Genomic DNA, 47,167 nt, shown 5'->3' on the forward strand with positions numbered 1-47,167 from the left:
ACAAGCCTTCCGGCATCTACACATTATCCATCCCCACTGGAGGCGGAAAAACGCTGGCCAGCCTAAGATATGCCCTCAAACACGCGGCTATTCATGGAAAAAAGCACGTCATTTATATACTTCCCTATACTACGATCATTGAACAAAATGCAGCCGAGGTACGCCGAATTTTGCAGGATGATATCCGTATACTTGAACACCATTCCAATGTAGTAGATGACACGGATAGAGACGACGAATTAGAGGACGGGGTTGTGAATATAAGCCAAAAACTGAAGCTGGCCAAAGATAATTGGGATTCTCCAGTGATTTTCACCACTATGGTACAATTTTTGAATGTGTTTTATGCCAGGGGAAGTAGAAACGTTCGGAGACTGCATAATCTGAGCGAGGCTGTGATTGTTTTTGATGAAGTGCAGAAGGTTCCTGCATCTTGCATATCTCTATTTAATGAGGCACTGAATTTTTTGAAAGATTATGGCCGTTCCTCCATGGTGTTGTGCACAGCGACTCAGCCTGCTTTGGATTTTGTGGAGCACGAGCTTCATATTAATCCGGACGCGGAGATGATTCAGGATCTGGATCGGGTGATAGCATCTTTTAAGCGTGTAGAGATCCAGGATGAAACTGCAGGCGCAATGTATACGAATGAAAAACTCGCAGAGTTTATACAGGATAAGCTGGAAGAGAAACGCAACATACTAGTCATCTTGAACACCAAATCGGTGGTAAAGGACCTGTATCAGAAACTGCTTGCCGAACTGCCGGATACGCCTATTTATCATCTGAGTACATCCATGTGCGCGGCGCATAGAAAGTATATTTTAAGTAAAATCCGAGTCCACCTGAAAAATAAAGAAAAGATCGTTTGCATCAGCACACCGTTGATCGAGGCAGGGGTTGATGTCAGCTTTGAATGCGTCATTCGCTCTCTGGCTGGGCTGGATTCCGTTGCTCAGGCTGCTGGAAGGTGTAACCGACACGGTGAAGACGCCTTACAGCAGGTTTATGTGATTGACCATGCTGAGGAAAATTTACAGCATCTGCACGAGATCAGGAAGGGCAAAGACATCACCAAGCAAATGCTCGTTGATATGCAGCGTGAAGCTGCAAGCCATGGGGGCCATCTTTTGTCGGTTGAGGCGATGACGTTCTATTTTCAGCGCTTCTATTCGGATGTTAAAACGTCGTTGGATTTTCCTGTTGCCAAGCTGAGAATGACGATGACGGAATTGCTTTTCGCCGGCCCTCGTGAGAATAAGTATTTTCAGGATTATTGCACCAACTATCAGCAAAGGCTTCCCTTATTTCTGTTGAACAGCTACCGCACGGCGGCTGAGCATTTTCACGTTATCGAAAATTTGACCACTTCGGTTATCGTTCCCTATGAAGAAGGCGAGAAGATTATTGCTGAACTGAATGGGGCGGAGCGTATCGAGGACTTCGGCAGGATAATGCGGAAGGCACAACAGTATACGGTCAATCTTTATCCGCATGAACTGCATGAATTAGATCGTAAGGGCGGACTGGAAAGATGCCTTGACGGGCAGATTCTGGTACTGAAAGACGGTGCGTACAGCGAAGAATATGGTCTGGATCTCAAGAATGAGAGTTGGGCAGGAAGTTATTACTTTGGCTGATGTTTGAGTAATGGCAAAAAACCTATCTGCATAATCAGATAGGTTTTTTCACCATACAGTATATTTTTCAATCCGCGCCCGGTTTAGTGAGCGACAAAATCCACGTTATTATATCACAAGGAAGATTGTTTATAATAAATTCATATAATGTATAGTGAACATATATTTACATTACCTGGATTTTGGATTAAGATAAGTGTATAAAAATTCCAAACGAAAGGAGGTGAAGTAAATGATTCGAAACTCAGTAGAATTCTCCGTATACGGGAATTACGCCTTATTTACCGATCCTTTAACCAAACTTGGCGGCGAGAAGCTGAGCTATCAAGTCCCCACCTACCAAGCGATCAAAGGTATTGTAGAAAGCATCTACTGGAAACCAACTATCTTGTTCGTTGTGGACGAAGTACGGGTCATGAAGGCGATCCGGATGGAGTCTAAAGGGGTTCGTCCCATCGACTACAGTGGCGGGAATACACTTGCCAACTACACCTACCTGAAAGACGTGCATTATCAGGTCAAATGTCATTTCGAGTTCAATATGAACCGACCGGACATGGCTTTCGATCGCAACGAGAACAAGCACCATAATATTTTGAAGCGCAGCGTCCAAGCCGGTGGGCGCAGAGATATTTTTCTCGGGACGCGGGAGTGCCAGGGATACGTAGAGCCTTGCATATTCGCAGAAGGGGAGAGTTTCTACGATAACTACGGCGAAATTCACCTGGGCACGATGGTGCATGGCATCAACTACCCGGATGAAACGGGCAGGGATCAAATGGAGGTTCGGCTGTGGCAGCCGGTGATGAAAGACGGTGTCATTTCATTTCCAAGGCCAGAGGAATGCACGCAGGTTCGCATCATTTCCGAGATGAAATCTAAGCATTTTGATGCGATGAACGTAGAATCCGCAGATCAACTGTTGGCCAGTTGGGGAGAGGAGAGAAGTCAATGAGTTGGCTGCTTAGCCTGTATGAAACCTATGAGTCCAATCTGGATTTGGTGGGCAAAGTGGCGCTGCGGAACGACCGGGAATACACACTTCTTCCTGTCTCGCACACAACGCAGAATGCCCATATCGAAGTGTTGGTCACAGAGGCTGGGGAATTTCATTCCGCCAAAGTAATCGATAAAAGCGATTCAAGCACGTTGATCCCTTGCACAGAGAAATCGGCCAGCCGGGCGGGGGCTGTCATTTCTCCTTATCCGCTGCATGACAAATTAAGCTATGTAGCGGGAGATTTTGTGGCTTACGGCGGACAGCTCAAAGGGGAGGAGCCTTTTGCCACTTACATACAAGAACTGCAAAATTGGGCGGAATCCCCGTATGCGCACCCTAAAGTCGTTGCCATTTACCGTTATCTCAGCAAAAGAACACTGATCCGGGATCTCGTCAGTCCGAATCCTGTCCTGGCGGTGGATGCGGATAACCATTTGATTGAGAAGTGGGACAAGAAATACGACTCTCTATATCCTGAGAAGCCGGCTATTTTTGGAGTTATTGCAGGCGACCAGACCAGCGCTTTTGTACGGTTCAATGTGTATTCGCCAGACTGCCATTTAACCGATGTTTGGAAGGACAAGGAAGTGTATGATTCATTCATTGCCTATTATGAAGGCCGGCTAGGGGATGAGGACCTTTGTTATGTGTCTGGAAAAAGGCTCCCCAGTACGGAGCGGCATGCGAATAAAATTCGAAATGCGGCAGATAAGGCCAAACTGATATCAGCGAACGACACAATCGGCTTTACGTTTCGTGGACGATTTCAGCAAAGCAGGGATGCCGCGAGCATTAGCTATGAAGTATCGCAGAAAGCGCACAACGCGCTAAAGTGGCTTATTAACCGTCAGGGTAAAACGATTGATGACCGGGTTTTTCTGGTGTGGGGCAATGATTCGCTTTATATTCCCGATCCGGCAGAGGATACCTTCGCACTGGATCCGGTAGCTATGCCGGAGGTGGCCCGTGTGTCCAATACGAATGAAGCGCTGGCCCGTGAAGTTGCGAAGGCTCTGGACGGATATAAAAATAAACTGGGCGATAAAGGAACCGGCCGCTTCCAATCGGATGTCAATATTTTGGTGCTGGATTCGGCCACTACAGGCCGTATGGCTGTGCTATATTTTCGGAACATGAACAAAGAGTTTTATTTGGACAAGCTCGCCGAGTGGCATACCACCTGTGCTTGGCTGCATCGCTACCGAAAAAATGCAGAAGGAGAGTTCGTAGCTTTCTACGGGGCACCGGCGACCCGTGATATTGCGTTTGCCGCTTATGGACCCAGAGCAGGCGATAAAGTGGTCAAAGGCCTGATGGAGCGTATGCTTCCTTGTATCGTGGACGGCACGAGAGTTCCGGCGGACATCGTTTCCAGTGCCATTAACCGGGCCTCCAATCCGGTGGCGTTGGAGCATTGGGAATGGGAGAAGACGCTAAGCATTGCTTGCGCTTTGATCAACAAAGATTTGACGAATAAAAAGGAGGGGATTGGTTTGGCACTTGATGAACAGAATGACGACCGAAGTTACCTGTTTGGACGTATGCTGGCTGTGGCGGATGTGCTTGAAAGACGGGCGCTGGGAGATGAGAAAAGAGCGACTAACGCTATACGGTATATGAATGCTTTTTCCAAGCACCCGGAACGCACTTGGCGGGTCATTCAGGATGGCCTGCAGCCCTATCAGGCTCGGCTCGGCAGAGACGCTACCTATTGGACGAAGATTATCGACGAAATCGGTTTTAAGTTTAATCCGGAGGATTTCAACAATAGACCATTAACCGGCAAATATTTACTGGGCTTTTACAGTCAAAGGCATGCACTTTATCATCCAGGCAAGAACGTGGAAGCGGAAACCACCCATAATGAGGAGTGATTGGAATGAGCAGTTTGGATCATAAAATCGATTTTGCCGTCGTCCTGTCAGTGACCAGCGCTAACCCTAATGGCGATCCACTGAATGGTAATCGTCCAAGACAAAATTATGATGGCTATGGAGAAATCTCGGATGTAGCGATTAAACGGAAGATTCGGAATCGGCTGCAGGATATGGGAGAGGCTATTTTTGTACAATCGAATGATCGCAAAACGGATGAGTACGGCAGTTTGAGAGAACGCGCCGCTGGCAATGTGAAGCTTAACGAAATTTTGAAAGCCAAAACAGGCTCCGGAGATGAATTCGCCAAGGTTGCCTGCGAGGAATGGATGGATGTGCGTGGCTTTGGGCAAGTATTTGCTTTCAAAGGTACGGGCAGTGGGAGCGGTGTTTCGGTTGGCGTAAGAGGCCCTGTGTCAATTCATACAGCTCGTAGCGTGCATCCCATTGATATTACGAGTATGCAAATAACGAAAAGTGTTAATTCGGAGCCGGGCGCAGAACGTGGTTCGGATACAATGGGGATGAAGCATCGCGTTGATTATGGAGTATATGTTTTTTATGGGAGTATTAATACGCAGTTAGCGGAGAAAACGGGTTTCACGAATGAAGATGCGGAAAAGATCAAACAGGCGCTTCTTAGCTTGTTCGAGAACGATTTGTCATCCGCCAGACCGGAAGGCAGCATGGAGATACATAAAGTTTATTGGTGGGAGCATGACTCGAAACTCGGGCAATATTCTTCCGCCAAGGTGCACCGTTCGCTGCAGGTCAAATCCAAGACAGACGAACCAAGATCTTTTGAGGATTACGCGATTGAATTATACGAGCTCGATGGCTTGAAGGTTGAAGTTTTGAATGGACGCTAATCAGGACGACGATTATCTAATGCTTTCCGGCATCCAACACTTTCAATTCTGTAAAAGGCAGTGGGCGCTGATTCATATTGAGCAGCAGTGGGAAGAGAATGTTGGCACTATTGAAGGTCAGCATCTTCATCACAAAGCAGACCAACCTTTTATAAGGGAGAAGCGCGGCGATAAACTGATTGTACGAGCGTTGCCCATCAAATCCGAGGAACTAAAAATCACGGGCATTTGCGATGTGGTGGAGTTCATCCGGGATGAAGACGGGGTTGAAATTCGAGGTGCCGAAGGGAAATATAAGGCTTGTCCCGTTGAATATAAGCGGGGCAAGCCTAAAAAAGGATGACTCGGATATTTTACAGCTTGCCGCACAGGCGATTTGCCTTGAAGAAATGCTGCTTTGTTCCATTCCGGTAGGCTATATGTTTTACAATGAAATCAAACATCGCGTTGAGGTGCCGTTGACTGTAGAGCTAAAGGAACACGTGAGAAGCATCTTGGTGGAAATGCGCAGTTATTATGAAAGAAGACATACGCCCAAGGTGAAAACGGGATCTTTTTGCAACAGCTGCTCGTTGCAGTCGGTGTGCCTGCCTGAGGTTCTGAATAAACGTTCGGTAAAAAGCTATATCGAAGGGAAAATCAAAGAATGAAGAAGCTGCTTAACACTTTGTTCATTAATCAGCCGGACGTCTATTTATCGCTGGATGGCGACAATATCGTGATTTTGAAAGAGCAAGAGCAGCTTGGGCGTGTGCCGCTGCACAATCTTGAAGCGGTTATCTCCTTTGGTTACACGGGGGCAAGCCCGGCTCTCATGGGCTATTGCGCGGAGCGAAATATCTCCATTGTTTTTATGACGATGAACGGGAGATTTTTGGCCAGAGTGATTGGGGCGAGCCGGGGGAATGTGGTGCTTCGCAAGAAACAGTATGCGATATCGGAGGACGAAACTTTGTCTGCCAGAGTAGCACGCAATTTTATTTTGGGTAAGGTGTACAATCACAAATGGATGCTTGAACGCATGACCCGCGATTACCCTCTGCGCATAGATGTGGCTCAGTTTAAGGAGGCTTCACTTCACTTGTCGGAGTTGATGCTGGACATTCGCGAGTGTGGAGATCTAGACCGACTGAGAGGGCTGGAGGGTCAAGCGGCGGTCAGTTATAATAAATTGCTGGATTCAATGATATTGCAGCAAAAAGAAGACTTCTTCTTTCACACGCGTTCCCGCAGGCCTCCGCTGGATAACGTCAACGCCATGCTATCATTGGCATATACCTTACTGGCGAATGATACGGCCTCTGCTTTGGAAGGGGTTGGCCTGGATGCTTATGTGGGCTTTTTGCACCGTGACCGGCCGGGACGGGTCTCTTTGGCGTTGGATGTGATGGAAGAGCTGCGCGGTATCTATGCCGATCGTTTTGTCCTGTCTTTGATTAATAAAAAGGCAGTGAACGCCGAGGACTTTGTACGTAAAGAGAACGGAGCAGTGCTGCTGACGGAGGAGGGGCGTAAGAAGTTTCTGACCGCCTGGCAAAGCCGAAAGCAGGAGAAGATCACTCATCCTTACTTAGGGGAGAGCATCTCCTGGGGCCTGGTTCCGCATGTTCAGGCTTTGTTGCTGGCACGTTATTTACGTGGCGATTTGGATGAATATCCTCCATTTTTATGGAAGTAGGTGCGCATAACGATGATGGTACTGATTACATATGACGTGAGCACGATTGATGCTTCAGGACAGAGAAGGCTGCGTCAGGTGTCCAAAGTGTGCCAGAATTATGGTCAGCGTGTGCAGAACTCTGTGTTTGAGTGTATTGTAGACGCTGCGGAATGGGCTGCGCTTAAAATAAAGTTAGTTGAATTGATCGATCCCAAGCAGGACAGTCTGCGATTCTATCAGTTAGGCAACCAATATAAAAATAAAGTGGAGCATGTAGGAACCAAGGTCTCGCTTGACTTAGAAGGGCCACTAATCTTGTAGTGCGAATGTTAAGTGAACATGATTTTCCTAGGGGATTCGCACCACGGAAATTTCATTATATTTTTATTTTATGAAATTATATCCAATTGCCTACTGAGAAAAGACTGTTTTTATCTGCATTTTAGAGTCAGATTCACGACTTTTGCCTATAATTTGTTAAAAATCGCTGTCGCACCCACGCGGGTGCGTGGATTGAAAGGATTGCTGGTAAAAGCATAGCCAGAGCGAACCTGGTCGCACCCACGCGGGTGCGTGGATTGAAAGCTTGCCATACCGCTTTACCTCCGAATTTTTTATGTCGCACCCACGCGGGTGCGTGGATTGAAAGGAAGCCGGAGTGTCTGGCGCTTTTGTTCTTTCATGTCGCACCCACGCGGGTGCGTGGATTGAAAGGGCAGAACTGCGGAAGAACTTGCGTGATAACTTGTCGCACCCACGCGGGTGCGTGGATTGAAAGGTATCGCTTCGATCTCGGCTTTCACGGCCGGAGCCGTCGCACCCACGCGGGTGCGTGGATTGAAAGCACGAACGATGTATGTGGACGGTAAAGCCTACGAGTCGCACCCACGCGGGTGCGTGGATTGAAAGTTTCTGACTCCGTGCGAAGTCCTAAATGACATGCAGTCGCACCCACGCGGGTGCGTGGATTGAAAGGCTTTGTTGACCAGTTCCGGATCGATCGTGGCGGAAAGTCGCACCCACGCGGGTGCGTGGATTGAAAGATCAGACAAGATAAATGCCGCAGCCTATAACCCGTCGCACCCACGCGGGTGCGTGGATTGAAAGGCCAGACCGTGCCGATGCTGTTGTCTTGTCATTTGTCGCACCCACGCGGGTGCGTGGATTGAAAGGGCGAGGATGAAGAAGCTATGTATCGTAATTTCGTCGCACCCACGCGGGTGCGTGGATTGAAAGTAGTGGGGAAACGCAAGTCCGTAAGTGGAAGTCACAGTCGCACCCACGCGGGTGCGTGGATTGAAAGATATGCAAGTGCTTTTTTGAGTGTGGAAGTTGAGTCGCACCCACGCGGGTGCGTGGATTGAAAGATATGCAAGTGCTTTTTTGAGTGTGGAAGTTGAGTCGCACCCACGCGGGTGCGTGGATTGAAAGATATGCAAATGCTTTTTTGAGTGTGGAAGTTGAGTCGCACCCACGCGGGTGCGTGGATTGAAAGTCCAAAGCTTCAGAGAGCCGAGAATACATTATCCAGTCGCACCCACGCGGGTGCGTGGATTGAAAGATTAAGAAGTCTTTTGTTTTCAAGTGATAGAGAGGGTCGCACCCACGCGGGTGCGTGGATTGAAAGATCGGCATGCTGTCAACCGCCAATACCGTGCCGCGTCGCACCCACGCGGGTGCGTGGATTGAAAGAAATCAAAAAAGTCTCCCTCGTACAGATCGGAGGTCGCACCCACGCGGGTGCGTGGATTGAAAGTTTAGTCCGAGACCAATCAGCGCAAAGGAAACTCCGGTCGCACCCACGCGGGTGCGTGGATTGAAAGGCTGCTTGCGGGCGGCGAGATACCCGGGCAGGAGGTCGCACCCACGCGGGTGCGTGGATTGAAAGGAGTTGACGGATATCATGAAGCAAAACATCCTGGCGTCGCACCCACGCGGGTGCGTGGATTGAAAGACGTACCTCCGTTTCCGTGGTATATTGAGGTTGGAGTCGCACCCACGCGGGTGCGTGGATTGAAAGGAGTTGACGGATATCATGAAGCAAAACATCCTGGCGTCGCACCCACGCGGGTGCGTGGATTGAAAGACGTACCTCCGTTTCCGTGGTATATTGAGGTTGGAGTCGCACCCACGCGGGTGCGTGGATTGAAAGCATTCACCCTCCGTGGCCCATACCGGGATTCGATAGTCGCACCCACGCGGGTGCGTGGATTGAAAGCACTTCGGCCAGGTGCGCGATCTCTTGCAGATACGGTCGCACCCACGCGGGTGCGTGGATTGAAAGGGGAAATCCGGTTGGTGAATTGATTTTCGGCATTGTCGCACCCACGCGGGTGCGTGGATTGAAAGGCGAATCAACTGCCGCAAAATAGTATAAGTGCGAGTCGCACCCACGCGGGTGCGTGGATTGAAAGTATTTAACCTTGAGGGGAGAAAAAACAATGTTGAAAGTCGCACCCACGCGGGTGCGTGGATTGAAAGTTTTCGCGTGCTGAATGTACGAAAGCGCGATTTGAGTGTCGCACCCACGCGGGTGCGTGGATTGAAAGGGGTGGAGCTCGTATATCTAAATTTGGGTATGCGGGTCGCACCCACGCGGGTGCGTGGATTGAAAGCAATCTGAATAGTACCAACGATCGTCATACCAGTGTCGCACCCCACGCGGGTGCGTGGATTGAAAGTTGGTTTGGATGCGCCGCCAGGCACGATCGACACTCGTCGCACCCCACGCGGGTGCGTGGATTGAAAGCTCTATGATCTCTTCGCGCCCGCTCACCGTATACAGTCGCACCCCACGCGGGTGCGTGAATTGAAAGCCTGAACGATCATATACACTGTAATTGTAAATTGTCGCACCCCACGCGGGTGCGTGGATTGAAAGGACGAAAGTCCGTTACGACAATACCGGTATTGCAGTCGCACCCCACGCGGGTGCGTGGATTGAAAGCAATATATCACAGTTCAGTCTTTTGTACTACCATGTCGCACCCCACGCGGGTGCGTGGATTGAAAGCTCTATGATCTCTTCGCGCCCGCTCACCGTATACAGTCGCACCCCACGCGGGTGCGTGAATTGAAAGCCTGAACGATCATATACACTGTAATTGTAAGTTGTCGCACCCCACGCGGGTGCGTGGATTGAAAGGCCCAAGGGAGAGTGGAGAACTGCATGTCTATTGTCGCACCCTACGCGGGTGCGTGGAATTGAAGGGGGAAAACAAATTGCCCTTCCATAACTGTTATCAATAGATTAAGTGAATGAAAAGCAAGTCAGTAAATAATCTCTATTATTACTTTTAAAAAAACATTACGTCTTTACGTACCACATTTGCACTCCAATTATGCTACTTTATAAGTAAAAATGGAGGCCCCTCCCATGCCAACCCTTCTCGAATCCCTATACTACGGCCATCTAACCCCTGAAGAGCAAATGATCCCCAAAGATCCGCAATATCGCCTACTAAGCAGGGAAATGTCCGATAAGTTAAAAGCTTGGAAAGAGAAGCTGCCAAGCGAGGAGTTTACAGACTTGGAGGCACTCATGGATTTGCAGCAGCGAATCCAGGGGATGGAGCTGGCGGCAACATTCACCTATGGGTTCAAACTCGGAGTGCTTTTGATGATGGAGGTCTACACTGGGAGCGAGGTAGAAGCACCCGCCCAATCGACGACCGAGTAGATTTACAACATGGTAAAAGGAAGAGAACGCCGACTGATCGCATATATAGTATTAACTTAATCCTTTCAGGAGGCTAAGAAGATGGCGGAAACTCGAAGTATTTTGGAATGGACCTTGGTGTCGGAGTGTCCTATTCCTTCAGATGTCAATGGGTTGCTGGTGAATGGTGAAATAGCGGTTGCGGCTTATAAGACTTTCCGGGATAGCGCCATTTTTACGAATAAAAGATTGATCGTGAGAGATGCGCAAGGCCTTACGGGTAAAAAGGTGGAAATTTACTCCTTGCCTTATTCGTCGATTAACATGTGGTCTACAGAGAATGCCGGGAAGTTTCTCGACTTTAATGCGGAGGTTGAGTTGTGGACACGCGCCGGTCATATTAAAGTGAAATTGCAAAAAGAGGTGGATATCCGCAAGTTCGACAAGCTCATTGCTAATGCGCTTTTGCAGGACTGAACTAAATATGACAGTAAGCATTTTGAAAAAAGAGCTGTTGTAAGGCAGCGTGCGATTTACATATGGAGGAGCCATTAGGCTTCGTAACTTGCGAAACCAGGAACAAGTTTTAACTAGGTACCATAGTATCCCCTTCAAGCAATCATTCGGCGGAACCTTATGTTATTCATGAGGCCGAGTGAGGTTGGAGGGGATATTTTTGTTGGCTGAAAAAGGAGATAGATTAAATTCGAGTTACTGTATCATCTGTACCCTATAATTTTTATTTTATTGAATTATATTGAAAAAATGGTCTAAATAAACTAAGATGTCAGTGGATAAATGATATGAAAGCGCTTATCTGTATCATTTCGGGTAATACAGAAGCTTGATGGCTCTGTCCACGGTTGTAACCGCCGTCCCCATACCAGGATGGCGCTGCAATAATCCGGACTAGGAGGTGAATTGATAAATCGACGAATGGTTTCGGCGGACGGCCGATCAATCGGTCGAATGCCTTTTTTCCCCGACACACGGTAATCCATGTACAGTTCAGCAACTCTAAAAGGCTTTATTTTACCAATAAGGAGTGAACTTATGACAAGGAAAAGATCCGGTACCCACTCAAGAAGAAGGCTCGGAATCGTTGCATTAGTCGGTGTACTGTTAGCCGGAATGGTTGGTGAATTTTCGATAGGGGCCAACAAGGCCTATGCGGACAGTATTACTTCGGATCACAGCAAAAGGATTGTGGCGCCCTATAAAGGGGTTTACACGACTCCGCCGACCAACAGCGATTATGGGAATACGCCGGACGCGCCGCTGCTGGGCAACGGGGATGTGGGTGTGGCGATGGTGGGCAATATTAATGCCATGGTGATGGTTTTGGGCAAAAATGAGTTTTGGTCGCAGGGGGAGCGGCAGGTCAAGTCGATGGCCCGGCTGAATATTTCGGTTCCTTCCATGGCCGGGGCTTCCTACCTTGCGGAGGAAAAGCTGGCGAATGCCGTCGTTGACGGCACGTTTGGGCTTGCGGGGAATACGATTAAAACCACGAGCTGGATGCAGGCGACGGACACGTCGACCAATCTGCTGATGACCAAGTTTACGTATACCGGAAGTGGAAACAAGCAGATGTCCGTCTCCCAAACGAAAGGGAATCTGAATAATTTTCCCAGCGCCACAGGCGCTTCCGGTGATGTCCTTTATCTGGACGTGCGGGCCGACAACGCGGATACGATTAGCGGCTACGCGACGGTTCGGGCAAGAATCGCCACGCGCGTTATCGGTACGACCGGCACCGTAAGCGGCGGTACGCTGAACTTTACGCTGACGCCCGGGGGGACGTATACGCTGGTCACGAGCATCGTCAGCAACTATGACAATGCCAATTACCAGTCCGCCGCGATCGCCAATGTCGCCGGGAAGACCCAGGCCGATATCGATACGCTTAAAGCGGCTCATCAAAGCTGGTGGGACGCGTATTACGGCAAATCCTTCGTCGAAATTCCCAACAAGACGATTGAGAAATCGTTCTACGCTTCGCTCTACTTAATGGGAAGCGCTTCCAGAGCGGGCGAACTGGCGCCGGGACTATGGGGGAACTGGCTGGCCCGAGACGGTGACTGGAGAGGGGACTATCATCTCAATTACAACTATGAGGTTCCTTTCTACTTCACGCTGCTTACCAATCATCTTGAATTGTCCGAGAACTATGACAAACCCGTGCTGGATTGGATTCCTAAAGGCCAGGCTTTAGCGGCCGTGGGCGGGCACAGCGGTGTCTATTACGCGGTGGGACTTGGTCCGCTGCCCAACGGGTCCGGCGACGAAAGCTTCCACAACCAGAAGACGAATGCCGCTTTTGCCGCCACCAATATGATTATGCGGTTCAACTATACCGCGGATAACGCTTATGCCAGTCAAGTGTACAATTACTTGAAGCAGGTCGCTTTATTTTGGCAAAACGACTTGGTCTGGGACGGAACCCGCTACGATATTGTCGACGACGCCCAGCATGAAGGGGACCAGTTCCCTCAGACCAACGGGGTCATGTCTTTGGGGCTGGTTCGTTTTCTCCTCCAGGGCTGCATCGACATGAGCGTGGCCTTAAATCAGGACACCTCCCTGCGGGCTACCTGGCAAAATATCCTGAATAACCTCAGTCCTTTCCCGACCTTTACCCGGAACGGCCAGACCGTGTTCCGTTATACGGAGGTCGGACGCGATTGGAATGGGGACAACTCCATCGGCATTCAGCATATTTATCCGGGCGGGCAGGTTGGTCTGTCCAGCGATCCCGGACTGCTGCAGACGGCTCGCAACATGATCGGTCAAATGGCCCGCTGGGACGATGGGAACGGATCGAACACCTTTTATCCGGCTGCCGCGAGAGTCGGCTATAATCCGACGACCATTTTGAACCAGCTTGCGTCCCATATTTCCAAAAGAAGCTACAATAACCTTCATATGAGGCTCTCCGGAGGCGGCATCGAGACCTTCAACACGGTTCCGGCGACCTTGGCGGAAATGTTCCTGCAGTCGTTCCAGAACAAGCTGCGGATTTTCCCGGACTGGCCGGCCAACACGGATGCCAAATACGGGGACTTCATGGCTTACGGTGCGTTTTTGGTATCCAGTGAGATGAGGAATAATCAGGTCGGTTATGTGCGGTTGATCAGCCAAAAAGGGAAAGCGGCCACCGTGGTCAATCCTTGGCCCGGGCAAACCGTACGCGTGTACCGGAACGGCACGGACGCGGGAACGGTGTCCGGCGCGGAGTTCAACCTGCCTACCGCCGTGAACGAAACCATCCTTCTCGCCCCTGACGGCACCTCCTATCAAACCGTGATCGACCGAATGAACCAGCAGCTTGATACGGATACGACATCGCCCACGGGAAATATGGCGCAAAATAAAGTGGTGACCGCCAGCGATCAGATCGATTCCACGGAATCCGCTAATCAAGCGGTTGACGGTCTTCTCACAACCAAATGGACCTCCCAGCCGCTCAGCTCGGTGCCGGGAGACAAATGGCTTGCGGTTGATTTGGGGGGAACCTACGATTTGACACGTTGGGTCGTGAAGCATGCGGGCTCAAACGGAGAATCGGCGGCCTACAATACGAAAAACTTCAAGCTGCAAATCAGCAGCGACGGGAATTCGTGGACCGATGCCGATACGGTAGAGAACAACACGGCCAATATTACGGACCGGACGATTTCTTCCGGCCCTGCCCAATTTGCAAGGTTGTACATCCAAACGCCGGTTCAGGATAACGCGGGGTATTATCAAGTGCCCGGCGATCGCAGCAATGCCAGAATACCGGAGTTAGAGCTGTACGGAACCCCTAATGAGGAACCCGCCTCGGTGGCTCCGATCAACTCGGTGATTACCTTGAAACCGATCGTTAACAATAAATACGTGACCGCCGAAAATGCCGGCACCGAACCGCTGATCGCCAACCGCGACGCGGCGGGTCCATGGGAGCGGTTCCTGGTCGTGGACGCGGGAGACGGATTGGTCGCGCTGCAGGCACTGGCCAACAATCTGTATGTATCCACGGACAGCCAAGGCGCGAACAGCCTGATCGCCGGCTCGGATTCCATCGGACCAACGGAGAAATTCAAGTGGATCGACAACGGGGACAATACGTTCTCCCTTCAGGCCTCCGTAAATAATCGGTACGTTTGTGCGGAGAATGCCGGGACCGAACCTTTGATCGCCAACCGGGAAACGATTGGACTTTGGGAGAAGTTTCTGCTGGAGGTATTTTGAATTTCGAGCGGTAGGCAGCGGGAACAGATAGCAAGAAGCGCGAGGTGATCCTTAAGGCCGCACCCCAAGTCCCGACGCAGTTGCACCATTCCTCAGCATGCCGCACCCCAAGCGGTTGCATAAATCAAAAGGTCGATTATGGTTCTATACCGCCATGATTGACCTGTTTTTTTATCTTCACTTCTTGTCACTCATGTTAATGAAAGTGTTCATATCGTTTTCTTCTGCAGGAGGATAATTACATATTGTAAATCTTTTTCCTTAACTAGGAGCCTAGCCTATACGACGGAAAGGTTTGATACATATGCTCTATATAGCTGAACCGATAAGAGAAGAGGATGTCAATGACTATAGGGAAAATGAGAAAGCATAAGGAGATGTTGCGGAACCCTGCCCTGCGCGGATATTTGCCCGAAACCCACTGGATGACGAAGGCACGGCTCTTGCGAATGGTGAGGGCCTATTCATGCGTCTTCATTAAACCCGACCACGGGAGCGGGGGCAGCGGAATCATCCGTGTCAAGAAGTTGAACGGGGGATATGAGGTGCGCTGCGGTCCGCATCGGAAGAAGGTCAAGGCCGAATCCGTCTTGAAAGCGATTCATTTATATCGGAAATCCAAGCACCGGTATTTGGTGCAAAAGGGGCTGCGGTTAGCGAAGTATCGCGGGGTGATCTTTGATATTCGCATATACCTGCAGAAGCCTGGGCATGATTGGATGATTTCGGGTATGGTCGCCCGTGTCGCCGCACCCGAGAAATTTGTGACGAATTATCAAAAAGGCGGGCATGCGGAACCTTTGAAAAAGGTTCTTTTAAGCCTTTTTCATAAAAATCAAACTCAAGTGAACGCCTGTTATCGAAAAATAGAACAACTATCCGTTACTATCGCAAAAACGGTTAATAAATGGCATCCGATTCATGAATTGGGGGTTGATCTTGCCGTCGACGAGAAGGGACGCATCTGGATCCTCGAAGCCAATTCTCATCCGGGCCACGCCTTGTTCACCCAACTCTCCGATCACTCCATGATCAGAAGCATTATCGCAAATAAACGAATCATGAAGAGAAAACTCCATGATTGAATATTTTTTAGGGGAAGGAGAAGGCTTCAATGAAGAAAACACAGCAGCTTAAACGCTTGATCCATTCAGACAGCTTGGAGTTTATCATGGAGGCGCATCATGGACTGTCCGGCAAAATCGTCGAGGAGACGGGGTTTAAAGGAATATGGGCCAGCGGCTTGTCGATCTCCGCGGCATTGGGGGTCAGGGACAATAATGAAGCCTCGTGGACCCAGGTGATGGATGTCCTGGAATTTATGAGCGACGCGACGTCCATTCCGATTCTGCTGGATGGGGATACGGGGTACGGCAATTTCAACAATGCGAGACGCTTGGTCAGGAAGCTGGAACAGCGAGATGTTGCCGGGGTTTGTATTGAAGATAAGAAATTCCCCAAAATGAACTCGTTTCTAAGCGGCGAAATGCAGCCGATGGCCGATATCGAGGAATTTACCGGCAAGATCAAAGCGATGAAGGATACTCAAACCGACGATGATTTTGTGGTGGTTGCCCGAGTGGAAGCTTTTATTACGGGGCGAGGGCTTGGCGAGGCGCTGCGGCGGGCGGAGGCTTATCGGAATGCGGGCGCCGACGCGGTGCTCATTCACAGCAAACGACCGGATGCCGCGGAGATTGAAGCGTTTATGAAGGAATGGGGGCGGAGACTACCTGTCGTCATCGTACCTACGAAGTATTATTTAACGCCGACGGCCAAATTTGATGAACTGGGAGTTAGCCTTGTCATTTGGGCCAACCACAACCTGCGCTCCTCCATTGAAGCCATGAAACGAGTCTCCCGCAGAATTTATCAGGATAAGAGCCTTGTTCAGGTCGAAAAGAAGGTCGCGACACTGGAGGAAGTTTTCAGGCTCCAAGGAGCTGAAGAACTGAAAGCGGCGGAACGGCAATATCTTCCGGCGTCAAAGCCCGAATCGAACGAGGTGAGCTAAGTGGACACGAAGAGGTTTGGAGAAGAGCTCACGAAATTAGGGTTCACTTTTTTCAGCGGGGTACCGTGCTCCTATTTGAAAAACTTAATCAATTACGCCATTAACGAATACGACTATGTGGCCGCGGCCAATGAAGGGGATGCGGTTGCCGCCGCGTCCGCCGCTTATATCGGAGGGAAGAAATCCGTTGTGCTTATGCAGAATTCGGGGTTGACCAACGCGGTTTCCCCGTTAACTTCCCTGATCTATCCCTTTCGTATTCCACTTCTCGGATTTGTCAGCCTTCGCGGAGAACCGGGCGTCCCCGACGAGCCTCAGCATGAGCTTATGGGTAGGATTACGACGCAGCTGCTGGAGTTGATGAACGTGGAGTGGCAGTATCTTTCCGCGGATTTGGAGGAGGCCGTAAAACAGTTGATTCAGGCTGACGAGCATATCGCCCGGAACCGGACATTCTTCTTTGTCGTCAGGAAAGGGACCTTCGATACGGTGCCTTTGCAAAAGCGGCAAAACGCCGTTCATTTCAACCGGATCATCCGGCATGCTCATCAAGGCAATCAGATTCCCTCACGGTATGAGGCGTTAGCGGCAATCCACTCGCTGAAAGACAAGGATACGGTACTGCTTGCGACCACAGGCAAAACAGGACGGGAATTGTACGAAATTGAAGATGCAAGCAACCATTTGTACATGGTGGGCTCGATGGGGTGCATTGGTTCTTTTGGGCTTGGCCTGGCCCTGAGTCAACCCGCGAAGAACATTGTCGTGATTGACGGAGACGGATCTCTGTTGATGCGCATGGGCAGCCTGGCGACAAACGGATATTACAACCCCGGCAATATGCTTCATATTCTTCTCGATAATCATGCCCATGAATCGACGGGTGGGCAGAGTACGGTATCCCACAATGTGGATTTCGTTGGCGTTGCCGCTTCCTGCGGCTATGCGAGTTCGATCCATATCCACAACCTCGAAGAACTGAAAGCTTCTATACAAGCGTGGAAAGAGACGAGGGAGCTTACCTTCCTGCATATGAAAATATCCAAGCAGTCCAAAGAGCAGCTTGCCCGCCCAAGCATCAAGCCGCATGAAGTCAAGGAACGATTGCAACGATTTATCCGGGAGGATTCCATCAAGCTCAAGGAAGTGGACGGCCCATGAGTTCCGCCATAAGGAGAAACATTTTGCTGACTCCGGGTCCGACAACGACGACAGACGAGGTGAAAATGGCCCAGGTCGTTCCGGATATTTGCCCTCGCGAAGCCGAATTCGGCGCGATCATGAAGGAGATTTCCACGGAGCTTACCCGTTTGGTCGCGGATCCGGACCACTATCGGACCATCTTGTTTGGCGGTTCGGGCACGGCGGCCGTTGAATCCATGATCAGCTCCGTCCCGGGCGGCGAAGCCATCGTCATCATTAACAATGGCGCATATGGAAAACGGATGTGCGAAATCGCTGAGGTTTATGGAATCGACTATTTGGAATTTAAAAGTCCTTTTGACGACGCGATCGACATGGCAGAATTGGAGAGGTACATCCAGTCTGCAGACCAGGCAATCTCTCATCTTGCCGTAGTGCATCATGAGACAACGACCGGGCTCCTGAACAATGTGAAGCAGATCGGCGAATTATGCGGAAGGTATCATATCGACATGATGGTGGATGCGATGAGTTCATTTGCCGCCGTACCGATCGAGATGAAGCCGATGAACATTTCCTTTCTGGCATCCAGTTCCAACAAAAACCTGCAGGGAATGCCCGGGGTTTCATTCGTCATCGCCGAGAACGGCAAATTGGAGAGTTTGAAGGATAAGAAGCCAAGGAGCTATTATTTGAATTTGTACGCGCAGTATCGATATTTTGAGGAACATGCGCAAATGCGCTTTACCCCGCCGGTGCAGACTTTGTACGCGCTGAGGCAAGCCATCCTGGAACTCAAGCGGGAAGGGGCAGCCAAACGTTACGAGCGATACACGGCATCCTGGAAAACTTTAATCGGCGGTCTGAAAAGGCTGGGCCTAACCTATATCGTCCCCGAAGAGCATCATTCCAAGATCATTACTTCCATTCAAGAGCCTTATGAGGGGTTTGATTTCCAATCCATGCATGATTTTTTCTACAGCAAAGGCATCATGATTTATCCCGGCAAGCTGGAGAATAGGAAGACGTTCCGGATCGCCAATATCGGGGACATCACGACAAAGGATATCGAGGTTTTTCTGGAAGGGCTTGAAGAATTTCTGGGCAGGAATCGAGGGGCATTAAGAAAGGTGGAGTCTCATGAGAACGAGAACCAAAAATAAATGGTTAAAATACGTGTTTATGAAAAGGAGCGCCTCCTTGGCGCCCTACCTTCCGGAGACACGGATCATGAGCCGGCAATCCTTCAAGAGCCTTCTGCAAAGATATCGGCATGTCATGATTAAACCGGTTTGGGGAAGCCGCGGGCGGGGAGTCATTCAAGTCTCGGATCTGGGGAATGACAGGTACGCCATACATTACGAGAAGAGGAGGACGGTGAAACGCGGGAAAAAGGATACCTACCGTTACATGGAAAGAATCATGGGGTCCGCCGATTATATGGTTCAACGGAGAATTACTCGCCCAACCATCAATAAACGCCCCTTTGATATGAGGGTCATCGTCCAACGGAAAAAGAATTCATCCCGGTGGGTAGTCACGGCCAAGGTCGTCAAGGTGGCAGGCAAAGGGTACATTGTTTCCAACAACACGAGAAGCAACGGGAAGCTGCTCGGGTTTAGGCCGGGGATCCGGCGTTCGTCGATTAGCCATCTGCCTATGGCCGCACTGGAATCGCGAATCAATAAAGTTTCGCTTCTGTCCGCGAGAAGATTAAGAGCCATGTTCCCCGAGCACCGCATATACGGCCTGGATGTGGCAACCAATCGGCAGGGGCGCGTTTCCATTATTGAAGCCAATCTGTATCCGGCCATGTCCCATTTTCATAAGCTGAAGGATCGAAAGTTGTATCAACGGATCGTTTCATATAAAAGAGGATGATCTAAAACATCAACCGGCGGAGCATCCGGGACTAACCAAAGTCTTGGGCGGCCGCCGGTCTTACGAATGCTCTGAGCAGAAAAACATATACTACACAATGTACATTCTGTACATAATGAGATAACATGGGGGTGAGGAGGGATGAACATGCAAACACTTTTAAACGCCACGGATGTACGAGCCAATTTTGGCGGATTTATTGATACTATAGTCAGGGAGAAGCCGCAAGCGATTAAACGCAACAGAGATGTCATCATGGCTTTTTCCAAGCAGCAGACAAAGGAACTGTTGTCGATTTATGAGCTGACCTTCGAATATGAGCAAGATGAAGACGGCAGATATGCGGGGTCTATCGAGCAAATGGAGGATCTTGTCGCGGACGGCGAGACTCTTGATGAGCTCAGATTGGAGTTGGCTCGTCAATTAATCGAATACGCGATCGATTACGAAAACAACTATTCCCGCTATTACAACACGCCTAACCGCCATAAACATGCGCCATATGTCTTGCGTGTTCTTTTGGAAGACGATCTCGAATCGGTTGCAGGATTGCTTCATGCCTAGTTGGAGCGATCTGGAGAATTTGGATCCTGAAGCAGCAGTTGCGCGTTGACAAAGAGTACTTTAATTTGAAGAAATAGATTAAACATAACCTAAGGAGCTCACGTCACTTTTTAGTTGGCGGCGGGCTCCTCCTTTTGTGTACTTCGTATATAAATCTATTATTTTGGTGAAAATAGTAACCATAATAATAGATTTGGAGGTAATGAAAGTGACATTAATCGAAACACCTGAAAAACTTAATGTTTTAGATTACAAGGCTCTAGCTGAGAAACTTATTAAAAAAGGGGACTTGTTTTTTTTGTTCAAATTTCAGACTAAAGCCATTCGAGCAATAACGTCAGACCGAGATCCCAACTATACTCAAGAGAGAATAGTGCATTATCTCAAACTCTTAAAAGAAGTGGCGGATGCTAGTTTGACTTGTGCTAAGTGTAATCATCCGTACAAGTTTAGAATTTGTACAGGGCTAAGTGACGAGAAAGAGAACGCTCTTGAGTTAACTTGTGATGATTGTGGAGACTGTTTTACCTATTCCGAAGCCAGAGATCGAGTCACTTATTTCAACTTTACGGCATGGAAGGAAGTGGACGAACTTAGAAAACGATCCAGAGGTTTTAGCATAAGCTATGTACTTATTAATTCGAATCCTAAAAAGGCGCTGCTGTATATTTATAATGACAAAGATAAGCGGCCTGAGTTGTTGATCAATGGCCATCAAACCTTTAAACCGGAGGAAGTAAGATGTTTTTGGGAATACTCGAAAATTCATATAAAGCAGTGGAAAAGGAATGAGGAAATAAAGGCTTCCTTTATTGAAACCGATCAAGCGAAGGTATATACATTGGAAGAGGCATTGTTGCCTGCCGGCATTTGAAATTGCCATTCCAGGGCGTCTTGCGTCCCTTACCCCATCATCATCCCCACCCACAACCCCACCAAAGTCACGAACAAAAATCGGAATCGTCAACACGATGCCCACTTTAAAACGTCCCCCAGGAGATGCGTACGACTTTTTTGGCGAGGACGTGGAGCCAGACAAGAGTGGCGAGGGAGCCGATGGAGGTGATCTTGGGGCCGAGGTCGGTGCCGATGACGTTGGCGTAGATGAGGGAGACGCGGACCACGCCGGTGGTGCCGGATTGGGCGATGCCATCCATTGTCTCACTTTTTTCGCAGTTATGGCAGACGATTCGAAAATTTCGTCATAAAAATTTAAATATTTCTTTACAGGAATATTCCTTATAGTGTATATTTAATTCAATAACAAACGATCTCTTGCATTAAAAGCAAGTTCGATCCACAGTATAAGCACCTGCGGGAGCTGCAAACGATGAATACTCGCCAAAATGCGTTCAAGCCGATGAGGAGGATGTAACAATGACAAAGCAAGCCATGGTTTCCAGAGTAGAAAATGAGCGCGTGCTGGTGCTCGAGCGCGAATTCGACGCGCCGCAGGAGCTGGTATTCTCCATGTTCAAAGAGCCGGAGCATCTGAAACATTGGTGGGGCCCGAGAGGTTGGGAACTGACGGTATGCCATGTCGATTTCCGGCCGGGCGGCGTTTGGCATTACTGTATGAAGTGCCTCGATCAGAATCAGGGCGATTTTTACGGGATGGAATCCTGGGGCAAAGCCGTGTATAAAGATATCGCCGAACCTACGGCGTTCAGCTACACGGATTACTTCTCGGATGCCGAGGCCAACGTGAACGAGGAGATGCCGGCGACCGAGATCGAGATGGAATTCGTGGATCTTGGCGGTAAGACGAAGCTGGTTAGCCGGAGCTTGTTCGTATCGCCCGAGGATCTCAAAACCGTGTTGGACATGGGCATGCTGCAGGGCATCACGGAAACCTGGGATCGTTTGGAAGAGCGCTTGAACGAAGTCAAATAATCAGACAAGGGAGCAGTCGTCGGCATGAGAACCGGCGGCTGTTTTTTCATGGCTGCATAGCTAAACCGGTTGAACGCGCGGAGGCACCCTTTGAGCGCATCCCTCTCAAGTATTCCGGGAGGAATAGGGCATCCACCATCGAATACAATGTAATGTCCAGGAATTGTATTTTATTGGAATCGGGAGGGCGAAATCCGTGAATCATATCATTGTCGAACCTGAAAATGAAAGCGTTTTTAAGCCGGCTTGGAGGTTTTGCGTGGGGACGGGCAGGCTGGCTCTGGCTTTGCAAAAAGAATACATGGAGCATCTGAAGCTGGTGCAGCAGTCGATCGGTTTTCAGTATATCCGCGGTCATGGGCTGCTGCATGATGATCTGGGGATCTACCGTGAGGTGGAGATAGACGGAGAGATAAAGCCTTTTTACAACTTTACCTACGTGGACCGGATTTTTGACGAATTTCTGGAATTGGGGATTCGTCCGTTTGTGGAGCTTGGATTTATGCCTTCGGCGTTGGCTTCGGGGGAGGAGACGGTGTTTTATTGGAAGGGCAACGTGACTCCTCCCAAGGATTACGGCAAGTGGACCGATTTGATCCGGGCGGTGGCCTCACATTTTATTGAAAGGTATGGCCTGGAGGAAGTGCTGAAGTGGCCATTTGAAGTCTGGAACGAACCGAATCTCACGAACTTTTGGAAGGGTGCCGATCAGGCGGAGTATTTCAAGCTGTATCTGGAAACGGCGAAGGCGGTAAAATCCGTTCATCCCGGACTTCAGGTGGGAGGGCCGGCGATTTGCGGGGGCGCGGACCATTGGATCACGGATTTTCTGCAATTTTGCCGGGAAAATGACGCTCCCCTCGATTTCGTCTCCAGACATGCCTATACTTCCGCACAGCCCAACAAAACGACCTTCGAATATTACTATCAAGAACTGTATCCGAATACCACCATGCTGGAGGAATTCAAAACCGTCCGGGGAATGATTGACGCTTCTCCTTATCCGGCGCTGCCTTTTCATATTACCGAATACAATACGTCCTACAATCCGACCAATCCGGTCCATGACACGGTGCTGAACGCGGCCTATCTGGCGCGGATTTTAAGCGAGGGCGGCGATTATACCGATTCGTTTTCCTATTGGACGTTCAGCGATGTTTTCGAGGAGTCCGACGTGCCCAAGGCGCTGTTTCATGGAGGCTTCGGATTGGTGGCGCTTCACGGCATTGCCAAGCCGACCTTTCATCTGTTTGCGTTCTTCCGGGCGTTGGGGGATACTCTCTTGTACCGGGACGAGCAGGTGATTGTCACCCGCAGGGAGGATGGCACGATCGCGCTGGTAGGCTGGAACCTCGTTATGGACAAAGGCGGGGGCTTTGAGCGGGAGCTGACGCTTCAGCTTCCGTGGGAGCCGCAGCAGCAAGCTTTCGTCAAACGCCAAACGGTGGATGAACAACATGCCAACCCGTGGCGGACGTGGCAGCAGATGGGCCGTCCCCGTTTTCCGGACCGCGCTTCCATCGAGACGATCCGTCAATCGTCCGTTCCGCTGGTTAGCACCTTCAACCTGGATAGTAAAGACGGCATGCTCTCGCTGCAGCTGACCCTGACTAAAAACGAGGTAACTTTAGTGGAGATTATGCCTGTCCATAAAGAGCGGCAGCCTTACGTTGGCATGGATGACAGCCTGGTGACTTCGTATTTCTGATAGATACCGGATAGCCCGGATAGTTCCGGGTTTCGAGGGAGGCTTGTATAAGAACGGCCCATTCCGCATAAATTAGGGAAAAACGGCAGGGGCGGTGCAAAAATGAAACCGGATTATGAGTTTACGAACCTGGAGAATCAGGAAGAACTCGTCCAGGAGATTCAGCAATTGGAGCAGAAGATAGAGCAGTCCGTCGGGGAAAAGGTGAACCTGATCGCTTATTCGGAGAAAAAGGAAAAGTAAAACAGAATGATTAGAGGCTTGCTTTTCGACATAAACTTAGAGCTCGACGAAGACACCTGTAAAGGTGTCTTTTTTATCTATCGATTTCAGGCGGCTTTGCTTAGGATGAATAGGGCGAATGTGTCGATAACATCCCGTGTTTACGGGTAATCGCTATTAATATTTTGAGTATTTTGTCGATAGAGTATATAGGGAGATTGTCACATTTCACAGCCAATTGAATCGAAGTGATGAATTCCGCGCAAATGAATTCTATAGTGAATTTGGAGTAAATTAGAACCGATTATCAGGCAGGGATGTGAAACAGTCATGAAGGTTGTTATTTTGGCGGGCGGAAGAGGAACGAGAATCAGCGAAGAATCGCATTTAAAGCCCAAACCGATGGTTGAAATCGGGGAAGCACCGATATTATGGCACATTATGAAGACTTATTCCCATTATGGATACAATGAATTTATCATATGTTTGGGTTACAAGGGTTATGTGATCAAAGAGTATTTCGCCAACTATTATCGGCATATGTCGGAAGCGGTCACCTATGATTTCACTTCCGGGAACCGCGTAGAGGTACACCATAATACGGTGGAGCCTTGGAAGGTCACTTTGGTGGAAACGGGCCTCAACACTATGACCGGCAGCCGGATTAAGCGCATTGAGCCTTATGTGGGCAACAGTACATTTATGCTTACCTATGGCGATGGTTTGGCGAATATTAATATTGACCAGCTTGTACGGAGCCACGAAAAAAGCAACAGGCTTGCAACCATTACGGCCGTTCAGCCGGACGGCAGATTTGGACGGCTGGAATTGGAAGGGAATCAAGTCACGGGTTTTGCTGAAAAAGTTAAGGGCGACGGGGGCTGGATTAACGGCGGTTTCATGGTTTGCGAACCTCAAGTATTCGGCTATATCCCGGACAGGGATACGACCATTCTTGAACAGGGACCTCTCCAGAACCTGGCGCAGGACGGCGAACTTAACGTTTATAGGCATGACGGCTTTTGGCAGCCGATGGATACGCTTCGGGAGAAGATCGTCCTGGACGAGCTCTGGCAGAGCCAGAACGCGCCATGGAAGATTTGGGCCGACTGATATATTCAAAATCCAGTCATTCTAACGGAGGACTATATTTTTGTTTAAATTAACCTTGTCGACGGATGATTTGAGGGCGTACGTGTTTCAGCAGTTGAATCATTTTTTCCCGGATAACCGGCTTGCCCTTACGGAAAAAAAGTTCAGCCAGTCTGTTCAAATGGCATTGGACCGCTCTGAATACTGTTTCCGTCATGTGGCGTTAAAATCTTACCATGATGACGGAGCCACTTTTTTCTCTCATCTTCACGCCGACCAATATACGATGTTCCTGTGGTTTTTGTCGAATTCGGTGTGGAAACAGTTTGAGGATTCCGAGCTTTCGTCAAAGCTGTTTTATTTGAACAAGGCTTTAAACGGCGTGATATGTATGTACGACGCGGAGATGCCCGATATTTTTCTTATCGTTCACGGTGGGGGAATCGTATTGGGAAAAGCGAAGTACAGCGATTTTTTTGTATGCTATCAAGGATGCACGGTCGGAGCCGTCGACGGGGTTTATCCCGTCTTTGGAAAAGGGGTAGCCATGGCCCCGCAGTCAACGGTTATCGGTGATTGTAGGGTGGGCGATCATGTGACGATCGCGAATCAGGCCCTTTTGCGTAATACCGGCTTGAGCAGCGGGTCGATTTATTATCGTGATACGGATACGGGACGGCATTTGGTAAAGAGGTCAGATCATCCATGGGCGCAGTCCTTTTTTAATATTCCAATCCCGCGTAACGGAGAAAACGTATGAAACCCAAAACAGTATTGATTAGCGGAGCAGACGGATATATCGCTCTCCATCTGGCCCGGATGCTCAAAAATCGCGGCCATAACGTATTAACGGCCAAACGGGATCGGAGCGGCGACATCCGAATGGATTTTACGAACCCGCATGAGGTTGCATCGTTGAGCGGCAGCGGGATTGATGCGATGATTCATACGGTTTCACCAAATGAATCCTTATATAAAACGGACACATACCGGGCGTTATCGGAAAATGCGGCCGGGATCCACGCGGCGCTTGACTTTTGCGTAAATAACCTTATCCATAATTTCATATATTTCTCCAGTTTCCACGTTTTTGGAGGGCAGGGGGGAAAGTTGACGGAGGATACCCCCGCCTCTCCGCGTAACGACTACGGTCTGGCGCATTGGGCTGCCGAACAAACCGTTCAAATGTTCGACCGTACGCGGCGGTTGAACGGGTGGATCATCAGGCCATCCAATCTCTTTGGCGTCCCTGTCAGCTGCGAGAAGTTCAAACGATGGAACCTGATTCCATTTTTGTTTTGCAAAGAAGCGGCGGAGCACCATACGATAACGCTTTTGACTCCGGGGAACCAACTTCGTAATTTTGTCGGCGTGTCCGATGTGTGCAAGCGGGCGTTGTGGATTTTGGAGCAAAGTCCGTCAGAACGAATTTTTCATGCTTACGGCAAAGAAACGATCAGCGTTTTGCAATATGCTCTGTTAGTACAAGAGGTTGCGAGGGACCAATTCCATCTTCCCGTACAAATCATTCGACCTGAAGGAAACGATCCGGTGACGGATTTCGAATATACAAGCCTGTACGATTATCCGGTTCTTGAGCCAATGGATGTGATGAAGGATTTCGTTAAGGAGATGCTTGAGGTTCTTCTCGTAAAGTCGTAGAAAGGGTGATTCGCCATGAATTGTTGCATCTGCGGTCAAACAAGTACCTTTATGGAGGACTTTGACAGGGCTCCCCATAGTTTGATGAGCATCTATGACTCCGATCAACTGCATTTGCGGGATCTAAAGATTTATCACTGCGATTCCTGCGGGCATACGCAAATTCCGGCTCATATTAGCGAGGAGTATTACCGGGATTATTCTATGGGCTCTTTTTGGGGATCCAGTTTCAAACGTATCCGGGAACAGCAGCTTGAGCGTTTGGTAAAGTTGGCGCCTGCGAATAAACGATTTTTGGATATTGGCTGCGGCGTCGGGCATTATCTAGCGCTTGCCAAGAACCATTTTGAAGAACTGATTGGAGTGGAGCCATCTCTTTCAAGCGCCGAGATCGCACGGCAGCAAGGGTTTTCCGTTATCCATGACTACTTTCATGAGGGATTACGCTTTGACTCGCGATTTGACGCAATCAGTATCATCGAAGTGCTGGAGCATCTTGAACAGCCTGCTGCCTTGTTTGCGCAAGCCGCCAATCTGCTGAATGACAACGGCATTCTTCTAGTCGAGGTTCCTAACGGACAGCGTATTGTCGAAGAACGTTTGTACTACAATTTATGTACGGATCATATCCAGTATTTTTCTATAACCAGCCTGACTACAATGGCGCTTCGAGCGGGATTGACCGTTTTGTGCGTACAGGAAGCGGCGGACCCGAACTTGCTGGAGTTATATGTCAGAAAAACGTCTAAACTTTCCGATACTTTTTCCTCCAGAAGAGAAGCTGCTCTTGACCGGCTTCTCTCGCAGCTTCCGACGAATGCCAGAGTCGCGGCATGGGGGGCGGGGGCGGAATCGACCAGCTTTCTGGCTATGTTGGAGGGTAAGCTGCAAGTTCACTGTTTGTTTGATAGCGACCAAGCCAAGCATGGACATCATATCGCTCGCATTCCCATTGTAAAACCAACTTCCCGGGAAGTATGCCAATTTGAATTCATTATTCTTTTTGCCAATGCGCATAAGCGGCAGATACAAAGTCAACTGGATCAGCTTGGATTCACCGGGAAATTGCTAACCTTTGAGGAAAGCTGATGCCGTTGTGAATCTACGAATATTAAGAAGCAAGGAGAGCCGAAATGATAGTGAAATCCGTATCGTTGAATCGGGCTGCGGTGATAGAAATGGAACCGATTGGAGACAACCGCGGTTATTTTGCCAGAAGCTTTTGTAAAGAAACATTGGCCGAACACGGCATTTTATTTGATATGGTTCAATCCAATGTGGCTTTCAACTATAACCCGCGCACTTTAAGGGGAATGCATTTTCAGTTGCCTCCTTATAGCGAGGACAAGATCGTTTCGTGTTTTCAAGGAGCCATCTATGACGTTATCATCGATCTTAATCGCGGCAGTTCAACATTCGGGAAGTGGTTTGGAATCGTATTGTCTGCGGAAAATCGCCAATCCTTATATGTTCCGAAAGGGTTCGCCCATGGTTACCAAACATTGACGGAGAATACAAGCATCCACTATATGGTCAGCGAATATTACACTCCTTCCCATGAATCCGGAGTCCGTTGGAACGATGACGCATTTGGCATTGAATGGCCTTATAGGGACGAGCTTACGATCTCCGCGAAAGATGAACAGTGGAAGGATTTTGATATTCGTACGGGTGGAATGATTTTGAGTGAGGGAGACGGAAATGGATAATTTGACGGCAAAACAGGTCCTGGAAACGCTGCAGATGGGATATGAAGGCGTTGGCATTTTGGAAGATTGTATTGATCGCGGCGAATTAAACCTGACCGATCTCGAAATGCTGGATAACATCATTCAACTGGCGGCTGTGATTGAAAAGTCTGCGGCACTAAGTTCTGCCCCTAATCGCGTTAAAGAAATCAACGCGAATCTCATTTTTTACGCGGAACGGTTAAAGCAAAACGCAGTTCACAACGAAGTAGAGCTGTTTTTGTATGATTTTCGGTTTCATTTCCGTTCGTTGTTCAGGATATTCGAATATGAAGTTGCCTATATTTTGGAGGATTTCGTAAACAAGCGGGATTATCCGCGTTTGTATCCTGAAGTAAGCGTTGTTGATCACGCCGAGATTGCCGCGCGAGGTAAAGAAGCCCGCTGTAAGGCAAGCGTCATTCTTCTTGCGTACAATAATCTTGATTATACGCGTGATTGCGTGGAAAGTATTCTAGCCAACACGGATGACGTAGAGTACGAACTGATCCTCGTAGATAACGGGTCGACGGATGGCACGAAAGAGTATTTTGATTCCATTCCGGGTGCAAAGGTCATTCATTTGAAATATAACCTGCATGTCGTAAAGGGCTTCAACATTGGTTTGATGGCGGCAGAAGGACAATACTGCGCAGCCGTATGTAATGATTTCATATTTACGCCAAACTGGTTAAGTAATTTGATGATTTGCATCGAATCGGATCCTGAGATCGGGTTCGTGTCTCCGGGCGCGACATTTATTACCAATATGCAGCAAATTCCCATCCCTTTCATTTCCAAAGAGGATTTTGTGGAAAAGGCCAGAGCGTACAATGTAAGCGATCCTTCCAAATGGGAAGAGCGCGTTGTGCTGCTGCCCAATGTTTTGTGCTGCCCGACGGCTCTCCTTGATCGTATCGGTTATTACGACACTCGTTATTTCCGTGGCGAATTTTTGGACGACGATATCAGTTTTAGAATCAGACGGGCCGGGTACAAGCTTGTTTATTGCGCGGATACAGTGACGCATCATTACGGCAGCTTGACTACTTCCAGCGACCATCTTACCAATTCGATGGAAGAGGGAAGAAAGACTTTTTTGGAGAAATACGGCCTCGACGCTTGGCTCGATGCACGTATGAATCCGACGTATTTGAATATAGATTACAACCGTTTGTCCGAAGTGAAATCTATTTTGGGGATCGATGTGAAATGCGGGGCTACCTTGCTCCAAATCAAAAATCGCGTGTGGTCGAACTACGGAATAAAGCCGCGTTTGTCCATTTGCACGACGGAGCCGAAGTATACGGCCGACCTTAATTCCATTTCGGACAATGTCTTTCAGCTCGACAATTTGCGTCAATTGCCGGAGGATATCCATGGTAAAATCGATCTGGCTTATATAGAGAAACCGTTGGATCTATTCCCGGATGATGATTTGGATACTATTTTCAGCAGTCTTTCGAAGGTGATGAGTACCAACGGGAAGCTGGTTTTTATGGTGAATAATATAATTAGCATAGAAGCATTATACGAAATGCTCAATCGTTCACATTCGATTCATAATCGAAAGATTTACTTGAGCGAAATGCTTTTTTTGCAAGCGCAAAAATACGGATTTGAACCGACCTCAATGATGAACTTTCTTACTGAACGTGCTCCTGACACCGATCTGATTGTTGATGAATTGGCCAAGCTTCTTGCAGGTGGCCGTGAGAGAGAAACGGATTATTTGCAGTCCGTATTGCGTACGGGTTATGTCATTTATCAAATGGATTATCAAGGTGTTCGGTAAACCTATTTAATTGCAGATCAATTTTAAGGAGTGCCTATATGATGAAATCAGGCAGCGTGGACCGTTCCTTTTGGGCAGGCAAAAGAGTGTTTCTTACGGGGCACACAGGATTTAAAGGAAGCTGGCTTATCCTGTGGCTTCATAGTATGGGAGCCAGGGTTGCGGGTTATTCTTTGCCGGCCCCCACTACTCCGTCTTTGTTTGAAACGGCGAATTTACAGGACATTCTGGCTGAATGGACGATTGGGGATGTCGCCGATTTGGAGATGCTGAAACAGTCCATGCAAAAGGCGCAACCGGAGATCATCATTCATATGGCGGCACAGCCCTTGGTCCGGAAATCATATGAGGATCCAATCGGAACCTATACCACTAATGTGATGGGGACGATGAATTTACTTGAGGCTGCACGCACTTGCAGCTCGGTACGTGTCATTCTGAATGTGACTACGGATAAAGTCTATGAAAATCAGGAGTGGCATTGGGGATACCGTGAAAACGAACCTCTGGGCGGATACGATCCGTATTCCAGCAGCAAAGCTTGTGCCGAACTGATTACTTCAGCGTATCGCCGCTCATTTTTACAATCATCGGGGATCAGAGTGGCTACTGCGCGGGCAGGCAATGTGATCGGCGGCGGGGACTGGGCGGAGGATCGTTTGATTCCCGACTTGATCAGAGCGCTGACGAAAGGGGAGCGGATTCAGCTTCGGAATCCGGAAGCCATTCGGCCTTGGCAGCATGTGCTAGAGCCGCTGTCGGGGTACCTGCTGCTAAGCCAGCGGATGTATCTGGAAGGCGAAAAATTCGCGCAAGCTTGGAATTTTGGGCCGAAGGACGGTGATGCCCGGCCGGTTGAGTGGATTGTTAACCAAATGCTTAACAGATGGCCTTATGAGCATCCCGGTTATGAAGTAATCAGGCAGGAGCATAAACATGAAGCGAGCATGCTTAAGCTGGATTGTTCCAAAGCGATGAACGAGCTTGAGTGGGCTCCAAGATGGCCGTTAAGTAAAGCATTGGATTACACGATTGAATGGTTTGTCGATTATCTGGACGGTAAAGACATCAAAGATTTATGTTGGCGGCAGATTGCCCAATATGAGGCTGAACAATAAATTAAGCGCAAGAAGCTTCCCGAAGGGCGGCTTAAAAGCAAACAAAAGGGGGGCTGATCGTGAAAAACGCGTCAGTCGCCCCTTTTGTTTTCATGTGGTAAAGATGGATTTAACGATCCCGCTCTACCCTCCCCATTTTCCGCCCCACCAACTCCCCGAGAAAACGGTCGATGACGGCGAGTTCCTCCGGGCTGTAGGTGTTCAGCCATTCGTCATATTGCCGCATCACTCGGCGATGCTCTTCTTGATGAAACTCCCACAGTTTTTGCCCTATCGCAGTGAGGCTGAAAAAGACTTCCTTCTGGTTGGTGGGGAGCTGGGCTCTAAGGATGAGTCCTTTTCGTTCCAGCCGGGAAGTGATTTTGGAGATGGCCCCGCGGGTCATCTTCATGTGTTTGGCGATGTTGATAACATTCAGGGTCGGCTGTTGACCGATCCAGTCCAAAACATGCAACTCCACCATGGTAACTCCGTCTTTGGGGAAATCGGCTTCACCCCATTTTTGCTGGAGGCTGAGCTGCTTCTCCTTGGCGATTTCGTCTTTTTCATAAACGAATTGTTCCAGTTTCTTGATAATATCCTCCGGCAAGATCACGGCTTTCCTCCCATCGGCTTACGCGGCGTCAAAAAAGCTCGGCCCAATCCACCGCTCTGGCAGCAGCCTTGTCCATGATGGCCGGGGCTTCGTCCGGACGCGCGTCGCACCCTTCAATAAACAAACCTTGTACATCCGTTATACCAAAAAAATGCATGATGTGCGCGAGATAAGCATGGCCAAAATCTTTTAAATCCGCGCTTTCCCGTTCGTATACGCCTCCGGAGGCCTGGATATGGAGCGCTTTTTTGCCCTGGAGCAAGCCGACGGGACCCTGCGGCGTGTAACGGAAGGTTTTCCCCGCCACACATAACGTATCCAGATACGCTTTCAACTCCGGCGGGAGAAAATGATTCCACATCGGGTTCACGAAAACGTACTTGTCGGCGTTGATGAACTGATCGGACATGGCCGTGTGCCGGCTTGCCGATACGCGTTCCTGCTCGGATAAGTCGGCCAAGGCGGCCCCTTTGCGAAGCTTGCCCCACGCGCTGAACGTAACGGCGTCAATGGCGGGAACCCCCGATTCAAACAGGTTCAGCACGGTAAATGAATCGCCGGGATGAGCGTTCCGGTAAGCTTCCAAAAAAGTGTTCCCGATGGTCAGCGATCTGGACTCACTCTCGGTAAGGGGATGAGCGGTGACATACAATAAGGACGACATAAAGATACCTCCCAATGAATTATTGATTCCATGGAATCAATAATAGATCGGTTGAGGTATTTTGTAAAGAGGTTTTAATGACGGTTAATTGGTCGATGCTAGTGACTATTATTCTGCTTCCCAGCGCATTGTTCTTCTTAAAACTAGCAGAACCGCACCTATTGCAAAAAATAATATCTTCATTTCAACGATTTCTGTGCCCGAAATTCTAGTTAAATCAACAAATCCAAATGAATATTATATATAATTAAAGAAACTGGCAAAGAAGGAAAGGAGAAATTTTTTTGCTAAAAAAACAAGAAGGTAACCCATTAAAACGAATCACTTCGAGAGTTAGTTTGTTTTTTGTTTTTCCATTTATGTTTCTACTTTCGGTTATCCAATATTTCATTCGCGAATCTCTTTTATCTGAAATTCCTCCCGAAGTTACAATTACGGAGTTTATTTTCTTCCTATGCTTCTCTATTGCATACACTGCATTGAGTTTTGTAAGCGTTTTATTTCGCTGTATATCCAAGGCTCAGCTGGTAATTCCCGGAGTTTTATTTTTGGCGAGCTCATTCGTGTGGTTTTTTTCATCGTATGACATTAGTAATCCATACCATATTAATACGATTGGAATTGCTTCGAATTTAATATTGTTTGTACTTACTATAAATAAATTTTTAAATTTCTATTCGAAAATCGACAACAGCAAAAATAGCAATTCTTAAATCTTTGCCGGAAAGTTTCCGTTGGCAGCTCGAGGCCGACTTATTTTTGCCCAATAACGGGAAAAGCTCCCGTTAATTTTAGCAAAATGGGGATTTACGGCGGTTTAACTGGAAATGCTCCCACTAATTTTGGCAAACGAGCAGGTTTACGGCCTAAACCGATGATTTAGCAGGAGGATTTCCAGTTATTTCTCTAGCAGATTCAATGAGGCTCCAATTAACAGGAGAAATTCCAGTTAATTTACTAGAGAATTCCCGTTAGTAGTTACTAAACGTAAAAATAGGGCCAAATGCGATAAAAAGAGTACCCCGTATGAGGTGCTCTTTTTTATATCTACCGTTCCCCTTAAAGTTCCCCCGCTCCAAGCAAAACCCGAATCCGCGACGCCGCCTTCTCGGCCTGGGCTTGTACCTCAGCCTGATCGGGCTCGCGCAGCCCATGCAAAGCCTGCTCGAACAATTCCGAGCGGAGCAGGGCGGTAAAAACGCGGCCGGCTTCGCTTTTGTTGCGGATAGTCCAGGATTTCTGGTCCATCCAGCGATCCACGTACCGCACGAACAGCTCGTTTTGAGGCGCCGTGATTTCCTCCCGGTATACGCGAACCAGCTCGGGGAAACGCAGCGCTTCCTGGGTGACGACCCGGTATAAAGCCAGATTCTCCGGGTCTAGCGCGTGTTTCAGATAGTGGGCGCCCGCGAGCGCAAACCCGTGTTCCGGCTCTTCGTTCATCCAGGCCGGGTCGCGGCCTTCTGCTTCATCCCGGTCGATCCGGACGCAAGCGGCCTTGATCACGGTCCGGAACAGGTCGTCCTTGTTCTCGAAGTGGCGGTAGACGGTTTTGACCGATACCTCGGCGGTTTCCGCGATCCGGTCCATCGAGGCCAGCGCGTAGCCGGACTCCAAAAATTCCCGCATCGCCGCATCCACGATGGCCGCGCGTTTACGCTCCATCAGGGTTGGCTTCTTATTGTCGTTCGCCGAACGCTCCACGGCAGTGCCTCCGATCTATAGATGCATCTTCTTGACAAAAGCATACACCAGCTCTATGATTTTAACAACGACAACGGTCGTTGTCGTTTTCTAAATTCAGCCGACGATCCGGCTAAACAAGAAAGGATGATTCAACATGTCTCATTTGCTTTCGGATCCGCTGACTTTGCCGTCCGGCGCGGTGTTGCGAAACCGGCTGGCCAAAGCGGCGATGAGCGAAGGCCTTGCCGATGCGGACAATAACGCGACTCCGCGGTTAGCGGCTCTATACAGCCGTTGGGCGCGCAGCGGCGCGGGATTGCTCTTCTCCGGCAATGTGCAAGTCGACCGCTGGCATTTGGAAAGGCCGCTTAACGTGGTGCTCGACCAGAATAGCGACCTGGAGGCGTTGGCCGCCGTCGCCAAAGCGGGAACGTCCGGCGGAGCCCACTTCTGGGCGCAGCTCAGCCACACCGGAAGACAGGTATCCGACTTGGTGAACCCAAGTCCGCTGGCGCCTTCTTCCGTGAATGTCAAAGTCCCGCGCGAGCTGGGATATACCTTCGCCACGCCGCGTGAAATGACCGAGGCCGAGATCCAAAAGGCGATTAGCCAATTCGCCTATGCGGCCGGGAAGACCAAGGAAGCCGGGTTCACGGGCGTGCATCTGCATGCGGCTCACGGGTATCTATTTTCCCAATTCTTGAGTCCGCTGACGAATCTTCGGCAGGACCGCTGGGGAGGAACGCTGGAGCATCGGGCGCGATTTCTGCTCGAAACGATTGAAGCGATCCGTGCGGAAATCGGGCCGGAGTTCCCGATTGGCATCAAGCTGAATTCGTCGGATTTTCAAAAAGGCGGGTTTACCTTTACGGAATGCATCGAGCTGGTGAAGCTGCTGAACCATACGAGCCTTGATCTATTGGAGTTGTCGGGCGGTTCGCTGGAGCAGCCGAAGCTCATGGGCGCGACCTTCCTCGACGAAGGCGAAGACGGCCGCAGCGAAAGCACGAAGCAGCGCGAAGCTTATTTTCTGGAGTATGCGGGAGCCGTTCGCGAGGTGGCCCAAATGCCGGTGATGGTAACGGGGAAATTCCGCTCGCTCGAAGCTATGGCGAGCGCATTGGAAGCGGGAGAGCTGGACGTGATCGGCATTGGACGACCGATGATCGCCGATCCGGATACGCCGGCGAAATTGCAAAGCGGCCAAATCAGCCGGGCCGTGGCGCCCGAGGATTCGCTTGCGCCAATTGAGCAGTTGCCTTGGATGAACATGCAGCTCGAACGTTTGGGTGATGGCCTGGAACCGGACCTCACTCTCGGCGCATCCGAGGCGTTGGCGCAGTTCCAAGCTCTTGAAGAGAAAAACTTAGCGGCATTATTGAAACGGAGAGCGGAAGCAGCTCGGCAAACCGGGGTTTAATCCGGGTCAAGGGTCGATGCACATCGCAATCTCAGAAAGAACCGTCAGCGTGGCACCGCTGGCGGTTTCTATATAAGCAGCCGCCACTTCCCGCAAAGCGCCGCCAAGTTCCCATCCAATATATCATGGCCCGTGCGAATCGGAAAGCCGATAACATGTCGGCCAATTAAAGTAAGATTGCATAAAAACAAGCGATTTCTCAAAAATTAGAAAGGCGGCGAATCATCCGTTTAGGTAGTCCACCGCAAAGGACCTAGCTTTTTCTCAAAATAGTAATAAATCCGCCACGGATTTCATGGCTGACGGAAAAGCCTTTTTGTATGTAAAAATTCAGGGCGTTATCATTTCCGTTGGACACAAAAATAAAATAATCGTCCACCTCGTCAAAAGATTCCAACCATTGCATGGACCGTTTGAAAAGTTCGGATCCAACTCCATATTTTCTGTATTTTTCCCGAATGTACAATTGGGATAAGCAACCCACCAGATTGCCTTTTACCGTCGATAAATCGAAAAAGATCGCAAACCCGGTATCATAGACTTCCTTGGGTGAGATATTCGAATAAGCATAGCCTACGACTTGATCCCCATCCTTAACCACGATGGTGTGGTTATGCCGCGCCTTCTGTACGGAAGGGACGAATCGGGTTTCAAAGTTCATGGTATCGAACAATTCAGGCGTTATCTTCGCTTGGGTTTTCTGAAAAGCCATAAGTTCATTGCACAGGTCCTTGCAACAATCGATTTGTTCATCCGAGATAACCTCATAGTGCAGTTTCCATCATTTCCGCCTCTTTTCTGATCCGGTTGTTGATTCTATTGTTAAGTTTATTATAGGAAAATGCTGCAGGTATGCATGAAAGCTCCGATCATTGCGGCGGACGCAACAAAGAAGCCTCCTTGGCAAATGGAAGTACGCGGCAACCATTTCTGAGGCAGGCTCCTTTTTATAAACGAATTTTGCTTAACTTACCTTAGAACCGTCCGTAAAAAGCGTCCCGGTATACTTCCGCCAGCTCCGTCACCAGCGGCATGCGCGGGTTGGCGGTGGTGCATTGGTCCTCGAAGGCGCGGTCGGCCAAATAATCGACCTTCGACTCAAAGTCGGACGGGTCGAAGCCTAGATCCTGGAATCTCTCCGGAATGCCGAGCGATTGGTTCAGCTTGCGGACCGCTTCGATCAGACTGTTGACGCCTTCCTCCGTCGTTTTCGCCGCCAGTCCCAGCATCCGGGCGATTTCCGCGTACCGTTCATCGGCGATGAAGTAGCGGTATTTCGGGAACGACGCAAATTTGGACGGCTTTTGGGAATTATAGCGAATGACATACGGCATCAGAATCGCGTTCGTTCGGCCGTGCGCGGTATGGTATTCGCCGCCCCATTTGTGCGCAAGACTGTGGTTAATGCCTAAGAAAGCATTGGCAAAAGCCATCCCGGCGATCGTCGAGGCGTTATGCATTTTTTCGCGAGCGGTCGGGTCGGCTGTATGAAAGGATTGCTCCAAGTACCGGAACACCAGCTTGATCGCGTGCAGCGCCAAACCGTCGGTGTAATCGCTCGCCATGACCGAGACATAAGCCTCAATGGCATGCGTCAGCACATCCATGCCGGTGTCGGCCACCGCCGTTTTCGGCAGGGAGTAAACGAGCTCCGGATCGATGATCGCCACGTCGGGGGTCAACTCATAATCCGCGAGCGGATATTTGGTCTGGCCCTCTCTTTTGTCCGTGATGACGGCAAAGGAAGTCACCTCGGACCCGGTTCCCGATGTGGTCGGGATCGCGACGAACTGGGCTTTCACCCCAAGTCGCGGATACTTGTAGACCCGTTTGCGGATATCCAGGAACTTTTGCTTCAGCGAATGGAAGCTGGTGTCCGGGTATTCGTAGAACAGCCACATCGCTTTGGCCGCGTCCATCGGGGAGCCGCCGCCCAGCGCAATGATGCAGTCCGGCTGGAAGCTGTCCATCAGCTCGGTGCCGCGTCTGACGGTGTCCACGGACGGATCGGGCTCGACATCGGAGAAAATCTCAACCGAAACGGGCTTTTCCCGTTTTCTCAGATAGTATTCGATTCGCTCCACATAGCCGAGCTTGACCATCATCGGGTCGGTGACGACCAGCACCTTGGAGATGTTCGGCATTTTCTCAAGATACTGCGTGGCGCCTTTTTCAAAATAAATCCGCGGTGGCACCTTGAACCACTGCATATTGACCGTCCGGTAGGCGACGCGTTTGATGTTAATCAGGTTTACGGCGGATACGTTGGAGGTCGTCGAGTTTTGGCCGTACGACCCGCAGCCCAGCGTCAAGGACGGCAGATTCGTGTTGTAGATATCGCCGATGGCCCCATGAGTGGATGGGGAGTTGACGATCACGCGGCCCGTTTTCAGTTTTTCGGCAAAAGCTTCTATGATCCCGTCGTCCTTGGAGTGTATGACGGAGGAGTGGCCGAGTCCGCCGAACTTGACGATTTCCGCGGCGCGTTCGATGCCCTGCTCGGCTGAGGCGACTCTATAGCACGCCAGCACCGGGCTGAGCTTCTCGGCGGACAGCGGGTAATCCGGCCCAACGCCTTCCAGCTCGGCAACGAGGATTTTTGTATGCTTCGGTACCGAAAGACCGGCCATTTCGGCGATTTTGTAGGCGGGCTGTCCGACGATCACGCCGTTCACGGCGCACCGCTCACCGGTGATCACGAGACCGGACACCGCTTCGGTTTCCGCTTTGTCGAGGAAATAGCAGCCGTTGTCCGTCATCATCTTGCGCACTTCATCGTAGATGGGCTCTTCGATGATGACGGATTGCTCGGAGGCGCAGATCATGCCGTTGTCAAAAGTTTTGGACAAAATAAGATCGGTGACCGCCTGCCGGAGATCCGCCGTTTTTTCGATAAAGCACGGGACGTTCCCCGGCCCGACGCCAAGCGCCGGTTTGCCGGTGCTGTAGGCGGCTTTGACCATCGCCGACCCGCCCGTGGCCAGAACAAGCGCAACGTCCGGGTGGTTCATGAGCAGCGTTGTTGCTTCCAGCGACGGATGCTCGATCCACTGCACGCAATGCGCCGGAGCCCCGGCCGCTACGGCTGCGTCCAGCAGCGTTTTGGCCGATTCGGAGCTGCATTTTTGCGCGGATGGATGAAAGGCGAAAATGATCGGGTTCCGCGTTTTTGTGGCGATCAGCGTTTTGAACATCGTCGTCGAGGTCGGATTCGTTACGGGCGTGACTCCGGCGATGATGCCGACCGGCTCGGCCACCCGCTGATAGTTTTCATAAGGATTTTCTTCAATGATACCGACGGTTTTGTCGTTTTTGATACTGTGATAAATGTATTCGGTGGCAAAAAGGTTTTTCGTGATCTTATCCTCGTACACGCCGCGGCCGGTTTCTTCCACCGCCATTTTGGCGAGCAGCATATGCTTGTCCAGCCCGGCGAGCGCCATGGCTTGCACGATGCGGTCAATTTGTTCCTGCTCCATGTGCAGGTAAGCCTCTTGCGCCGCCTTGGCCCGGGTTACCAGACGGTTAACCTCTTCCTGCGCGGCGTTTTTCTTGTCTGTCGGCTCGGCAGCGGCGGACGCTTTGGCTTCGGCCGGGCTTTTGGTTTTGACAGCCATTCATTTCCCTCCCTATGGAATAATTGAACGTATTAAAGGCAGAAGTTCAACAACCTAGCCTTATAAACAAGTACAGTTTTTCCTGACGGCACCTTCTTACCCAAGCCAGTTTCTGGCGTACCCCTTTCAATCTTGCGGAAATGCGGAAGTGGCGAAATCGCCCACATTATCCAATTTGAACATCCTTTAGATTTGTCCGGGTTGCATCATACTAAGCGCATCTGTGAATCCATGATGAAGAGCTAAAGGAGGAATCAGGACAATGACCATGCAGGCATGGGAAGGTTTTAAACCGGGAACCTGGCAGGAGGAGATCGACGTCCGCCAGTTCATCCAGCTGAATTACGAGCCCTATGAGGGAGACGAGTCTTTTCTGGTCGGAGCGACGGAGGCGACAATGCAGCTCTGGAAGGAGTTTATGGAGCTTGCCAAGCAGGAACGGGAAAAAGGCGGCGTGCTCGACATGGACACCTCGGTGGTGTCGAGCATTACTTCGCATCCCCCGGGCTATTTGGACAAGAGTCTTGAACGCGTCGTCGGTCTTCAAACCGATAAGCCGTTCAAGCGTTCGCTTCAGCCTTACGGCGGGATTCGGATGGCGCAAAACGCCGTCGAAGCTTACGGCTACAAGCTGGATCCGGAGGTCGAGCACATTTTCACCACGTACCGGAAAACGCACAACCAGGGTGTTTTTGACGCCTATACCCCGGCCATGAAGCTAGCCAGAAAAGCAGGCGTCATCACGGGGCTTCCCGACGCGTACGGCCGCGGCCGCATTATCGGGGATTACCGCCGGGTTGCGCTGTACGGCACCGATTTTCTGATCAAAAGCAAGCAGGATGAACTGTCTTTCTTCGACGAGCGCGAGATGAGAGACGATATTATCCAGGCCCGTGAGGAGATTACGGAGCAGCTTCGCGCCTTAAACGAGCTGCATGAGATGGCGGCCAGCTATGGATTCGACATTTCGAAACCGGCGGGCACCGCGCAGGAGGCTTTCCAGTGGCTTTACTTCGGTTATCTGGCCGTGATTAAGGAGCAAAACGGGGCGGCGATGAGCCTTGGCCGGACTTCCACTTTTTTGGACATTTACGTTAATCGCGATCTCAAGGCGGGCCGAATCGACGAGCAAGAGGCTCAGGAGCTGGTGGACCATTTTGTCATGAAGCTGCGCATGGTGAAATTCGCCCGGACGCCGGAGTATAATCAGCTGTTCAGCGGGGACCCGACCTGGGTGACGGAATCGCTGGCCGGGATCGGTCAGGACGGCCGCCCGCTAGTAACGAAAAATACGTACCGGTTCCTGCATTCGCTGGAAACGCTGGGGCCGTCGCCGGAACCGAACCTGACCGTGCTGTGGTCCACCCGGCTGCCGCAGAAATTTAAGGAATATTGCGCGCGCATGACGATTCAGACCAGCTCGATCCAATATGAGAACGATGATCTGATGCGGACTTATTTTGGCGACGATTACGGAATTGCCTGCTGTGTTTCGGCTATGCGCATCGGGAAACAGATGCAATTTTTCGGAGCCCGGGCCAATTTGGCCAAGGCGCTTCTGTATGCAATCAACGGCGGCATCGACGAAAAGATGAAGGTGCAAATCTCTCCGCCCATGCGGCCGATCACCTCGGAAAAGCTGGATTTTGACGAAGTGATGCAGGCTTTCGATCATATGATGGAATGGCTGGCGGAGCTTTATATCGATACGCTGAACGTGATTCACTACATGCACGATAAATACTGCTACGAACGTATCGAAATGGCGCTTCACGATCAGGAGACGATGCGGACGATGGCGACCGGGATCGCCGGGCTGTCGGTTGCCGTTGATTCGCTCAGCGCCATCAAGTTTGCCTCCGTTCGGCCGGTGCGGGACGAAAACGGGATCGCCGTCGATTTTATCCTGGAAGGGGAGTATCCGGCCTACGGCAATAACGACGATCGTGTCGACAACATCGCGGTCGATCTGGTCAAACGCTTCATGCGCAAGCTGAAAAAGCATTCGACCTACCGCCAGTCGAGAACAACGATGTCGGTGCTGACCATCACCTCGAACGTGGTTTACGGCAAGCTGACCGGGAATACGCCGGACGGACGCAAGCAGGGCGAGCCGTTTGCGCCGGGGGCCAATCCGATGCACGGCCGCGACAAGAAAGGCGCGATCGCCTCCTTGTCCTCCGTGGCCAAGCTGCCTTACGAATACGCGATGGACGGGATTTCAAACACGTTCTCGATCATTCCGGGTGCGCTGGGTAAAAACGAAGAGGACCGGGTGCGCAATCTGACCGCCATCCTCGACGGATACGCAGCCAAAGACGGCCATCATCTCAACATCAACGTATTCGACAAAGAAACGCTGCTCGACGCGATGGAGCATCCGGAGGAGTATCCGCAGTTGACCATCCGCGTATCGGGTTACGCCGTCAATTTCATCAAGCTGACGAGAGAGCAGCAGCTTGACGTCATCAACCGAACCTTTCACGAAATCATTTAAGCCGGGAGGGAGAGCCGATGGAACAGCAGGAAGGCCGCATTCATTCCATAGAAACCTCCGGCATGGTCGACGGGCCGGGGATCCGGTACGTTGTTTTTATGCAGGGCTGCTTGCTGCGCTGCCAATATTGCCACAATCCCGATACATGGAAAATCGGGCAGGGGCGAATCGTCACCGTGCAGGAGCTGGTCGATGAAATCCGCGGGTATCTCCCGTTTATGCAGTACTCCGGCGGCGGAGTAACGGTAAGCGGCGGGGAACCGCTGCTGCAGGCCGATTTTCTGCTAACCCTGTTCGAGGCCTTGAAGCGGGAATTCGGCATTCACACCGCGATTGATTCTTCCGGCGGGTGCTTTACGAGCCGCGGGCATTTCTTCGAGACGCTGCAGGAACTGCTGAAGGTGACGGATCTCGTGCTGCTCGACTTGAAGCATATCGATCCGGAGAAGCATCTCAATTTGACGGGCAAATCCAATGAGCATATTCTCGAATTCGCCCGGTATCTCTCGGACGCGAGGATTCCGGTCTGGATCCGGCATGTGCTGGTCCCCGGCATCTCGGACGATGAGGAAGACCTGCGGCGACTGGCCGATTTCATCAAGACGTTGAACAATGTCGAGCGCGTGGAAATCCTGCCGTATCACGAAATGGGCAAATACAAATACGAGCAGCTTGGCATCGAATATCCGCTTGCCGCCACGAAGCCGCCGGATGAAGCGACGATTCAAAAGGCGAAGGAGATTTTGGGGGCGCGGTAGGAGACGCAGCACGGATTTTCGGCACTTGCGTTCCGAGGCACCGGATCATAATGGACAAAGCGGTTGCCGCAGGGCGGCCGCTTTTTAATTTCGCCTTTGTTCCCGGAATGAAACCATTCTCAAAGGAAGTATGTATTATAATTAAGAAAAGTCTTAACGAGGAGGGACGGTTTGTGGGAATCTTGGCGAGGTTTCGGGATGTTATGCGGGCCAATCTCGGCGGGCTGGCGGCCAAGGCGGACGACCCGGAAAAAACGGTCGATGCATACATACGCCGGTTGAACAGCGATCTGGGACAGGTAAAGGCGGAGACGGCCTCCGTGCAGGCGGAAGAGGAGAGAGCGCGGAGAGCGCTTGAGGAATGCGGCGCGGAGATCAAAAAGCTGCAGCGTTATGCGGAGAAATCCGTGGAATCGGGAGACGAAGAGGCAGCGCTTCGGTTTTTGCGGCAAAAGGCGACGAAGTCGGAGCAGCTTGCTGCCTTGAAATCAGCCTATGAGCAGGCGTCCGCCAACGCGGCAAAGATGAAACAAATGCAGGATAAGCTGGTTTCCGACATCAGCGGGCTTGAAGCCCGTCATATGGAGTTAAAGGCCAAGCTGGCGGAGGCTGAGGTGCAGCGGCAGAAAAATGCGGACAGCGGAGTTGGAGGAGTGAACTCGGCTTTTGGTTCCATGGAGGAGAAGGCCGAACTGGCCTTGAACGAAGCGCTGGCCCTTGCCGAACTAAGAGCCGGCGTTCGTGAGGACGATTTGGACGAACTGATTACTCAATTGGAGAAAAGCGCGGCGGAGAAAGCGGATCAAGCGGCTCAGGGAGCGGATGCCTCGGCGGAGGTATCTCCTGAAGACGAACTCACGGCCATGAAGAACAATATAAATCAAAAATCCTAGCGATCTTGCTGGAATTTGAGGTGAGCGAATGCCGGTTATTGAATATAAATGTCCGAATTGCGGCAGCGGCATGACGTTTGACAGCGAAACGGGAATGCTGTCGTGTCCAAGCTGCGGCCGGAAAGAAAATATCGATCATCTTCCCGACCCGCTGAAGAATCAGGTGTTTTCCGACGGCGAGATCAAAGAATACCACTGCGAAAGCTGCGGCGCCGTGATCGTGACCGAACCCGAGACCAGCGCGACCACCTGCGGCTTCTGCGGCTCGGCCGTGGTTCTTAGCGACCGCTTGACCGGAAAGCTGGCCCCGGTTCAGGTGATTCCTTTTTCCATCAGCAAGGAAGAGGCCATGTCCGCTTTCAAAAAGTGGTGCCGGAAAGGCCTGCTGACCCCGAGCGGCTTCATGACCGCGAATCGTATCAAGGGGATCACGGGCATGTATGTGCCGTTCTGGCTGTTCCATCTGCATAACAACGTGGAGGTGCATGGCCACGGCACCCGGGTGAGAAGCTACCGGAGAGGAGACTATGAATACACGGAAACCGATCACTTCGAGATTTACCGGAAAATCGTCCTTGATTATTCCCGGCTGCCGGTCGATGCTTCGGAAAAGATGAATGACCGGTTGATGGACCGTTTGGAACCTTTTCCGTACGACCAGCTTAAAACATTCAAAACCCCTTACCTCGCCGGTTATATCGCAGAAAAATACAGTTACACCGGCGAGGAACTGCTCCCGCGTGCGGAAGAGAAAATCCGTCCTTATATCGAATCTTACATTTCCTCCACGATAGGAGGGTATGCAACGGTCAGCTACACCGACAAACGGATCGACACTCGTGTCAAGCAGTCGGATTATGTGCTGCTCCCGGTATGGATGGTGTCCTATGACTACAACCGGTCGGAGCATACCTTTGTCATGAACGGCCAGACGGGCAAAGTGGTCGGCAAGCCGCCGCTCAGCAAAGCGAAGATGGCGGCGTGGTTCGCCGGAATTTCCGCCGTGGTCTTTCTTTCGTTGAAAACCGTATCGTGGATGATGGGAGGCGGATTTCTATGAGAAAACGGCTTACGGCAGTTGGATGTCTGCTGATCCTGGTTCTCATCTTCATCGCGGCGTTCCCGCTTCGGACCGCCGAAGCCGCCGAAGGCGACAAGCCTCTCATTTTCGACGAAGCCCATCTGCTTAGTCCGGCGGACTCCGAGGAATTGAACGCGCTGGCCAACCGATTGGGAGCCGAAAGAGAAACCGACATTATTGTCTTTACGACGGATAATCCGAATAACGAGGATGTCGTCAAGCTGACCGAGGATTTTTACGACGACCGCGCTCCGGGTTATGACCATCCCCATGGCAATGCCGCCATTCTGACGCTGGATATGAAAAACCGGGATATCTATTTGACCGGATTTTATAAAGGGGAAGAGTTCCTGAACGATAGCAGGCTGGACAAAATCAGGGATAAGATATCTCCTTATCTAAGTGCCGGGGATTATAAACAGGCTTTTGGCGAATACATCGAGTCGGCTCATCGTTATTTGGGTGTGAAGCCGGGTATATTTTACAATATATGGTTTCAATTGGGCGTCGCCCTGGCGGTCGGAGCCGTCGCTGTCGGCGGGATGGCTTACCGCTCCGGCGGAAGGGTAACCGTGAGCGGCAAAACCTACGAGGATTCCGGCAACTCCGGCGTGCTGGAGCATCAGGACCGCTTCCTCCGGACCACCGTCACGAAACGGAAAATCGAGAAAGGCGGCGGATCGGGAAAAGGGGGCGGAGGCGTTACCGGCGGCGGGCATTCGCACAGCGGCAGCAGAGGATCATTTTAACGAAAGGGTGAGGGAACGATGAGCTTCTTTAAAAACCAATTTTCGAACGTGGTGGAGTGGGAAGAATTCCGGGACGACATGATTTTCTGGAAGTGGAGCAACCGGGAGATCAAGAAGTGGAGCAAACTGATCATCCGCTCCGGTCAGGACGCCATTTTTATCAATAACGGCAAGATCGAAGGGATTTTCAAGGATGAAGGGGAGTTTAACATCGAGTCGGAGATCATCCCTTTCCTGTCCACGCTTAAAGGGTTTAAGTTCGGCTTCAACAGCGGGATGCGGGTCGAGGTGTTGTTCGTTAACACGAAGGAATTTACAGTCCGCTGGGGAACGCAGAATCCGGTGCTGATCCCGACGCCTCAACTGCCCGGCGGCATGCCGATTCGCGCGAACGGCACGTTCAATTTCAAGGTTAACGACTATGTGACCCTGATCGATAAAGTGGCCGGCATCAAGCAAGGTTATCTGGTGGAAGACGTGAAAATCCGGATTACCTCCGTGCTGGATCAACTGCTTATGAAATGGATCAGCCGGGAAGGCAAGGATATGTTCAATCTGCAGGCGAACGCCGCCGAAATTGCACGGGGGATCCGTGAAGACCTGGATATGCAGGTGATGAACGACGGACTGACGATTACGGGCTTCCAGGTGATGAGCTTCAATTATCCGAAGGAAATCCAGGACATGATCAACAAGACGGCGTCGCATGAAATGATCGGCAACCTCTCCAAATACCAACAGGTCAGCATGACCGACGGCATCGCATCAGGCAAGGTGCAGGGCGGCGGGGCCGCAGCGGATATGGCGGGGATGATGATGGGCATGAATATCGCGAATGAGATGCTGAAGAACATGAACGCCGGCCAAAGCGGTACCGGAAGCCCGGGTTCCCAGCCGTCCGGCGGAGGACAGGGGCCGTCGCCCGCAGCGGCTTCGTCCGAAGGGCATAAACGGCCAAACTTCTGTCCGAACTGCGGCGCGAAAAACGAGGGAGCGAATTTTTGCCCGAATTGCGGACAAAAGCTGGCTTAATGTGATGATGTTAGCACGGCTTTCATCCGATTTTATGAAGATGAGCATGCTCTTTGCGGGCATGCTCATTTTTTTCATATGATGGTTTTATGCCGGCTGCATAAGAAAACTGGATATTAAGTGGTACTTCTTAACTATGGAACTAAATTGATGGATCCCACTAACTGGAAATTCTCCTGTTAATTGAAGCCTAATTGAATCTGGTAGAGTAATAACAGGAAATTCTCCAACTAAATCATCGATTTAGGCCGCTACCCTGCTCATATGCCGAAATTAGTTAAGATGAACGAAAGGCAGCCCCTGTTCGCACACCGTAGGTTAAAAATGGAAGTGATAGATCACCATTTCAGAGCTACATGCGAAAGGAGCTGTTACTATGAAGAATACCATAAAATATGTAGGTTTGGATGTATCCAAAGAAA

General features: G+C 50.4%; 38 protein-coding genes, 2 pseudogenes and 1 CRISPR repeat array (1 of these 41 only partly in view). Of the genes and pseudogenes, 34 read left to right on the forward strand and 6 right to left on the reverse strand.

The annotated features are described in order from the left end of the window. From cas3 to ACI48K_RS16935, 17 genes and pseudogenes are all read left to right on the forward strand, one after another. Positions 1-1,640, forward strand: the 3' portion of a protein-coding gene (cas3, locus tag ACI48K_RS16855) for a CRISPR-associated helicase Cas3' (protein ID WP_475028776.1). 799 nt of this gene lie to the left of the window's left edge; the window shows 1,640 of its 2,439 coding nt (coding positions 800-2,439); its start codon lies off the left edge, out of view; its stop codon occupies positions 1,638-1,640. Positions 1,641-1,875: 235 nt separating this feature from the next. Beyond that, positions 1,876-2,595 carry a type I-C CRISPR-associated protein Cas5c gene (gene cas5c, locus ACI48K_RS16860; RefSeq protein WP_475028818.1) on the forward strand — a complete coding sequence of 240 codons (720 nt, stop codon included), beginning with the start codon at positions 1,876-1,878 and terminating at the stop codon, positions 2,593-2,595. After that, positions 2,592-4,514, forward strand: a complete 1,923-nt coding sequence (gene cas8c, locus ACI48K_RS16865; RefSeq protein WP_475028777.1) for a type I-C CRISPR-associated protein Cas8c/Csd1 — start codon at positions 2,592-2,594, stop codon at positions 4,512-4,514. The genes cas5c and cas8c overlap by 4 nt, the downstream gene beginning before the upstream one ends. A 5-nt stretch (positions 4,515-4,519) precedes the next feature. Beyond that, a complete protein-coding gene (cas7c, locus tag ACI48K_RS16870) occupies positions 4,520-5,383 on the forward strand; it encodes a type I-C CRISPR-associated protein Cas7/Csd2 (RefSeq protein WP_475028778.1) in 864 nt (287 codons plus the stop codon). Next, positions 5,373-6,033 (forward strand): annotated as a pseudogene (gene cas4, locus ACI48K_RS16875) (CRISPR-associated protein Cas4). Before cas7c ends, cas4 begins: the two are co-directional and overlap by 11 nt. Further along, positions 6,030-7,061 (forward strand): type I-C CRISPR-associated endonuclease Cas1c, encoded by a 1,032-nt coding sequence (cas1c, locus tag ACI48K_RS16880; protein ID WP_475028779.1) that lies wholly within the window; start codon positions 6,030-6,032, stop codon positions 7,059-7,061. The pseudogene cas4 and the gene cas1c overlap by 4 nt, the downstream one beginning before the upstream one ends. Before the next feature lie 12 nt (positions 7,062-7,073). Then, positions 7,074-7,364, forward strand: a complete 291-nt coding sequence (cas2, locus tag ACI48K_RS16885) for a CRISPR-associated endonuclease Cas2 (RefSeq protein ID WP_475028780.1) — start codon at positions 7,074-7,076, stop codon at positions 7,362-7,364. Between the two features lie 168 nt (positions 7,365-7,532). Beyond that, positions 7,533-9,793: direct repeats of the CRISPR family, unit length 31 nt; unit sequence GTCGCACCCACGCGGGTGCGTGGATTGAAAG. A gap of 626 nt (positions 9,794-10,419) precedes the next feature. Further along, positions 10,420-10,722, forward strand: a complete 303-nt coding sequence (locus ACI48K_RS16890; protein ID WP_475028781.1) for a DUF6809 family protein — start codon at positions 10,420-10,422, stop codon at positions 10,720-10,722. A gap of 81 nt (positions 10,723-10,803) precedes the next feature. Next, complete coding sequence (locus ACI48K_RS16895) at positions 10,804-11,178, forward strand: PH domain-containing protein (RefSeq protein WP_475028782.1); 375 nt, start codon at positions 10,804-10,806, stop codon at positions 11,176-11,178. A gap of 576 nt (positions 11,179-11,754) precedes the next feature. Further along, a complete protein-coding gene (locus tag ACI48K_RS16900) occupies positions 11,755-14,934 on the forward strand; it encodes a glycosyl hydrolase family 95 catalytic domain-containing protein (protein WP_475028783.1) in 3,180 nt (1,059 codons plus the stop codon). Positions 14,935-15,278: 344 nt separating this feature from the next. Continuing rightward, on the forward strand, positions 15,279-16,019 hold the full coding sequence (locus ACI48K_RS16905) for a YheC/YheD family protein (protein ID WP_475028784.1): 741 nt from the start codon (positions 15,279-15,281) through the stop codon (positions 16,017-16,019). A 29-nt stretch (positions 16,020-16,048) separates the two neighbouring features. Then, complete coding sequence (gene aepX, locus ACI48K_RS16910; protein ID WP_475028785.1) at positions 16,049-16,948, forward strand: phosphoenolpyruvate mutase; 900 nt, start codon at positions 16,049-16,051, stop codon at positions 16,946-16,948. Next, the gene (gene aepY, locus ACI48K_RS16915) at positions 16,949-18,109 is read left to right on the forward strand and encodes a phosphonopyruvate decarboxylase (protein ID WP_475028786.1); all 1,161 of its coding nucleotides are present in this window, start codon (positions 16,949-16,951) and stop codon (positions 18,107-18,109) included. Continuing rightward, positions 18,106-19,254, forward strand: a complete 1,149-nt coding sequence (locus ACI48K_RS16920) for a 2-aminoethylphosphonate aminotransferase (protein ID WP_475028787.1) — start codon at positions 18,106-18,108, stop codon at positions 19,252-19,254. Before aepY ends, ACI48K_RS16920 begins: the two co-directional genes overlap by 4 nt. After that, positions 19,232-19,972, forward strand: coding sequence for a YheC/YheD family protein (locus tag ACI48K_RS16925; protein WP_475028788.1), 741 nt, complete (start codon positions 19,232-19,234; stop codon positions 19,970-19,972). The genes ACI48K_RS16920 and ACI48K_RS16925 overlap by 23 nt, the downstream gene beginning before the upstream one ends. A gap of 147 nt (positions 19,973-20,119) precedes the next feature. Beyond that, positions 20,120-20,536 (forward strand): hypothetical protein, encoded by a 417-nt coding sequence (locus tag ACI48K_RS16930; RefSeq protein ID WP_475028789.1) that lies wholly within the window; start codon positions 20,120-20,122, stop codon positions 20,534-20,536. 208 nt (positions 20,537-20,744) lie between these two features. Continuing rightward, positions 20,745-21,410 (forward strand): hypothetical protein, encoded by a 666-nt coding sequence (locus tag ACI48K_RS16935; protein ID WP_475028790.1) that lies wholly within the window; start codon positions 20,745-20,747, stop codon positions 21,408-21,410. 29 nt (positions 21,411-21,439) lie between these two features. Here the strand turns inward: ACI48K_RS16935 and ACI48K_RS16940 are convergent. After that, positions 21,440-21,684 (reverse strand): annotated as a pseudogene (locus ACI48K_RS16940) (ArsB/NhaD family transporter); the annotation flags it as partial. Positions 21,685-21,913: 229 nt separating this feature from the next. Here ACI48K_RS16940 and ACI48K_RS16945 point away from each other — a divergent pair. The 10 genes from ACI48K_RS16945 (at position 21,914) to rfbG (ending at position 31,753) form a co-directional block, all read left to right on the forward strand. Continuing rightward, positions 21,914-22,429: an SRPBCC domain-containing protein gene (locus ACI48K_RS16945; RefSeq protein ID WP_475028791.1), complete on the forward strand. Its 516-nt coding sequence runs from the start codon at positions 21,914-21,916 to the stop codon at positions 22,427-22,429. Positions 22,430-22,625: 196 nt separating this feature from the next. Next, positions 22,626-24,137 (forward strand): GH39 family glycosyl hydrolase, encoded by a 1,512-nt coding sequence (locus ACI48K_RS16950; RefSeq protein WP_475028792.1) that lies wholly within the window; start codon positions 22,626-22,628, stop codon positions 24,135-24,137. A gap of 102 nt (positions 24,138-24,239) precedes the next feature. Then, positions 24,240-24,380, forward strand: coding sequence for a hypothetical protein (locus ACI48K_RS16955; protein WP_475028793.1), 141 nt, complete (start codon positions 24,240-24,242; stop codon positions 24,378-24,380). Between the two features lie 309 nt (positions 24,381-24,689). Further along, positions 24,690-25,472 (forward strand): glucose-1-phosphate cytidylyltransferase, encoded by a 783-nt coding sequence (rfbF, locus tag ACI48K_RS16960; protein ID WP_475028794.1) that lies wholly within the window; start codon positions 24,690-24,692, stop codon positions 25,470-25,472. A 40-nt stretch (positions 25,473-25,512) separates the two neighbouring features. Then, positions 25,513-26,211 (forward strand): LbetaH domain-containing protein, encoded by a 699-nt coding sequence (locus tag ACI48K_RS16965; RefSeq protein ID WP_475028795.1) that lies wholly within the window; start codon positions 25,513-25,515, stop codon positions 26,209-26,211. Beyond that, the gene (locus ACI48K_RS16970) at positions 26,208-27,113 is read left to right on the forward strand and encodes an NAD-dependent epimerase/dehydratase family protein (RefSeq protein ID WP_475028796.1); all 906 of its coding nucleotides are present in this window, start codon (positions 26,208-26,210) and stop codon (positions 27,111-27,113) included. The genes ACI48K_RS16965 and ACI48K_RS16970 overlap by 4 nt, the downstream gene beginning before the upstream one ends. 84 nt (positions 27,114-27,197) lie before the next feature. After that, positions 27,198-28,202, forward strand: coding sequence for a class I SAM-dependent methyltransferase (locus tag ACI48K_RS16975; protein ID WP_475028797.1), 1,005 nt, complete (start codon positions 27,198-27,200; stop codon positions 28,200-28,202). Positions 28,203-28,246: 44 nt separating this feature from the next. Further along, positions 28,247-28,822, forward strand: coding sequence for a dTDP-4-dehydrorhamnose 3,5-epimerase (gene rfbC, locus ACI48K_RS16980; protein ID WP_475028798.1), 576 nt, complete (start codon positions 28,247-28,249; stop codon positions 28,820-28,822). Further along, entirely contained in the window at positions 28,815-30,635 is a 1,821-nt protein-coding gene (locus ACI48K_RS16985; protein WP_475028799.1) for a glycosyltransferase family 2 protein, read from the forward strand. The genes rfbC and ACI48K_RS16985 overlap by 8 nt, the downstream gene beginning before the upstream one ends. Positions 30,636-30,673: 38 nt before the next feature. Beyond that, complete coding sequence (gene rfbG / locus ACI48K_RS16990; RefSeq protein WP_475028800.1) at positions 30,674-31,753, forward strand: CDP-glucose 4,6-dehydratase; 1,080 nt, start codon at positions 30,674-30,676, stop codon at positions 31,751-31,753. 109 nt (positions 31,754-31,862) lie between these two features. Here the strand turns inward: rfbG and ACI48K_RS16995 are convergent, their stop codons facing one another. The 3 genes from ACI48K_RS16995 to ACI48K_RS17005 form a co-directional block, all read right to left on the reverse strand. Further along, a complete protein-coding gene (locus tag ACI48K_RS16995) occupies positions 31,863-32,348 on the reverse strand; it encodes a MarR family transcriptional regulator (RefSeq protein ID WP_475028801.1) in 486 nt (161 codons plus the stop codon). Between the two features lie 28 nt (positions 32,349-32,376). Further along, the gene (locus ACI48K_RS17000) at positions 32,377-33,012 is read right to left on the reverse strand and encodes an FMN-dependent NADH-azoreductase (protein WP_475028802.1); all 636 of its coding nucleotides are present in this window, start codon (positions 33,010-33,012) and stop codon (positions 32,377-32,379) included. Between the two features lie 1,059 nt (positions 33,013-34,071). Next, positions 34,072-34,716, reverse strand: a complete 645-nt coding sequence (locus ACI48K_RS17005; protein WP_475028803.1) for a TetR/AcrR family transcriptional regulator — start codon at positions 34,714-34,716, stop codon at positions 34,072-34,074. Positions 34,717-34,852: 136 nt separating this feature from the next. Between ACI48K_RS17005 and ACI48K_RS17010 the strand changes: the two genes are divergently transcribed. Continuing rightward, positions 34,853-36,118, forward strand: a complete 1,266-nt coding sequence (locus ACI48K_RS17010) for an NADH:flavin oxidoreductase/NADH oxidase family protein (RefSeq protein WP_475028804.1) — start codon at positions 34,853-34,855, stop codon at positions 36,116-36,118. A 253-nt stretch (positions 36,119-36,371) separates the two neighbouring features. Here ACI48K_RS17010 and ACI48K_RS17015 read toward each other — a convergent pair whose 3' ends face one another. Both ACI48K_RS17015 and adhE read right to left on the reverse strand, forming a co-directional pair. Continuing rightward, the gene (locus tag ACI48K_RS17015) at positions 36,372-36,830 is read right to left on the reverse strand and encodes a GNAT family N-acetyltransferase (protein WP_475028805.1); all 459 of its coding nucleotides are present in this window, start codon (positions 36,828-36,830) and stop codon (positions 36,372-36,374) included. 262 nt (positions 36,831-37,092) lie between these two features. Beyond that, positions 37,093-39,735 (reverse strand): bifunctional acetaldehyde-CoA/alcohol dehydrogenase, encoded by a 2,643-nt coding sequence (gene adhE, locus ACI48K_RS17020; protein WP_475028806.1) that lies wholly within the window; start codon positions 39,733-39,735, stop codon positions 37,093-37,095. Positions 39,736-40,003: 268 nt separating this feature from the next. Between adhE and pflB the strand changes: the two genes are divergently transcribed. The 6 genes from pflB (at position 40,004) to ACI48K_RS17050 (ending at position 46,745) form a co-directional block, all read left to right on the forward strand. Then, a complete protein-coding gene (gene pflB, locus ACI48K_RS17025) occupies positions 40,004-42,232 on the forward strand; it encodes a formate C-acetyltransferase (protein WP_475028819.1) in 2,229 nt (742 codons plus the stop codon). A 17-nt stretch (positions 42,233-42,249) separates the two neighbouring features. Further along, complete coding sequence (pflA, locus tag ACI48K_RS17030) at positions 42,250-42,990, forward strand: pyruvate formate-lyase-activating protein (protein WP_475028807.1); 741 nt, start codon at positions 42,250-42,252, stop codon at positions 42,988-42,990. Positions 42,991-43,163: 173 nt separating this feature from the next. Then, complete coding sequence (locus ACI48K_RS17035; RefSeq protein WP_475028808.1) at positions 43,164-43,883, forward strand: PspA/IM30 family protein; 720 nt, start codon at positions 43,164-43,166, stop codon at positions 43,881-43,883. A gap of 28 nt (positions 43,884-43,911) precedes the next feature. Then, on the forward strand, positions 43,912-44,943 hold the full coding sequence (locus ACI48K_RS17040) for a TFIIB-type zinc ribbon-containing protein (protein ID WP_475028809.1): 1,032 nt from the start codon (positions 43,912-43,914) through the stop codon (positions 44,941-44,943). Then, entirely contained in the window at positions 44,940-45,713 is a 774-nt protein-coding gene (locus ACI48K_RS17045; protein ID WP_475028810.1) for a TPM domain-containing protein, read from the forward strand. Before ACI48K_RS17040 ends, ACI48K_RS17045 begins: the two co-directional genes overlap by 4 nt. An 18-nt stretch (positions 45,714-45,731) precedes the next feature. Further along, positions 45,732-46,745, forward strand: a complete 1,014-nt coding sequence (locus tag ACI48K_RS17050) for an SPFH domain-containing protein (protein WP_475028811.1) — start codon at positions 45,732-45,734, stop codon at positions 46,743-46,745. Positions 46,746-47,167 lie beyond the last annotated feature (422 nt).

Source organism: Paenibacillus terrisolis (assembly GCF_056171975.1).

Coding starts and splice junctions, on each gene's coding strand:
- cas2 (WP_475028780.1), top strand. CDS start 7,074: ATGATGGTACTGATTACATATGACGTGAGCACGATTGATGCTTCAGGA.
- ACI48K_RS17050 (WP_475028811.1), top strand. CDS start 45,732: ATGAGCTTCTTTAAAAACCAATTTTCGAACGTGGTGGAGTGGGAAGAA.
- rfbG (WP_475028800.1), top strand. CDS start 30,674: ATGATGAAATCAGGCAGCGTGGACCGTTCCTTTTGGGCAGGCAAAAGA.
- ACI48K_RS16920 (WP_475028787.1), top strand. CDS start 18,106: ATGAGTTCCGCCATAAGGAGAAACATTTTGCTGACTCCGGGTCCGACA.
- ACI48K_RS16955 (WP_475028793.1), top strand. CDS start 24,240: ATGAAACCGGATTATGAGTTTACGAACCTGGAGAATCAGGAAGAACTC.
- ACI48K_RS17010 (WP_475028804.1), top strand. CDS start 34,853: ATGTCTCATTTGCTTTCGGATCCGCTGACTTTGCCGTCCGGCGCGGTG.
- rfbF (WP_475028794.1), top strand. CDS start 24,690: ATGAAGGTTGTTATTTTGGCGGGCGGAAGAGGAACGAGAATCAGCGAA.
- ACI48K_RS16930 (WP_475028789.1), top strand. CDS start 20,120: ATGCAAACACTTTTAAACGCCACGGATGTACGAGCCAATTTTGGCGGA.
- cas8c (WP_475028777.1), top strand. CDS start 2,592: ATGAGTTGGCTGCTTAGCCTGTATGAAACCTATGAGTCCAATCTGGAT.
- ACI48K_RS17040 (WP_475028809.1), top strand. CDS start 43,912: ATGCCGGTTATTGAATATAAATGTCCGAATTGCGGCAGCGGCATGACG.
- pflB (WP_475028819.1), top strand. CDS start 40,004: ATGCAGGCATGGGAAGGTTTTAAACCGGGAACCTGGCAGGAGGAGATC.
- cas7c (WP_475028778.1), top strand. CDS start 4,520: ATGAGCAGTTTGGATCATAAAATCGATTTTGCCGTCGTCCTGTCAGTG.
- rfbC (WP_475028798.1), top strand. CDS start 28,247: ATGATAGTGAAATCCGTATCGTTGAATCGGGCTGCGGTGATAGAAATG.
- adhE (WP_475028806.1), bottom strand. CDS start 39,735: ATGGCTGTCAAAACCAAAAGCCCGGCCGAAGCCAAAGCGTCCGCCGCT.
- ACI48K_RS16925 (WP_475028788.1), top strand. CDS start 19,232: ATGAGAACGAGAACCAAAAATAAATGGTTAAAATACGTGTTTATGAAA.
- ACI48K_RS16905 (WP_475028784.1), top strand. CDS start 15,279: ATGACTATAGGGAAAATGAGAAAGCATAAGGAGATGTTGCGGAACCCT.
- ACI48K_RS17015 (WP_475028805.1), bottom strand. CDS start 36,830: ATGGCTTTTCAGAAAACCCAAGCGAAGATAACGCCTGAATTGTTCGAT.
- ACI48K_RS16890 (WP_475028781.1), top strand. CDS start 10,420: ATGCCAACCCTTCTCGAATCCCTATACTACGGCCATCTAACCCCTGAA.
- pflA (WP_475028807.1), top strand. CDS start 42,250: ATGGAACAGCAGGAAGGCCGCATTCATTCCATAGAAACCTCCGGCATG.
- cas1c (WP_475028779.1), top strand. CDS start 6,030: ATGAAGAAGCTGCTTAACACTTTGTTCATTAATCAGCCGGACGTCTAT.
- ACI48K_RS16945 (WP_475028791.1), top strand. CDS start 21,914: ATGACAAAGCAAGCCATGGTTTCCAGAGTAGAAAATGAGCGCGTGCTG.
- aepX (WP_475028785.1), top strand. CDS start 16,049: ATGAAGAAAACACAGCAGCTTAAACGCTTGATCCATTCAGACAGCTTG.
- ACI48K_RS16900 (WP_475028783.1), top strand. CDS start 11,755: ATGACAAGGAAAAGATCCGGTACCCACTCAAGAAGAAGGCTCGGAATC.
- ACI48K_RS16970 (WP_475028796.1), top strand. CDS start 26,208: ATGAAACCCAAAACAGTATTGATTAGCGGAGCAGACGGATATATCGCT.
- ACI48K_RS16975 (WP_475028797.1), top strand. CDS start 27,198: ATGAGCATCTATGACTCCGATCAACTGCATTTGCGGGATCTAAAGATT.
- ACI48K_RS17045 (WP_475028810.1), top strand. CDS start 44,940: ATGAGAAAACGGCTTACGGCAGTTGGATGTCTGCTGATCCTGGTTCTC.
- ACI48K_RS16895 (WP_475028782.1), top strand. CDS start 10,804: ATGGCGGAAACTCGAAGTATTTTGGAATGGACCTTGGTGTCGGAGTGT.
- ACI48K_RS16985 (WP_475028799.1), top strand. CDS start 28,815: ATGGATAATTTGACGGCAAAACAGGTCCTGGAAACGCTGCAGATGGGA.
- ACI48K_RS17000 (WP_475028802.1), bottom strand. CDS start 33,012: ATGTCGTCCTTATTGTATGTCACCGCTCATCCCCTTACCGAGAGTGAG.